Origin of the sequence: Streptomyces aurantiaciflavus (assembly GCF_049808595.1) — a bacterium.
Lineage (GTDB): Bacteria > Actinomycetota > Actinomycetes > Streptomycetales > Streptomycetaceae > Streptomyces.
In genome coordinates this window covers 56,717-105,479 of the sequence record NZ_JBNCAQ010000034.1, presented here as the reverse complement: position 1 = coordinate 105,479, position 48,763 = coordinate 56,717, and the positions used below count along the sequence as shown (strand labels likewise).

The following is a 48,763-nucleotide window of genomic DNA, read 5'->3' as shown; positions in this document are numbered from 1 at the left end:
GCGTCGGGTCGCTGCTTTGCCAGGGTCTGGTAGGTCTCGACGGCGCGGGTGGCGGCGGTGAGGGCTTCCTCCTGCTGCCCCAGGCCTGCCAGACAGTTGGACTGGTTGTTCAGCGACATGGCGAGGTTGGGGAGGAAGGCGTCGGGTCGCTGCTCTGCCAGGGTCTGGTAGGTCTCGACGGCGCGGGTGGCGGCGGTGAGGGCTTCCTCCTGCTGCCCCAGGTCCGCCAGCCGGTTGGACTGGTTGTTCAGCGACATGGCGAGGTTGGGGAGGAAGGCGTCGGGTCGCTGCTCTGCCAGGGCTTCGTCGATCTCGACGGCGCGGGTGATGGCGGTGAGGGCTTCCTCCTGCTGCCCCAGGTCCGCCAGCCGGTTGGACTGGTTGTTCAGCGAGGCGGCGAGGTTGGGGAGGAAGGCGTCGGGTCGCTGCTTTGCCAGGGTCTGGTAGGTCTCGACGGCGCGGGTGATGGCGGTGAGGGCTTCCTCCTGCTGCCCCAGGTCCGCCAGCCGGTTGGACTGGTTGTTCAGCGAGCCGGCGAGATAAAACAAGTCGGGATCGTGCGTGTCGTGGTGTTCCACCAGGGCGGTACTGAGATCGGCGGCCCATTCACTGAGGGCCAGGGTGGAGTCTGGTAGCTGATCGCTGAGGTGGTACAGCACGATGACGTCCTGCGTGGTGCGGGTCAGGCGTGTCAAGGCAGCGATCAGGGGGGCGGGGTGGGGTGTGCGGGTCGCTGTGGTCAGGGCGGCCGGTCCCAGCACGGTCGGGGCCGTGATGACGGCATCGCACAGGATGCTGCTGATCACGTTGTGGTGGTGGGGGTGCTGGGCAGCGCGGGCCAAGACCGTCAGGGCCTGCGCAGCAGATGCGTCAGGGAGGGTGGTCAGGATGCGAGTGAACAGGCCAGGTTCGCGTCCGAGCTGGGTGCCTATGTGATACTCGGCGATTCGATCGGGCTGGAGGCTGCCCCATAGGGAGACTGCCGGGGCCGGGTAAAGGTCCGCGAGCCAGGTGGCCAGCGCCCCGCGAACAGCGCCAGCGCTGTCGTCGGCCAGGCCGGGGAGCTGGGCCAGGAGCGCTCGGGCATGATCGCGATCGGCCGCAGAGACCAGGCAAGCTAGAGCAATGGCGAGAGCACGGGTCTCAGCCCCGCTGCGCTCCCCGGTCAGACCCCGTTCAGGACTGTTGGCAGTCTCGTCCCAGTACTTGCGTTCGTGTCCCAGCAGCCTGCCTTCCAACGCGGTGGCCCGGCCAAGGGCCTGCGGGATGCCGGTGGTGTCGAGGAGGGCGAGGAGGGCGGCCATCTGCACTGACAAGGGCGTGTCGAACTCGGCGCCTGATAGTGCGGGCATCGCGGCCGCAGTGGTGAGGGTAGGCAGGAAAGCCGCCCAGTCGGTGGTGGGGAAGAGCCGGCGCAGCAGGATGCTGAAATCGCCAAGGGCTTGCCGATAGGCGGTGGCGCGACCCTGGGGGGTGTGGTGCAGGGCCGGGACCCGTGTGACTGGGGCGGTGGCTAGGGCCTGACAATGGGAGTGTTCGGTGGCCCGGGTCCACCAGTCGCCCGCGGCGCGGGCCAGGGCCAGCACCCGTACAGGTCTTGTGACCTGGTCATGATCGACGGCTTCCAGCAGGGCATGGAGTTGTGGGATACGGGTCTCGGCGTAGTCGACGACAACCAGCAGGGGCCGACGCACCTGGGACAGGGAATGCAGAGGCACTTCTGTATCGGTGGTCAGGCGGATCGCGATCCAGCCCTGGCTCGTCATCCGGGCGGCGAGTTCGGCGGCGAGCCGGGTCTTGCCCGCACCGCCCGCCCCGGTCAGCAGTCGAGCCTGCACCACACTCTGCTCCCACCCCCACACCTCGGCTGGCCTCCCATGGAGGGTGGGCTGCGTCTGGCCCGGGGGTGGCTGGCACCAGTAGGTCAGGTCATCGAGCAGGTCTTCGCGTCCCATGAAGGACACCACTGCCTGCTCCGGGCGCAACAGATCGGCCGGGGAGCGTGGTGGCCGGGGGATCGCGGTGCGGTCGGCGAGGTGTTGCAGGTCCGCGGGCTCCAACAGCATCGCCCGCCCGGTGTGCTCCTCGACCAGCTCCCGCACCATCGGATCCGAGGCCAGCACATAGGCCGGCACCGCTTCTAGCCGGGTGTGACTCCAGCCGGGCGGATCACCAGCCACCACCCCGGTCAGCAGCGGCACCATCCCCGATGCGCTGCCGCACCACAACGCCGCCCCGGACATCCCGCCCCATGGCAAGGTGCCCTCCTGTGGCTCGGCCCCCGTCTCACCGACCAGGACGTACCGGTCCCTGTCCCGGCCGCTTTCCGGCGGCACTCGCCCGTCAACCTGCACGAGCGACACCGCAGCGGCGCCGGCCTGCCCCACGACCGGATAGCCCAGAGACTGTGCGGGGCAGGCCTGCATGGTCACCAGTCGCCCCCACCGAACGCTGGGTAAAGGCCTGTCCGACAGATCTTCCCCAGCCAGCAGCAGCGCCGCATCCCATCCCCGTGGGCCGTCCTCCAGCCGTTCCCACACCACCTGGCACGGCACCCGCCCGGCACGGTTGGGCAGTTGCACCGACACCCGCCCGCGGTCCTTGAGCACGTGCGCGGCCGTCAGCACCAGCCGGCCGCCCAGCACATACCCCGACCCTCGGGCATCACCGGACCGCACCACCACCACCCGTGCCCTGTCCATCCCGCCCTACCTCTCCGATGCCGGTCCTTGGGCCCCACCAATTGATCCACGCGCGGGCCGCCCGCAGCGCGGATGCCGCCCCGGTTACTCGCCGAACCGAGACCCCAGCACCTCGCCCGTCTCATCCTGTCGGTCGGTGTTCACGTGATACGCGCTGCCGGTTGTGGTGTCCTTCGGCGTCAGCACCAGCTTCATCCGGTGCACCGAAGCCTTCGATACTGACGCCTCCGCATCGGCCGACACCACCCACGCCTTCAATCCGGCCTTGCCCTTGCCCTCCTTGCGCATCTCCACCGAGAACTCCAGCTCTACCGGCCCCACCTCGAACCGCGGACCACTGTCGTTGCCTGCCGCGGCGGCCACCAATTCCGCCCGCAGATGCTCCACAGCCTCCGCAATACCGATCTCTTCAGCCATCCCCGGCCCCGCTCCTTTCCCTGCTGCACAAACTGCTGTCCGCACAAGACGGTGCACCCACGCAGACGACCACCACCAACCGAGAGGTTCCCGCACCCTCCCACACACCAGAAAAGACCGAAACCATCTGGAAACAAGGGTCTACGTGACCATTTCTGATCAACGGAAATGCGGGAGTGAGTACTGTGCGCCGCCAAGGTCGGCGTAGCGGCTTTGGGCTGGAGCTGCTTTGGCGCGAGTGATCATGGCCCCGTAAGCTTCCGGCGCGTCGGGCAGTCTGTGGACCTGCCCGGTAAGGCACGACGTTGGGGCCATGATCTTAGAGGCTCGCGCCAAAGTGGCTGCCTAAAGCCGCGGAGCCGACCGCCCCAGCCACGACGTACCCCTTCTCTGGCATCAGGCGGCTGATTGCTGTGCGCGCGGCACGGGCGCCGGCCGGGCTGGAGCGGGGCGGAGACAGGAGCGCAGGCCCGGCCGGGGGCCGGGCCGCGTGCGGTGAGCGGAGCGAGCCGCCTTGAACCCGTAGAGAAAGTTGTAACGCAGTTGGGAGTCTTGGGCTGTCCGGTCCCGGGTGATGCTTGACAGCCACTCAGGGTGTGAGCGGTTTGAAGTCGTATGCGCACATGGGAGGTTCCGCGCCCTGTCGGTGTGCGAGGGGCAGGAAGAGTGCTGGTCGGACAGTCCATGTGATGCGCAGATCGACGTGCGTGATGGACACGGTGAAGTGCTCGCGATGCAGGAGGGCTCGTCTCGTGTCGATGCGGTGGTCGTGGAGCCGTGTCCATGCCTCCTGTGACGCGGCCGTGTCCAGCGCTGGTGAGATAGTGCGGAGGATCGTCGCTACCCACTTGTTCGCTTCGACTGCCGAGTACGCGTCGTAGGAGCCGACCAGTGCCGGCGCCTGCTGCTCGGCCATGTCCTGCGTCCAGCACTCGCACCAGAAGCCGGACTTAATCGTCGTCTTCAGCATGGGTGCTCTCCTCGGCGTGCGTCCGTGAAGAGCTCCGCAGTGACCGTGTGGCCGTGGTCGGTGGCGTGGACGGCAACGCGATGGGCGAGTGCGGTGACCATGCCGAGTCCGCGGCCGTGTTCGGCGTTCTGGTCCTGCTGCTCAACCTTGGGGGCTGTGTCCGTGTCTCCGTCGTCCGTCACCGATACCGCGACCACTTGCGCCGAGACGGCAAGAGCCAGGTGGAAGCCGCCCTGTGCGCCGCCGCTGGCCGTGTGGAGGATCGCGTTCGCGCTGAGTTCGCTGACGATCAGTTCGGCGTCTTCGGCTAAAGGGGAGCCGCACAGGATGTCTCGGGTCCAGCGGCGGGCCCGGCTGACCTCTTCCGGGAAACCTGGGCAAGACAGTCCCCAGACCCTAGCTGTACTCGTATACTCGTGCATACAAGTTCCTTCATGCTGGTAGGCCGCCGTGTGCAGCGGGTTCGGGTTAGACGAGTTTCACGCCGTCATGGGCGCGGATGGCCGGCGGAGACGCCGCGTCGAGCGCGTCGATGACGCGGATCGCGTACGCCTCGTCGGTGAGTTCGGAGACTTCTTCGCGGGTGGCCCAGCGCAGTGCGCGGGTCTCGTCGCCGGTGGTGGGCGCGCCGTCGGCGGCCTCGCAGCGGAAGACCAGCGAGACGATCAGGCCCGTCATGTTCTTGTAGACGCCGGTAAGGGTCGCGGGAAGTGCGATCTTGATGCCGGTCTCTTCGAGGACTTCGCGTTGCAGGGCTTCGGGGATGGTTTCCTCGCGTTCGAGGACTCCGCCCGGCGGTTCCCAGTGACCGTTGTCGCGGCGCTGGATCAGGAGGGCCCGGCCCCGGTCGTCGACGACGACTCCGGCCACGCTCACGGAGTGCGGGCGGTCTGTGCTCACGTTCCTCGGCCCTCTCGGATGGCTAGGCTCTCCACCGTAGCAACAACACTCGCCCACTCGTCTAGATACCTAAAGGAGTACACACGTGAGCCCTCTTCCTTCGGGCCTCCTCGGTGATCTCGACCCCACGAGCGATCGTGCGGTCTTCCGGCAGATCGCCGACCAGTTGCGCGAAGCTATCGACCGTGGGCGATTCCGGGAGGGCGAAAAGCTCCCTTCGGAGGCCGAGCTGGTGGACCACTACGGGGTCTCCCGTATGACGGTCAGAAACTCCTTTTCCGTCCTCCAGGGCGAGGGCCTGGTGCATGCCGAGCACGGCAAGGGCGTTTTCGTCCGGCCGCGTCCGCCTGTGCGGCGTCTCGCCTCCGACCGTTTCGCCCGGCGCCACCGTGAGCAGGGGAAGTCCGCGTTCATCGTGGAGGCGGACGCGGCCGGCAGTCACCCGCAGGTCGACAGCCTTGAGGTGAAGGAAGAGAAGGCCAGTCAGGACGTCTCCACCCGGCTCGGGTCCGTGCGGCGGGTGCTCGCACGGCGGCGCCGGTACCTCCTCGATGGGCGGCCGGTTGAGTTCGCGACCTCCTACTTGCCCCTCGACATCGCGCGCGGGACGCAGATCGCCGAGCCGAACCCCGGTCCTGGCGGTATCTACGCCCGCCTCGAGGAGCTGGGGCACCGCCTCGACCACTTCGAGGAGGAGATCCGTGCCCGGATGCCCTCGCCCGCCGAGGTCAAGACACTCCACCTGGCGGCCGGCGTGCCCGTCATCCACCTAATCCGGACGGCCTTCGACACCGAGGGACGGCCCGTGGAGGTCTGCGACACGGTCATGGCGGCGGATGCCTACGTGCTGTCATACCAGCTCCCGGCCACGTGAGCGGGTGATCGGCGGTGGTGCGCGGGGGACGCTTCTCCGAACTCGTACACCCCAACAGGCGTACTCGTATAGACGAGTGGGCAAGTTGTGTGGCAAGGTGATCGTCGCGAGCCCGTGAGATCGGGTTCGCAGGTTGCTACATGTATAGACGAGTAGACAGGAGTGTGCCTTGCGCACCATCCGCGTTGAGACCTCCGCCGCCACGATCCTGCTGACGGAGGCCCCGGAACCGAAGGTCCGCGACCGGCAGACGGGCGAGATCGCCAAGGACGCCGTCAGCGGTGAGGCGCTGATGACCATCGGCGTCGTCTACATCGAGGACGGGGAGTCCTCGCTGATCAAGGTCACCGTTCCCGAGGGCGGCGTCTCCGAGGGGCTGGTCCTCGGCTCGCCGGTCTCGCTCCCGGGGCTCATTGCCCGGCCGTGGGAGTCCGTGTTCAACGGGCAGCAGCGTCACGGCATCGCCTACCGTGCCGCCGCTGTCACCCCGGCCGCCTTCCCGGCCGCCATGGGGGCCACGGCCTGATGACCGATCTCGCGACGCTTCTGGAGGTGGGTGGTCCTGTCGCCGCGCTCGGCGGCGGGGCCGCCTACGCCCGGGCCAATCACCCGGCCGTGTACTGGTCGGCAGTCGGCGGTCCGATATCCACCCTGAGGCTGCTCAGCTCGTACGCCTCGGTCATGGAAGCCTGCGGCCTGACCGTGGCTCCCTCCCGGCTGCGGATCCTCGCCGTCAAGGCCACCACCCGGCGGGAGGTCCGGCCCGTACCGCCCCGGCGGGGCATCATCCGGCCTACCACGACCGGCTTACGGCTCCGTCTTCGCCTCGCTCCGGGGCAGGAGCCTGCCGACGTCGCGGCCTCGGCCGAACGGCTGCGGCACGCCTGGGGTGTCCACGCCGTGTACGTCACCACCGTCAAGCCGGGGGTCGTGGAACTGCGGCTGGTCGGCTTCGATGTCCTGCGCAAGGTGCGGATGCCGCGCAAGGTCGACGCCGGGTTCCTCAAGGTGCCGGTCGCGCTGCGGGAGGACGCCATGCCCTTCATCCGCGACTACAGGACCGTGCCCCACCAACTCACCCTGGGCGCAACGCTCTCGGGCAAGTCCATGTACCTGCGCCACCTCGTCTCCGGGCTCGCCCGTCAGAACGTCGCCCTCGTCGGCGTCGACTGCAAGCGCGGCGTCGAGCTGGCGCCTTTCGCCCCGCGCCTGTCCGCTCTCGCCACCGACCCGGACGAAGCCGCGGAACTGCTGCCGGTCCTCGTGAAGGAGATGGAGGACCGATACGACCTGATCAAAGCCCGCCAGGGCATCGCCCCCAGCACTCCTGACGAGCAGATCACCTCGGACATCTGGGGACTGCCCGAGCATGATCGGCCCGTGCCCGTCGTCCTGTTCGTCGACGAGGTGGCCGAACTCTTCCTCACCGCCACCCGCAAGGACGAGGAACGGCGCGACGAGATGGTCACCCAGCTCATCCGCCTCGCCCAGCTCGGCCGCGCGGCCGGCATCTACCTCGAAGTCTGCGGGCAGCGCTTCGGCGCCGAACTCGGCAAGGGCGCGACCATGCTCCGGGCCCAGTTGACCGGCCGCGTCTGCCACCGCGTCAACGACGAAGCCTCCGCCAAGATGGCCCTCGGCGACATCGCCCCGGAAGCCGTCCTCGCCGCCTGCGCCATCGCCCCCGAACGCCCCGGCCTCGCCGTTGCGGGGGACACGTCCGGCGGCTGGTCCCGCATCCGCACCCCCTACCTCTCGCTCGGCGACGCCGCCGACATCTGCCGGGAGACGGCCCACCTGGTCCCCGACGTACCCGCGCTGAAGCTCTTTCGTCCCGACGTGGCCGTGCGGTCTGTCGAGCCGCTGGCCGACGTCGTCTAGCCGCCCCCGCAAAGCTCCACTGGCCGGCGTGACTGCCTCGCGCCACGCCCCTACCCCTCCCATGCCCGAACCCGGAAGGAGTCGCCATCGTGCGCGCCCAACTGGCCCGTGTGGACGCGGTGCTCGTGCAGGCGCTCATCGCCGCAGCGCTGTCCTTCGCTCACATCCATGACGTCGCCGTGGCGGCCGGACAGGACGGCTGGAAAGCCTGGGCCTACCCGGTGTCCGTGGACCTGCTGCTCGTCGCCGCCTGGCGTCGGCTGCGCTCCGGTACTGGCAAGGCAGCGGCCTGGTGCTGGTTCATCATCGCGCTCGCAGCCTCCCTCGGCGCGAACGTCGCCACCGCCGGCCTGCTCGACCTCGGCGACGTCCCGGCCTGGCTGCGCATCCTCGTCGCGGGCTGGCCCGCTGTGGCTTTCCTCGGCGGGACCCTCCTCGCCCACTCCGCACCCAAGACGGCCACGGGCGCCGAGGTCATCGAGGACCAGGAGGACGGCCCCGAACCCATCCACGAGCCGCCTGCCCCCGAGCCGCCCGCCATCGAGGCATCACCGGAACGCCCACCTGTCCCGGTGCCGGCCGCCCTCATCGACCACGCCCGCAAGGTCGCCGCCGAGCACCACACCCGCACCGGCGCCCCGATCGACACCCCGACCCTCCGTGCCCGCCTCGGCGTCCCGGCGCCCATGGCCGAAGCCATCGCCGCCCACCTCTGAAAGGAAGCCCGATGCCTGCCAACCGCCGCTTCCGCAACGTCACCCGCATCGGCCCGGTGCGGGTCGGCACCGCCTACGACCACCGCGGCCGCGAAAAGCACACCGCCGCCTGCACAGCCCCACGCTGCAACTTCTCCGCCGACTACGACAGCCGGGCCGCCGCTGAGCTGGCCGCCCGTACCCACCGCTGCCCCATCCGCTGAAAGGACCCGTAACCCGTGACCGTAAGCCTCCCGCTCGTCGTCGTCCTCGGCTTCTTCGCCTGGGGAGCGGTCAAGTTCCTCGGCGTCCGTACTTGGGTCGTCGTCCTTGTCGCCCTCTTCGGCTTCTGGCTCTCGCACACCTTCCTCGCCCCCGCCATCGAGTCCGGCACGCGCTCGGGCGTGGACATCATAAACGGCTTACATGACTAGACGAGTAGATAAGGAGAGATCCGCCGTGCTCCTGCCCAAGTACCCCGACAGCCCGACCCCGCCGCCCGCGCACACCCACACCCCGGCCGATCCGTCGCCCGTACGGCGCTCGCTGCCGCCCGTCTCGATCAGTACCGGAGCGATCGTGGCCGTGCTCACCGGCGGTGTGGTCCTTACCGCGCTCCTGGCCGCCGTCGCCGTCTCGGCCGTCTCGGTGGCCGTCGCCGCCGTCGTCCTGCGCTCCCTGCTCCGCGAGCACCACCGCCGCTGAGCCCAATCACTGGGTCCCGGGGCGGCCACGACACCGCCAAGCATCCGGCCGCCCCGGGCCCTCACTCCCGACCCGAACAGCCAGAAGGAGAAAAGCCATCTTCACCCGCCCCACCCCGCCACCGCTCCCGGAACTGGCCAAGCTCGCCGCGCACGGCACCCTGCCCGGTATCCTCCGGCAGCTCTCCGGGCTCGGCGGCTGCACCAACCCGATCCGCCTCGACGGCCACCGCACCGAGTACGACGTCGACACGTCCACCGGCGAGATTGGCCGCGTCCTCCAGCACCTCGACTCGGCCGACCTGCCCGCCGGCCAAGTGCTCGTCCGCTGCAACAACCGCCGCACGACCCGTTGCCCGGCCTGCTCCGAGGTCTACCGTCGCGACACCTTCCACCTGATCACCGCCGGACTGCGCGGCGGCAAGGGCCTGCCCGAACAGGTCGCCGCGCACCCACGCGTCTTCGCCACCTTCACCGCGCCGAGCTTCGGCCCGGTCCACAACCGCCCCACCGGCCCGGCCGGAACGGTGCGCCCCTGCCGCTGCGGCGTCCGCCACGACCAGGACGACCCCGCCCTCGGCACCCCGCTCGACCCGGACACCTACGACTACGAAGCGGCCGTGCTGTGGAACGCCCACGCTGGGGCGCTCTGGCAGCGCTTCTCGACCTACCTGCGCCGGGAGGTCGCCAAGCGCGCGGGCCTGTCCCAGCGCCGTTTTCGCGAGCACGCGCGGGTGTCCTTCGCCAAGGTCGCCGAGTACCAAAAGCGTGGCGCCGTCCACTTCCACGCCGTCATCCGCCTCGACGGCCCCGGAGGCGGCGACACCGCCCCGCCGGCCTGGGCCACCGCCGAGCTGCTGACCGACGCCATCCGCGCCGCTACTGCCAAGGTCCGGGTGGACGGGCCGGTCGTCGACGGCCGCGCCCACACCTTCACCTTCGGTCGCCAACTCGATGTCCGCACCATCCGGTCCGCCGACTTCAACGACGGCCAGGAGCTGACCGAGCGGGCCGTCGCCGCCTACATCGCCAAGTACGCCACCAAGGGCGCCGAGACGGCCACGGGAGCTCTCGACCGGCCGCTGAAGTTCGCCGCTGAGCTGGCCCAGCTCGACATCAGCGACCACGCCCGCCGCCTGATCCGCACTGCCTGGACCCTCGGCGCCCGCAAGGACCTCGAACACCTCCGCCTGCGGGCCTGGGCCCACATGCTCGGCTTCCGCGGCCACTTCTCCACCAAGTCCCGCCGCTACTCCACCACCCTCGGCGCCCTCCGCGACGCACGCGCCGAATGGCGACGGGCCCAAGCCGCTGCGACGAACGGTCCCGAGACCGACACGACGTACGTCCTCGCGCACTGGGTGTTCGCCGGGATTGGTCTCTCGGACACCGAAGCCTGGCTTGCCGCATCCCTCGAACCAGCCCCCGGAACAGAAGGAGAGCCCACCCATGGGTAGCCGACGCCTCGCCGTCGCGGAAGCGGTTTCCGAGCCGCGTGGTCTGCCGTCGCGGTACCTCACTCCTGACGACCTCGTGGCGATGTTCGACTTGCCCAGCGTCGAGACGGTCTACCAATGGCGTCGCAAGCGCACCGGTCCCCGTGGCTTCCGGGTCGGCCGGCACCTGCGCTACGACCCTGCGGACGTCCAAGCCTGGGTGGAGTCCCTGCGGGAAGGGGCTGCCGCCTGATGGCTGGGCACATCCAGGACCGCTGGTACAGGACCGAGACCGGACCGGACGGGAAGGTGCGGAAGGTCAAGACCGAGCGCTACGGGTCCGGTCTCCGCTACCGCGCTCGGTACGTCGGCCCAGACGGTACGGAGAAGTCCAAGAGCTTTCCCGACCGCCAGAAGCGGCTCGCTGATCAGTGGCTGGCGCACATCGAAGCGGACATGGCCCGCGGGCAGTACATCGACCCGCGCGCCGCCCGGATCACCTTCCAGCAGTACGCCGAGCGCTGGGTCGCCACGCAGGGCGCCGACCCGAACACCCAAGCCTCGATGGAGTCACAACTCCGCTTGCACGCCTTCCCCTACCTCGGCTCGCGCCCGCTGGGCTCCTTCCAGCCGGCACATATCCGCGACTGGGTACGGCAGTTGCAGGAGAACGGCGTCCGGGGGTCGTACGCCCGGACGATCTACTCCAACGTGCGGGCGGCGCTCAGTGCGGCCGTGGACGACGGTCACCTTCCCCGCAACCCGTGCGCTGCCCGGTCCGTGCGGCCGCCGACCGTCGATAACAAGCGCATCGTGCCTTGGACGCCCGAGCGGGTCTTCGCCGTCCGGGCCGCCATGCCCGAGCGCTACCAAGCCATGGTCGACCTGGGCGGCGGCTGCGGGCTCCGTCAGGGCGAGATCTTGGGCGTGGCCGTCGACGCGATCGACTTCGCCTCGGACACGCTCCACGTGGTGCAGCAACTGAAGCTGAGCCGCAGCAAGGCGGTGTTCGCTCCGCCGAAGGGCGGCAAGCTGCGGGACGTACCGCTCCCCGGCCCGGTCGCTGACGCGCTCCGGTCCCATATGAAGCGGTTCCCGCCGGTCGAGATCACCTTGCCGTGGAAGGTGGCGGACGGACCTCCGGTGACCAAGCGGCTGATCTTCACTGGGCCGCGTGGCGGGCACGTCTGGCGTACGTCGCTCAACGAGGAAGCGTGGAAACCGGCGCTTGCCGCGGCCAGCGTCATCCCCGTGCCTGAGCGGGGCCAGCCGTACGCGGAGTCACGCGAGAACGGCATGCACGCGCTGCGCCACTTCTACGCCTCGGTGCTCCTGGACGCCGGGGAGAACATCAAGGCCCTCGCCGAGTACCTGGGTCACTCGGACCCCGGCCTGACCCTCCGCGTGTACGCTCACCTAATGCCGTCCAGCCAAGAACGCACGAGGAAGGCAATCGCCTCCGTCTTCGGCACCTAGCGAAATGCCTATGCGGCTTAGCGGTCGGGGATGGATTACCAAGAACCGACCGCCTTCACTCTCGATTAGATTTCATTCTTGAACGCCGTTCGTTGCGCACGCTTAGACATTACTTCTGCCGATTTTCGCAGTACGAAAATACCGAACTCCGGATCGGCAGCCAGTGATGCAAGTTTCTCGTTCCGAGAGATGCGTTGAGCAACAACGGCGGCAATGGCTTCAGCCGTCCACCCGCGATCGACATCTTTGGTTAATCCACCAACCACGCCACTAACCGATTGGATAATCGAGTAAGAGTCGTAGCCGCTTATCACACGCGCAGTTATATCCTTCAGTATTTGCGTAGAGGTTCGCGTATCATTGCTTGACAGCAGCGGCGCTTCGACCGGACTGTACATCTGAGCCCATGTCACTCGCACGCCCTGATGTTCAACCTCAATAATGCTGTGTGCGTTCGCAAGGTATCTCACACGTGCCGACAAGGACAGGGGACGTTCTCCCGGCCAGGGAGTCCCAGGGCTGAGAGAGAAGCTGGATCCTACGAAAAAGGCGTGTCCAGGAAGCAGGGTGCGCGACAAGGCTATAAGTCCAGCCGTAGCAGAAACTTCAGCCTTCGCAAGATGCGCCAGGACTTCGATCACTTGATCTTCGTCGAAGTGGGTGATCCCGCTGGTCGCTGGCTTCAGCCACGCCGGAGGAACCAACAGATTTGACGCAAATTCGTTAGCTTCCCGCTCTAGCGTAGCAATCTCGAAGGAATTGCTCGCCATCTCGACATTAGTGGCCTCGGGCGAGCACTCGACCATGTTTGTATGCCAGGCGAGTTCGATGTGCCCTAGTTCATGCCCCAGCGTAAAACGCTTACGGGTTTCTGGACGCCCGCTATGGGCCACGACAAGAGGCCGAGCACGGTCAAGGAAGGTCACCGCATCGCACTCGTAAGGCCATTCATCCCATTGCAGGTCAGCCTTAGAAGAGACAAGCGCCTCGATGTCAATGGGCGGTGTGAGCCCTAGTTTATCGATTAGGACCTTCGCCCGAGTGGCAGGAGCGCTCAGACTCGCCCCCTCCTCACCAGCCAGTCATAGACACCCTTAGCCTGATCCACAGACTCAGCCCGCGCCGCAAGAGCGTAGCTAGACTGGACAGCGGCGGCGGCCTTGATCTCCTCGGTGAACGGTCGGCCCTTTTTCCGGGCAGACAAAATCAAACGCAACGCCTCTGGACGCTCAGTACACAGTCGGTATTCATCTCGCGTCATCCCCAAATACTCATACAAAGGGAGATCACTTCCCTCGTCATGCCAATCGTCGATGTAATCATCGAGATCGTCGACGGATGCGCGGCCGTTCAATGCAGCCGAAACAAAAGTCTCTCGATTGAACTCGCTGTCGCTAGACACTTATCCTCCTCCCGTTCACTGGATCCTTAATATACTCACCATTTATTGCGTCGACTACGCCCCGATGTCTTCCTCTCTTGGAGAACACCTCGACTTCCCCACCGTGCTCACCGTCCCAGGTGTAGATGAGTCCTGATATCTGGTCGACCCATCGTTCTTCACCGTACTTGAACTCCTTACGGTAGCGAGGGGTTCTGAGGAAGCAGTTCGCCGGCATAGGGGTGTAGACCACGACGACTCAATGTATCGGTCGCACAGACCACTTGCACTAGTGCTGCACGCCTCCGATCTTCCGAACGAGCCTCCAGGGCCTCAACAGCGCACGGGGCCAGCGCCGTGGGTCACGAGGCTTGCCTGACCACGGCCCAGAGACGGCCCCAGCCCAACAACAAGCCCCCCACCGGCGGTGAATTCGCAGGTAGGGGGCTTATACGTGGGTGCTTACTTCTTCTTGCCCTGGTTCTTGACCGCCTCGATCGCGGCCGCTGCCGCCTCCGGGTCCAGGTACTTGCCGCCCGGGGTCACCGGGTTGAAGTCGGTGTCGAGTTCGTAGAACAGGGGGATGCCCGTGGGGATGTTCAGGCCCGCGATGTCGGCGTCGGAGATGCCGTCGAGGTGCTTGACGAGGGCGCGGAGGCTGTTGCCGTGGGCGGCGACGAGGACCGTGCGGCCCGTGAGGAGGTCGGGGACGATGCCGTCGTACCAGTAGGGGAGCATGCGGAGGACGACGTCCTTGAGGCACTCCGTGCGGGGGCGGAGCTCCGGGGGGATCGTCGCGTAGCGCGCGTCGTTCGACTGGGAGAACTCCGTGCCGTCCTCGAGGGGCGGGGGCGGGGTGTCGTACGAGCGGCGCCACAGCATGAACTGCTCCTCGCCGAACTCGGCGAGGGTCTGGGCCTTGTCCTTGCCCTGGAGGGCGCCGTAGTGGCGCTCGTTCAGGCGCCAGCTGCGGTGGACCGGGATCCAGTGACGGTCAGCCGCTTCGAGAGCGAGCTGTGCGGTGCGGATCGCTCGCTTCTGGAGCGAGGTGTGCACCACGTCAGGGAGCAGGCCGGCGTCCTTGAGCAGCTCACCGCCGCGGACCGCCTCCTTCTCGCCCTTCTCGTTGAGGTTGACGTCCACCCAGCCGGTGAACAGGTTCTTCGCGTTCCACTCGCTCTCGCCGTGGCGGAGGAGGATCAGCTTGTACGGTGCGTCGGCCATGCGTATGAGCGTAATCCAAGGGTTTGGGGGCCGGTGCCCCCGGCTCGAAGGGCGGACAGGGGGCGGACGGTTGACTGGGTTTGTTAATTGAGTGGCCTGGGCCGGGCCTCCCCTCGTAAGTTCTGGATACCGCCAGCGCCGCTTACATTCGGGGGATCCACCCATGTCCGTCGCCTCCCTGAGACGTGCCGCCCGTGAAACCGTCTCCGGGTTGCCCCGCGAGTTCTGGTGGCTGTGGACCAGCACCCTCGTCAACCGGCTCGGCGGTTTCGTCGCCACCTTCATGGCCCTGTATCTGACGCTCGACCGCGGGTACTCCGCCTCCTACGCCGGTCTCGTCGCCGCGCTGCACGGGCTGGGCGGGGTCGTCTCGTCCCTCGGCGGGGGTGTCATGGCCGACCGGCTCGGTCGGCGGCCCACGCTGCTCGTCGCCCAGACCTCCACCGCCGCCTCCGTGGCGCTGCTCGGGTTCGTGCACCACCCCGTCGCCATCGCCGCCGTCGCCTTCCTCGTCGGCATGGCCTCCAACGCCTCCCGGCCCGCCGTGCAGGCGATGATGGCCGACATCGTGCGGCCCGAGGACCGGGTCCGGGCCTTCTCGCTCAACTACTGGGCCATCAACCTGGGGTTCGCCGTCTCCTCCATGGGCGCCGGGTTCATCGCCGAGGTCAGCTATCTCGCCGGGTTCCTCATCGAGGCCGGCATGACCCTGCTCTGTGCGGTCGTCGTCTTCCTCAAGGTGCCCGAGTCGCGGCCGCAGCAGACGGCCAAGGCCGTCTCTCAGGACGCCGTGGGGCTCGGGACCGTCGTGCGCGACGGGCGGTTCATGGGGCTCGTGGGGCTGTCCTTCCTGATCGCGTTCGTCTTCCAGCAGGGCGCGATCGGGCTGCCCGTGGCGATGGGCGCGGCCGGGTTCACACCGGCCGACTACGGCATGGCCATCGCCGTCAACGGCGTCCTCATCGTCGCCCTGCAGATCCCGGTCACGCGGTTCATCGAGCACCGGGATCCGCGGCGGCTGCTGGTGATCTCCTCACTCCTCGCCGGGTACGGTTTCGGGCTCACCGCCTTCGCCGGGTCCGTCGGCGTCTTCGCGCTCACCGTCTGCGTGTGGACCCTCGCCGAGATCGTGAACGCGCCGACCCAGACCGGGCTCGTCGTCCGTCTCTCCCCCGTGCACGGGCGGGGCCGCTACCAGGGCATGTACACCATGTCGTGGGCTGTGGCGTCCCTCGTCGCGCCGCTGCTGTCGGGCTTCGTCATCGACCGGTTCGGGGCGGAGTGGCTGTGGGGGCTGTGCGCGGTCGTCGGGACGGTCGCGGGGGCGGGGTACTGGGTGCTGATGCGTCGACTGCCGGCGGACGTGGAGGAGGAGGACGCGGCCACCGGACCGAGCGCCGCCAGGCCCGAGGTCACCCCGGCCTGAGAAGCGCCGCTCAAAGCACCGCCCGAAGCACCGTACGGACCACCGCCTGAAGCACCGTACGGGCCACCGCCTGAAGCACCGTGTGAAGCATCACCGCCTCGGGCGCCGCTCGAAGCGCCGCCTGAGTCGGGGCCTCTTCACGGATGCATCCGCGCCCCCTTCAGCGCCTTGTCCACCGCGTTCCGCGGTCCGTACACCGCCAGCCCCACCAGGTCGAGGTCGTCCGTCCGCACGGCCCGCACCGCCGCCCGGTTGTCGCGGTCGTTGCCGGTGGCGAAGAGGTCGCCGGTGAACACCGCGCGCGGCAGGGCACGGGACAGCACGCGCGCGTGGGCCGCCGTCAGCGTCTCCTTCGTGCCCTCGAAGACCAGCACCGGCTGGCGGAACATCGGCAGGTAGGGGACGCCGTCCGCGTCCTCGTACGGCTCCCCGATCACCTCGGGGAGCTGGGTGCCCAGGCCGCTGACCAGGAACGCGGTGACGTTCAGGCGCTGCCAGGTCTCCAGGTCCTCGCGCAGCAGGACGGCGATCTTCGTGTCGAAGCGGATCGGTGGAATCGGTGCGTCGCTCATGGTCCGAGACTGCCGTCCGGCGTACGGCACCGTCTTGTACGTTCTTTGCATGGCCGCCGCTCAGGACAGGGCCGCGCAGCCCACCGCCGACGTCTCCGCCTGGCGCCCGCGTGTCCCGGGCGTCGTGGAGGTCTTCCACGCGCACTTCACCGAGTACGCCTACCCCATGCACGTCCACGAGGCCTGGACGCTGCTCATCGTCGACGACGGGGCCGTACGGTACGAGCTCGACCGGCACGAGCACGGCACACCGCACGACACGGTGTCGCTGTTGCCGCCGCACGTGCCGCACAACGGCTCCCCCGCCACCCCGGACGGCTTCCGCAAGCGGGTGCTGTACCTGGACGCGAGCGTGCTCGGGGAGGAGTTGATCGGGCCCGCCGTGGACGGGCCCGACCTGCGCGACCCCCTGCTACGGCGGCGGGTCGGACAGTTGCACGCGGCGCTCGCCCGGCCCGGGGACGAGCTGGAGGCCGACAGCCGGCTGACGTTCGTCGGCGAGCGGTTGCGGACCCATCTGCGGCCCACGGACCCGGTACGGGGGACGCGCCGTGACCCCGTCCTCGCGCGCCGTCTGCGCGACCTTCTCGACGGACGCCTCGTCGAGGGCGTGTCGCTCGACGAGGCGGCCGGGCTGCTCCAGGCCCATCCCGCCCATCTCGTACGCGCGTTCAGCGGGGCGTACGGCATCGCACCGCACCAGTACCTGACCGCCCGCCGGGTCGACCGGGCCCGGCGGCTGCTGCTGGACGGGCGGCCGGCGGGCGAGGTCGCAGTGGCCGCCGGCTTCTACGACCAGGCCCACCTCACCCGGCACTTCCGAAAGCTGGTGGGGGTGACCCCGGGGCGGTACGGACTGTCCGCCGCCTGACGCCGCTCGCGGGCCTCCGAAGGCTGACAGCGGGTCAGAGCACTTCAGTCGGCGGGGCGCTGGGTGAGGTGGCTGAAGGCGTCCAGGTTGCGGGTGGACTCGCCGCGGGAGACCCGCCAGGCGTACTCCTTGCGGATCGCGGAGGCGAAACCGAGCTCCAGCAGGGTGTTGAAGGCGCCGTCGGCGGCCTCCAGGACCTGGCCGAGGAGGCGGTCGGTCTCGGTGGGGGTGACCGCGGAGAGGGGCAGGCGGGCCGTGACGTAGATGTCGCCGAGGGGGTCGACGGCGTAACTCACGCCATACAGCTTGAGGTTGCGTTCCAGGAGCCAGCGGTGGACGCCGGCCTCGTTCTCGTCGGGGTGGCGGATGACGAAGGCGTTCAGCGACAGGGAGTGGCGGCCGACGATCAGGGAGACCGTCGTCTTCAGCTTGCGGGTGCCGGGGAGCTGGACGACGTACGTGCCGGGCTCGGGGCTCTCCCACTCCACTTCGGTGTCCTTCAGGACGCCCTCGATGACCTGTGCGGCCTTCTCTTCCTCAGCCATGACGCTCACCCATGGTGGGAGCGTACGCGACGGCGGTGGGACTGGGTCGCCGCCGTGTAGACGTCGGCGGTGGCGGCGGCCGCGGTGTCCCAGCCGAAGGACTGGGCGTGCCGGGCGGCGGCCGCGCCCATGCGGGCGGGGAGTTCGGGGTGGTCGGCGAAACGCGCGAGCACGCGCGCGTAGGCGGCCGGGTCGTGCCCCTCGACGAGGAAGCCCGTCTCCTGGTCGCGTACGGCCACCGGGAGGCCGCCGACGGCCGCCGCGAGCACCGGCGTACCGGCCGCCTGCGCCTCTATGGCGACCAGGCCGAAGGACTCGCTGTAGGAGGGGACGACGAGGACGGAGGCGGCGCGGAACCAGTCCGCGAGCTGCTCCTGGCCGACGGGCGGCCGGAAGCGTACGACGTCGGAGATGCCGAGGCGGGCGGCCAGCTTCTGCAGGCCCTCCGGCTTGGCGAGGCCGCTGCCGCTGGGGCCGCCGACGACGGGGACGACGACACGGGAGCGCAGCTCGGGGCGCTCGTCGAGGAGGACGGCCACGGCGCGCAGGAGGACGTCGGGGGCCTTGAGGGGCTGTATGCGGCCCGCGAAGAGGGGGATCAGGGCGTCCTGGGGAAGGTCCAGGCGGGCGCGGGCGGCGGCCCGGCCGTCGGCGGGGCTGAAGCGGTCGAGATTGACGCCGGGGTGGACGACGGCGACCTTGACGGGGTCGGCGTGGTAGTGGCGTACGAGTTCGTCGGCCTCCTCCGCCGTGTTGGCGATCAGCCGGTCGGCGGCGTCGACGATCTGGGTCTCGCCGATGACGCGGGCGGCGGGCTCGGGGGTGTCGCCGTCGGCGAGGTTGGCGTTCTTGACCTTGGCCATGGTGTGCATGGCGTGCACCAGGGGGGCGCCCCAGCGCTGGGCGGCGAGCCAGCCGACGTGGCCGGAGAGCCAGTAGTGGGAGTGGACGAGGTCGTAGTAGCCGGGGCGGTGGCCGGCCCAGGCCTGCATCACGCCGTGGGTGAAGGCGCACAGCTGGGCGGGGAGCTCCTCCTTGGCGAGGCCCTCGTAGGGGCCCGCGTCCACGTGCCGGACAAGGACGCCGGGGGCCAGTTCGACGGCCGGCGGGAGGCCGCCGGTCGTGGCGCGCGTGAAGATCTCGACCTCGATGTTGATCGCGGCGAGGCGCTGCGCCAGCTCCACTATGTACACGTTCATGCCGCCGGCGTCCCCGGTGCCGGGCTGGTGGAGTGGGGAGGTGTGCACGGAGAGCATCGCGACACGGCGGGGGCGGCGGTGCAGCCGAAGCCGTGAGGGTGCCGCCGTAGAGCGACGCCCGAGCCTGTTGACGTACTGGCTCACGTGGCGTTCCTCCTTGCTGCGGGCATGCCGGACGGAGGGTGTGGGGCGCCCTCCAAGGGGTGGAACAGCGGATGAGGGCATTCCCATTCCGCCCGGATCCTCTCCGGGACGGTTTTTGCCTAGGCGTTACCGGGGTCGCTCAACCGTTCGAGACCCGGGTGCGTCCGGCCGGGCCCCGCTTCCCTGCTCACCGCATACCCTCATAGGCATGCCATCCCGTGTCCCGGCCCTCCCCCACTCTCGGCTTCGCTCGAGCGGGGGGACCTCCGTCGTGGGCACGGTCACACGCGGGACGACGAATCCGAACCGGCTGCGCCGCATGGACCGCTGGATCGCCGCGGTCCACGGCGCCGAGCTGCGCCGCGCCACCGGGCCCGTGGCCGTCGACCTCGGCTACGGCGCCGCCCCCTGGACGGCCGTCGAACTGCTCACGCGGCTGCGCTCCGTCGCGCCCCACGCGCGCGTGGTGGGCGTCGAGATCGAACCGGCGCGGGTCGCGGCGGCGAAGCCGTACGAGCGTGAGGGGCTCGACTTCCGGCACGGCGGCTTCGAGATCCCGGTGGCCGGGCGGCCGCACCTCATCCGCGCGGCCAATGTGCTGCGGCAGTACGACGAGGACCAGGTCGCCGGTGTGTGGGAGCGGCTGTGCGCGCGGCTCGCGCCGGCGACGGCGACCTCCCGTGGGGGACTGCTCGTCGAGGGGACCTGTGACGAGATCGGGCGGCGGCACGTGTGGGTCGCGCTCGGTCCGCGGGGCCCGCGGACGGTCACCTTCGCGACCCGGCTGGGGTCCCTGGAACGGCCCTCGGACCTGGCGGAACGGCTCCCGAAGGCCCTCATCCACCGCAATGTGCCGGGCGAGCCGGTGCACGCCTTCCTCCGCGACTTCGACCGTGCCTGGGCCGCGGCGGCGCCCTACGCGTCGTACGGCGCCCGTCAGCGGTGGATCCGCGCGGTGCGGGACCTGACGGCCGACTGGCCGGTGACGGACGGACCGGTGCGGTGGCGGCAGGGGGAAGTGACGGTGAGGTGGGAGGCGTTGGCACCGCGGGGGTGAGCAAGACCGCGGCGCAGCCCGCTTCCCGTGCGCGGATGCCGCCGCCCGTTTCTCCCGTGCCGACGCCGCAGCCCGTTCCGCCTGCGCTGACGCCGCAGCCCGTTTCGCCTTTGCCGACCGCCCTTTCATGTGGTGCCGGCGGCCCGTTGACGTGGTGCCGACGGCCCGTTTGCCCGGCATCGACAGCCTGGGTGCCCGGCGCGGACGGCCAGTTCCCCCTCTGTCGACCCGCCGGGACGGGAACGATCTCCGTGAGGTGTTCGTCACAAAGACCGGGAGATCGTCATGGCGGGGTGGGGGCCGGGGGAAGGACTGCCTCTGTCGTTTTCCGGCGTGTCATGGCACGATCCCCCAGGCGACCGTAAGTTACTGACGGTAAATCAGTTTTGGGGGACGTATGGGTACGGGCAAGCGCGGCCTGATCGCGGCGGCCGTGACGGTGGTCTGCGCGGTCACCGTGCTGGCGGTGCCGGGCACGGCGTTCGCGAGTCCGGCCCCCTCGCCCGCGCCGACGACCGCTCCCACGCTGACCCCACCGCCCACGCACAGCAAGGACCTCGAGGCGGTCCGCGAGAAGCTCGACACGCTTTATCACGACGCCGCGGTGGCCACCGACGCCTACAACGCGGCCGAGGAGAAGGCCGAGAAGCAGTCCAAGGAGATCGTCGAGCTGGCCAAGAAGATCGTGAAGGGCCGCGAGAAGCTCGACGAGTTGAAGGACCGCGCGGGCAGGGCGGCCAGCTCCCAGTACCGCGGTGGCGGATTGCCGGACGAGGCCCAGTTGCTGCTCAGTGACGACCCGAGCGACTTCCTCGACGGCGCCGACCGGGTGATCCAAGGACAGCGGGCCACCCAGGGGCTGCTCGGCGAACTGACCCGCACTCAGCAGGACCTGGAGCAGTACGCCAAGGACGCCTCCGCCCAGTGGCAGAAGCTGGAGACCAACCGGAAGGCCAAGGCGGAGGCCCAGAAGAAGATCGAGAAGCAGATCTCGGAAGCCGAGAAGCTCGAGTCCCAGCTGGAGAAGGAGGAGAAGGAGCGCCTCGCCCAGCTCCAGGCACAGGCCGCCCAGCGGGCGCAGACCGCCTGGCTGGACACCGGCATACTCGACGAGCTCAAGGCCAAGGGCACCACGCAGGGGCAGCAGGCCGTCCAGTACGCCACCGCCCAGATCGGCAAGCCGTACGAGTGGGGCGCCGAAGGCCCGGGTTCCTTCGACTGCTCCGGCCTGACCTCCCAGGCCTGGGCGGACGCCGGCGTCGCCATCCCGCGCACCTCGCAGGAGCAGTGGCGGCAGCTGACGCACGTCGACGTCAAGGACATGCGCCCCGGCGACCTGATCATCTACTTCGACGACGCCAGCCATGTCGCGCTGTACGTGGGCGACGGCACGATCGTCCACGCCCCGCGCCCGGGCCGGACGATCACGCTGGCGGGGGCCGGTTCCATGCCGATCCTCGGTGTGGTGCGGCCGGACGCGTGAGGCCCGCGCCGACGGGACGGGCACATGTGACGGCGGGGCGGGCACGGGTGACAGCGGGACGGGCACACGTGACGGCGGCCATGTGATCCAGGGCACGTGCCCCGGCCGACAAACCTTGCGCCGACGTGACGTTCGTCATCCCCGCACCCCTCCTACCCCGCCCAACTGCGGTAGGTATGGCGGCATATGACAGCGGTCTGAGATCAAGAGGCGTGGCGCACACCATTCCGCTGTGGCGCCTTCTGCCGCTATGGTCCCCGTCGGCGGATCGAGGTCCCTCGACCCCGCCGTGCCCTCGGGGGGAGGGAAGGAACCCAACACGATGCCCGTACCCGTACCGCGGCAGAGAGGGATCCCAGCCGTGGAGTGTGGTCAGGCGCAGGCCTCGCCCGCAGGCGGCGGCCCCTCCAAGGAAGAAGTCCCGCCCACGGACGACCGGAACGACGATCGCAACGACGCGAGGAAAGCGACGGTCGGGGACAACGCCACACCCGGCGACGGCGTCCCCCACGACGTGAGCGCCGCCACCCACACCAACCTCACCCTGCTGCTGATCGAGGACGACCCCACGGCCGCCCCGATCGTCCCCGACCTGCTCGACTCGGCCGGGAAGCCGATCCGTGTGCGCACCGCCCGCAACCTCACCGAGGCCGCGCGGCTGCTCACCGACGACGTCCACTGCATCCTGCTGGACCTCGCGCTGCCGGCGCCCGGCCGCACCGCCGACGAGGGCGAACTGGCCGTGCTCAAGCACGTGCTGGAGCTCGCGCCCCGGCACGCCGTCCTCGCGCTCACCGCGTCCGGTGACGCCGAGCGCGGCGCGGAGGCGGTGCGTGTGGGCGCCCAGGACTACCTGTTCCGGGACGAGTTGGACGGACGGCTGCTGAGCCGGGCGATCCGGTACGCGGTGGAGCGCAAGCGTTCCGACACGGCCGAGCGCCGACTCGCCGAGGGCAAGCTGCGCGCGCAGGAGAACGCCCGCCTGGAGCGGGGGCTGCTGCCCACGCCCCTGCTGGAGGGTTCCCCGCTGCGCTTCGCCGCCCGCTACCGCCCCGGCCGCTCACGCGCGCTGCTCGGCGGCGACTTCTACGACACCGTCCGCACCCCGGACGGCACCGTGCACGCCATGATCGGTGACGTCTGCGGACACGGCCCGGACGAGGCCGCCCTCGGCGTGGAGCTGCGGATCGCCTGGCGGGCGCTGACGCTGGCCGGCCTCTGCGGGGACGAGCTGCTGAACACGCTGCAGCAGGTGCTGGAGCACGAGCGCGACGACGACGAGATCTTCGCGACGCTGTGCACGGTCGACATCGCTCCCGACGGCCGTCGCGCGGGCCTGTGCCTGGCCGGCCACCCGGCGCCGCTGATCGCCCGCCCGGACCGGCCGGCCCGGCTGCTGCCGTACGACAACAACGGTCCCGCGCTCGGTCTGCTGCCGGGCGCCCGCTGGCCGCGGATGCAGGTCGAGCTGGGCGCGGAGTGGAGCCTGATGCTGTACACCGACGGCCTGATCGAGGGGCGGATCGGGCAGGGCCGGGAGCGGCTGGGGCAGGACGGCATGGTGGAGATGATCCGCCGCCAGCTCTCCGAGGGTTTGCGGGGAGAGGACCTGTTGCGTGCGGCGGTGAACGAGGTGCGGGAGCTCAATGGGGGTGAGCTGACCGACGACGTGGCGGTCGTGCTGTTGGATCGGGTGCCTTAGGGCCTGCTGCGGAAACCCGCCGTTCCCCGTGCGGCAGTGCGCTGTCCGCGCGGGCCGTCCGTGGGCTGGCCGCGCCCCGTGGCGGAGCCGCATGTCGGCACTGCCCCGCGCCGGACTTGGGGCTGCGCCCCTGCGGGTCGCCCCCCGACAGGGCCTCTACCTGCCGCCGTTGTACGGCCCGTACGGGCCGTCGCTGCTGGAGCCGCCTCTGCGGCTGCGGCCGCCGCCCGGGAGGGAGCGGAGGGCGGGGCGGACGTCGACCATGTACACGATGGTCGCGACCAGGCCGATGACCGGCAGGAACGACAGGATGGGGAAGATCAGGTTCACCACGAAGGCGAGCCCGAGGATGATCATCCAGAACGGCTTGGTCTGCTTGTCCGCCGCCCGGTAGCCGTCCTCACGGCGGATGGCCGCGTCGAACAGAGCGAAGCCGCTGAACACGACCAGCGCCAGGCTCAGCAGCGACATGAAGTCTGCGAACCCCTGCATCAGCACTACGTCCACCACCCGAATCGGTACGACTCGCTCGTCCTTACGCGGTCACCGTACCCGCAACCGCGCTCTCACTACCCGAACAACGGGCCGGGCACTCCCCGAGTGCCCGGCCCGTCGCCGTATCCGTCCGCGTATCCGTCGCGTCCGTCGCGCCGTCGGTCTCACCTGGTCGTCACTTGGCGGGCGGAGTCGTCTTCTTCGCGGTGGTCTTGCGGACCGGGGCCTTCTTGGCGGGCGGAGTCGTCTTCTTCGCCGTGGCGGGCTCGGACTTGGCCTCGGCCGTGGCGGGCTTCGGCTCGTCCCTGACCTCGACCGTCTCGGCGTTCGGCTCGCCCTTGCCCTCGACGGCGATGGCCAGTTCCTCGATCTCCTCGGCGGCCTCGCCGCGCCAGGTCTTCACGGCGTGCTCGCCGTGCTCGGCGACCTTCTCGTAGGTCTCGCGGGCCTTCACGGCGTACTCGGCGGCGACGCCGACACCGCGCAGCGCGAGGTCCTGGGCGGACTCGCCGAGCTTCTTCAGGTCGGCGTCGATGGTGCTGCCGAGCTTCTTCAGGTCGCCGTCGAGGGCGCCCAGGAACTCGCCGACCTTGGTCTGGAAGCTCTCCTGCGCCTCCTTGGCCCTGGCGCCGGCCTCCTTGGCGCGGGCGGCGGCCCTCTCCTGGACGGCCTTGGGGTCGGTGTTGCGCACGGCCTCGAACCGGGCCGGGGCCTCGGTGCGCAGCTGCTCCACCAGACTCGGGACCTTCTTCGCCTGCTGGAGGGCCAGGTCGGCGGTGCCGGCGGCGAAGTAGAGCGGAGTCGGGTCGGTGAAGGTCTTGCGCAGGTCGTCGGTGATGGCCATGGTGATGGTCCTCCGGTATTCGCGTTCGTCGCGTTCGTCGATGTCGGTTGGTGCGGGTCCGCAGTCGGGCGGCCGGTCCCCTGGTCCGGTCAACTGGCCGTCTGCTGCGGATCGGCGTCGGCGCCACCGGCCGTGCGGGATCCGGCCTCGGCGGCGTCGTCCTGGGCGTCCTTCGCGCCGTCGCCGGCCGCGAATCCGTTCTCCTTGCGGAAGGACTCGTAGATCTGCAGCAGCGCCTGCTTCTGCGCCTCGGTCAGCGTGGGATCGGCAAGGATGACGGCCCGCGTCGCTCCGTCCCGTCGGCGCTCCTCCCCGTCCCGCTCGGCGTCGAGGATGCCGGCGCGGACGTACAGCGTCTCGGCGGAGATCCGCAGCGCCTTGGCGACCTGCTGCAGCACCTCCGCGCTGGGCTTGCGCAGCCCGCGCTCGATCTGGCTCAGATACGGATTGGACACCCCGGCGGCATCGGCGAGCTGCCGCAGCGAGAGCTGAGCGTTTCGCCGCTGCTCGCGCAGGTACTCACCGAGATTGCCGACGTTGAGCGATGCCATGCCTCCAGCGTGCCCCACTGGCGCTAACTTTTGCAAGCACCTGCTTGCAAAAGTGTCGTGGCGTTGCCCACGTCTCCCCGCAGTCCCCCTGCGGTCCCCCCGCGGTCGCCCTCGCCCCCCGGGGCGACGTCGGCTCACGCCAGATACGCGTATGTGCGCGTGTACGCCCGGAAGCCCATCGACTCGTACAACCGCTTGGGTGCGGGGTGGTCGGCGTCGCCGCGGGCCTGGACGACGGCGCGGCGGCCGCCGGCGGCGGCGAAGGCGTGCAGGACGGCGGTGCAGACGGCTCGGGCGAGGCCCCGGCGGCGGTGGTCGGGGTGGGTGCCGACCGGTTCGAAGGCGCCGATGCGGTTGGTGTCGTCGTACCAGCCCTGGCAGTAGGCCACGACGTCACCGGCGGGAGAGACGACGATCAGGTCGAGTTCGGGGCGGTAGGGCCAGGTGTCGCGCATACGGGCGTGGCGTTCGGCGGTGATCCGGGGCGAGCCGAAGGCGGCGCGGTGGGCCGCCGCGCGGCCGGCCACGTCGGAGGTGTCCCGCTGCGGGCGGATCACATAGCCGTCCGGGAGGGGCGGGATCGCCGGGAGCGCGGTGAGGGGGCGGGTGAGACAGGCCATGAACGGGCCGTCGGCCGCCTGCCGGTATCCGCGCCGATTCAGCGCCTCGACCAGATGGGTCTCGGTCCCGGCGACCTCGACGGTCAGTAATCCGGGCGCCTTCTGCTCGGCCCAGGCGAGGACGTCGCCCGCCAGTTCCGGGTGGGCCGGATCGACCTGCACCATCAGGGCCCCGTCGGGCAACTCCAGCCAGGCCCAGGCCAGCGTCTCCCCGCCCCGCTCCCAGACCGCCGTGGGGCAGTGTTCCTCACGGCCGAGCGCGAGGCACCGGTTCCAGGCGAGGTCGCCGATGTGGTGGTAGCCGGTCCGCGGGAAGACACGGGTGGCCAGGCTCTGCATGGCGCGCAGTTCCTGCGGGCCGGCGTACTGCTGAAGTCGCATGCCGTCATGCTGCCGAACCGCTCTCCCCATACCCACTTTTTTGTGGGTACTTGGCAGCTCGCGCCCGGGCCGCGACGCTGGTGACAGGTGGTCAGGAGGCGGCCAGGCGGTCCAGCCTGCGGTGGCCCCAGTCGGAGAGGGGGGCCAGGGCCTCGGACAGTTCGCGGCCGAAAGGGGTCAGGGAGTAGACGGTCTTCAGGGGGAGGACGTCGTGCACCTCGCGGTGCACCAGGCCGTCGGCCTCCATCTCCCGCAGCGCCTGGGTCAGCACCTTCTCGCTGAGCCCCGGTAAGCGCCGGCGCAGTTCGGCGGGGCGGTGCGGGCCGGACTCCAGCAGCCAGAGCAGGCTGGTCTTCCACTTGCCGTCGATCACGGCGATCGCGGCGGCCACTCCGCAGACGTTCAGGTCCTTGGCACGCTTCCTGGTCACTCGCACCCCTTTTGCCATCAATTAACCGTAATCATAAGGGAGTTGAACCATGCCCACATCGCATTCCTCCGTCACCGTCCTCGGGCTGGGCCCCATGGGGCGGGCGCTCGCCGGGGCGTTCGTGGACGCGGGCCTGCGGACCACCGTCTGGAACCGGACCCCGGGCCGGGAAGGGGACCTGGCCGGGCGGGGAGCCGTGGTGGCGGACACGGCGTGGGAGGCCGTCGGGGCGAGCCCGCTGACCGTGGTGTGCGTGCAGGACTACGACGCCGCCGACGCGGTCCTGCGGCAGGAGCCGGTCGCCGCCGAGCTCAAGGGCCGTACCGTCGTGAACCTCTCCGCGGACACCCCGGCCCGCGCCCGGGACACCGCCGACTGGGCCGCACGGCACGGTATCCGGTACCTGGACGGCGCGATCATGACGCCGACGCCGAGCATCGGTACGCCGGACGCGGTGTTCATCCACAGCGGCCCCGAGGAGCTGTACCGGGAACTCCGCCCCGTCCTGGACACGCTGGGCGGCACCCACACCCACCTCGGTGAGGAGATCGGCCGGGCCGCCGCGCACGACGTCGCCCTGCTGGACATCTTCTGGACGGCCATGGCGGGCTTCGCGCACGCCGTCGCGGTGGCCCGGGCCGAGGGCATCACCGCGCGTGAGCTGGCCCCCTTCGCCCAGGGCATCGCCGCGATCCTGCCGCCGCTCTTCGAGGAGTTCGCCGGGGACGCCGACGACGGCACGTACTCCGGCCGGCTCAACCCGATCACCTCCGCTGTCTCCTCCATGGCCCATATCGTCCACGCCTCCGAGAGCCACGGCATCGACGCGAGCGTGATGCGCACGATCGAGGGCCAGGCCCGCCGGGTCGTCGCACTCGGACACGGAACGGACGGATTCCTGCGGGTCAGCGAACTGCTGGCCCACGGCAGGAGCTGATCCACTCCTCCAGCACCGTGAAGTCCCGGTCGGTGAGGCCGAGGCGGTGGTCCACGCGGTGCAGGAGGGCGGGGGCCGGGTGGTGGGCGGTGACCCAGGCGTCGTCGGCGGCGGTGATCTCGTCGTCGAGCCAGACGAAGGGCCGCCTGCCCGCCCAGGCGACCAGGGCCTGCGTCTTCCAGTGCAGGGCGCGCGGGGTCGGCGTCTCCGGCCAGTCCACCACCGGCAGCGAGGGCAGGCCGAGCCACGGCGCCACGACGGCGTTCGCGTCGTCCCGCCAGGTCGTGGCCCACACCAGCTCGCAGCCCAGCGTGCGCAGACGGGGTCCGAGGGACGGGTCGAGGCGGGGCAGGAGCGGGTGCGAGGGCCGACCGGCCGCCGAGCGGGGCTCGTACACCGGGTACGGGGTGGTCCCGCCGAAGGGGATCAGCGGCCCGTCGACGTCGAGGAAGAGCAGCATCACCGTCAAGGGTCGCCCAGGTCACCCCCGCGCGACCATCCCCACCACGCCCCGCCCGCTACCAGGGCAGTTCCTTCGCGTGCACCACCTCCAACCGCGACACCGCCCGCGTCAGCACCACGTACAGCCGGTTCAGCCCCCGCTCCTCCGCCTCCGCGATCGCCGTGGGTTCGACGGCGACGACATGGTCGTACTCGAGGCCCTTGACCGCGGTCGCCGGGAGCACGGTCACACGGGCGGCCGGGTCGTCCGGGCCGGTCGCGGTCTCGATGCCCGCCGCGGTGAGGGCCGTGCGGATGCGGAGGGCGTCGGCGTCCGCCGTGATCACGCCGATCGAGCCCTCGTGGGTGAGGGCGTCGTGCACGGCCGACACCACCGCCTCCGCTACGTCGCCGTCCGCCCGGCGGACACGGAGTTCGCCGTCGCCGCGGAGGGAGCGGGCGGGCGGGACGTCGGTGTCGAGGCGGGCGAGGAGGCGGTTGGCGAGGTCGAGGACCGCGCCGGGGACGCGGAAGCCGGTGGTCAGGGGGACCACCGCCGCGTCCGGCTTGCCCAGGTGGCTCATCAGGGTCCGCCAGGATTGTGCGGACCAGGGTGTGGTGCCCTGGGCGAGGTCGCCCAGCACCGTGAGCGAGCCGAAGGGCACCCGGCGGGCGATGGCCCGGCACTCCATCGGGGAGAGGTCCTGCGCCTCGTCGACGACGACATGGCCGTAGCCCTCGGGGTGTTCGAGCAGCCCGGCGACCTCGTCGAGGAGGACGAGGTCGGCGGACGTCCAGCGGGCCGACCTGGTCGAGCGGGGCGGGCGGGACCAGAGCAGGGCCTCCTGCTCCTCCCCGGTCAGCGAGCCGTCCGCCGCCCACGCCAGCCCCTCCCGGTCGGAGAGAAGCCCGGCGAGCACCTCCTCCGGTCGCACCCTCGGCCACACCGCGTCCACGCAGGCGCTCACCGGCCGGGCCCGTTCGATCCGGCGCAGCCAGGCGGCCGGGCGCGGCCCGCCGCGCCGTTCGGCCTGCTCCTGGATCCGGCGCACGATCCGGCTCCGTACACGTTCGCGCCCGACCTCGTAGGGCGGCTCCTCGGCGAGCACGCCCGCCACGACGGCCGCCAGTTCCTCCCGCGCGACCCGCCAGCGGTACGAACCGTCCGGCACCGTCAGGTCGTCGGCGTGCTCGGCGGTCACCCTGCCGTACAGCGCCCGGCGCAGGACCTCGGCCATGCGCGGGTCGTGCTTGACGGCGGCGGTGCGGGCGGGGTCGGTCGCGGTCACCGGGTGGCGGGCGATCTCGTCGGAGAGGGTCGACTGCCGGACGCCCGTCTCGCCGAGGGAGGGCAGTACCTCGGCGATGTAGGAGAGGAAGGTGCGGTGGGGGCCGAGGATCAGCAGGCCGCCGCGGCGGATGCGCTGGGGGTGGGTGTAGAGGAGGTACGCGGCCCGGTGCAGGCCCACAGCCGTCTTGCCGGTGCCGGGGGCGCCCTGCACGCACACCGACTCGGCCGGCTCACCTCGTACGAGGTCGTCCTGCTCGGGCTGGATGGTGGCGGCGATGTCCCGCATCGGGCCGGTCCGGGGGCGCTCGATCTCACGGGCGACGATCGTGCTCGTCCCGGACTCGCCCTGGTCCAGGTGCTCGTCCTCCAGACCGGTCAGGTCGGCGGAGTCGCCCCGGCTGCCCGGCGCCCAGCCGAAACGGCGGCGGACGGCGACGCCCTGCGGGTCGTGGGCGCTCGCCTGGTAGAAGGCGCGGGAGACGGGCGCGCGCCAGTCGACGACGAGGGGCGGGGCGGCGGGGTGCTCGCTGACGCGGACCCGGCCGATGTGGTGGCTGAGGCCGTCGTGCTCGCCGCCGGCGCCCTCCGCGAAGTCCAGCCGGCCGAAGAAGAGCGGGCCTGCGGGGAGTTCGCGCAGGGCCTTGGCCTGGCTGCGCAGCCGGTACCCGAGGGCCTCGGCGTCGGCACCGGAGGCGGAGACGTCCTCGCCGGTGACGACCTGGAGGTCGGCGCCCGCCAGCATCGCGGCGAGGGCGGCGCGGCAGGCGTCGTGGTGGGCGCGTTCCTGGAGGAGGGAGGGGCGAAGGTCCTTCGGCGCGGGCTCGGGTGACGTCATGCCGACGAGCGTACCCAAATAACATAACCGAGTTAAGTTTCTTACCAGGCCTCAAACAGGTGGCTGGGGCTCAGGCGAGACGCGGCAACCCCGCCTCCAGCGCCTCGAACGCCCGCACGGCCGCCGCCACCGCCTGCGGCCGTACGTCCGCCACCCGCTCCCCCGCCTCGATCCGCCGCCAGTTCTCCACGGCGAGGATCCGCCGTACGGCGACGATCTGGCCGGCCGCCAGCCGGGCGTCGAGATCGCCGCCGAGGGCGTCGGCGAGCGCGGCCTCGGAGCGTTCCAGATGGGCGTGGAGGCGGGCGACGAGGGCGGGGGTGCCGTAGAGGAGGGCGTGGAAGGCGCGGACGTCGGGATGGTCGTTGAGACCGGTGATGGGATCGGCGGCGGCCAGCCCGTCGAGGAAGTGCCGGCGCAGGGCGGGCAGCGGCGCGGCCCCTTCCGCCCGCGCCCGGTCGACCACCTCCGCCGCCTCCCGCTCGTGATCGGCGATCCGGTGCAGGACGAGGTCCTCCTTCGCGGGGAAGTACCGGAAGAGGGTCGGCTTGGAAATCTCGGCCGCCGCCGCGACCTCGGCGACGGACACCGCGTCGAACCCGCGCTCGACGAAGAGCCGGACGGCGATGTCCGACACGGTCCGGAACATCCGCTGCTTCTTGCGCTCACGCAGGCCGGGGGTGGTCATGGAGGGAGCCTACGCAGCCCGGGCGGACGGTCCGCCCGTCCCTCTCCCTACGCCAGCGCCCGTGCCAGGTACGGGTTCGCCTTCGGCCGTGCGGACAGCCCCAGGAAGCCGGTGGCCGCCGCCAGGGTCATCGCGTACGACTCGACGGCCCGGCGCACGTTGGGGGCGTCCAGGCTCGCCCCGGTCACCAGTCGGTCCAGGTCGACGTAGGCGGACCGGACGATCTCGATCCACCGGTAGACGCGCCAGTCCCGCCTCCAGTCCTTGGTGTGACGGGGATCGAGGGTCTCCTCCCAGCGCCGGAACATGCGGTCGCGGATCTCCGGCCGGGTGGGGGTGAGGTGCATGTGCCGGACCAGGTCGTAGAGGGGATCGCCGACCAGGGCCATCTCCCAGTCGATGATGGTCAGCGCCAGGGAATCGGCACGGCGCACCAGGTTCCACGGGTTCAGGTCGCCGTGCAGCAGAGCGGGGTCCCTCGGACTGACCGAATGCCTCGAGAGGATCTGCTCCAGCCGGTCCGCGTCGGGCAGACCGAGGAAGCGGGCCACCTGCTGCGACTGCTTGGGCAGGTCGCGCACCAAGGACACCAGCTGGCCGCTCAGCCAGGTGAAGAAGCCGCCCTCGCCGGCCGTCGGATCGACCTGGTAGTAGTCCACTGCCGTCAGGGCCCGCAGTTGGTCGACCAGTCCGTCGGCCTCGCGCGGCAGCAGCCCGTGCACGGGGTGGACCGGCGCCCGGTCGGGGTCGGGAGGCCCGACGTAGGTGTGGACGGCGAAGGGCTCGCCCTGGTGGCTCCAGCCCAGCGCGAGGATCTTCGGCGCCGCCACCTCCGCGCGCGAGTTCTCGATCTCCCGCAGGACGGCGTGCTCGCTGAGGAAGCCGCGCTCCCGGGGGCAGACGTCGGAGACCTTGCGCCGCACCACGACGGGGTCCGCCACACCGGGCACGTGGACCACCGTGTTCAAGTGCGTGGTGCCCTTCAGCACCCGGCTGGCCGGCGCCGTGCCCTCGGCCAGCAGCGCGTCACCGACGCAGGCGCGGGGGAAGTCGGCGCGTTCCGGCACGCGTTCGTCGGGCTGCCAGTCGAAGTCCCTGCCCACGAGTCCCGGACCGCTGCTGCGGCGAGAGGCCTGCCAGCGGTAGAGGATGCGTCCGATCTCCCGCTCGCTCGGTACGTTCCTGAGGCCGAGGGGTTCCGCCGCCGCCTCCAGGGCCTGCCGTACCGCTTCGGTCGCCATGTCGAGGCTCTTCTGGTCGTGCCGGTGCTCCAGGGACTGGGCCGCGCGCATCACGTCCGGGTAGACGGACTGCGCGCGCTCGAAGGCGATGTAGTGCCGCAGATCCTTGGCCAGGCCCTGAACGGCCGCCGGGCGGACCCGCCGCATGGCCTGCGCCCAGGCCTCGATCACCTCACCCCACTGGAACTCCGGGTAGTGCATGCGGACCAGATGGGTGGCGAGGTCGTGCAGGGGGTCGCCGTAGGTCGCCAGCTCCCAGTCGACGCAGACGAGGGGCCGGTCGCCGTCGAAGGACACGATCAGGTTGTCCCGGTGCATGTCCCCATGGAGCAGGCTGTACGGCCGCCGCGCCATCGCGGGCACCCTCGCGGCGAACGCCGTCAGCGCGTCGTCGGGGACGCCGAGCGCCCTGAACAGGCCGCCGAACCGGGCCCAGTTCGGCTTGCGGATCTGCTCGTCGGCGCACCGGGCCAGGGTCTTCAGGAAACCCTGGCTGTCGGCGTGGTGGGCGGGCCATCCGGCCGGCAGCGCGGGCAGGGCCCGGAGGCGCACCTGGGCCGTCTCCGCGAGGAGGCCCGTCGCCGCCCGTACGAACAGGGTGTCGACCGGTTTGCCGGGCGCGCAGACGCTGGACAGCGGCACGCCGTCCACATGACTGTGGATGGCGTACCCGTCGCCCTCGAAGAGGCACTCCGGCACGTGGGGCAGCACGTCCTTCACAGCGCGCAGGATCGACGCCTCGTTCCGCCAGGTCCTGATCACCACGGGCAGCGCGTCGGCGCGCGGGATGCGCACGACCACGGTGATCCCCGGGGCGCAGCCGAGCAGCCGGGCCACGGGTTCCGTCACCGCGAGGACGTGGTTGTGGTGGTGAAAGCCATGGCTCGTCCGGCCCGATCGGGCGGCCGTCTCGGCGAAGGCGCCGTAGAGGGCACGGGGGCGGACACTGGTGGCGTGCTCCCCGGCGACGAGAGGGGAAACGGGCGTCGCGCCCACTGGCCGCTCCGAGGTCCTAGCACGGAAAGGGAAGGGTGACGGGATCAATCAGGACAAACGGTAATCCCAGGTGGCAGACGACACGACTGGAGTCACAGAGGAATGAGCGCAACGGGTGGTGCCCTCCCTCTTCGTGACGCTGCCGAAGGTTGGCGTGTACGCCATCCCTTACGTACGAACCGGAGCGGTTGCTCGAAGGATTGGGGCATGCTAGCGCACCGTGATGAGAGGGACATCACGGTCCTGTGTGGTCGGTGTGACGCCCCTCGGCTCCCGGCGGACCGCCACCGGCCCGTCGGCCGGCGGGCCGCTACTCGGCCAGCCGGTTCCAGACCGAGTCGAACCACCTCTGCCAACTGTCGACGAAGACCGACTGCCCCGAGTCCGGGTCGGAGTCCTTGACGTGGTGGGTGAGCGGCGCCCCGAATCCCAGCACGTCCAAAGCGGGGATCTTGACGCCGGGGCCGAGCGGGATCTCACGCTCGATCACCTCGTAGGGGGCCAGCAGAGCCGCCCGGTTCAGCAGGAAGAGCTTGAAAACGGGCGTCAGCGGAGCGTGGCGGATCTGGAGGCTGACGGACGGGACGAATGCCTCCAGGTCCCTGAACAGCCCTCGCATCGATTCCGTCGACCGCCGGGTGATGACGTGCAGACGGTCCCTCAGCCGCAGGTCCTCCGGATCGCGCTTGACCCGGGGATAGGGCAGGGACAGGTCCTCCGAGGGCAGGATCAGACGCAGAGCGATGCTCTGGAGCCCGAGGGTGCCGCTGAAGACCCGTTCCGCCTGCACCCGCAGATGCGCGTCCAGCGACTCGGACGTCAGCGAGAAGACATCCAGGGTCACTTCGGGGCTCTCGAAGGCATCCTGGAGGAACGGCCCCAGGCTGCCGCCCCGCAGTCGCCCCTCCGTGCCCGGCGAGGGCTGCGTCGGTGGCGTCCTCACCACGCGCGACCCGCTCCCTCGCCGCGACTCGATCCATCCCTCCTCGACCAGTGCCCGCAGGACCTTCTGGACCGTGTCCCGGGAGACCCCGAGTTCCTCGGCCAGATCCCGCTGGGACGGCAGGAACGAGTGCAGCGGATACGCCCCGTCGGCCAGGCGGGCGCGTAGTTCGTCGGAGATCCGCTGGAACTCCCTGCCGCCACCGCCGTCGCCACTCCGCTGTGCGTCCACTAGGCGACCGTACCGCCACTGGTCCACTGGCAAACCACTTTCAGTCAAGCCGACCTGGCGTGTTGCCCTTTGCTTAAGGATCAGCAGGCCCGGGGACATCCACTGTGCAACTACCAGTCCAATTGGACCGGTAGTTGCAGGCTTCACTGACAGTGGCTGGTGATTGGAGGGGAAATGGTTGCATCAGCGGCACTGCGGGGCCTGCTCGAGATCGCCGTCGGCATGCTGACCCAGGAGAAACTCGGCGCGCTGCGCCTGATCCTGCTGTTCGTACTGGGGGTGGGCATCAGGGCGCGGCGCAACGGCCTGGCCGTCGGGGCCGCCGTCGTGCTGATGGTCCTCATGACTCAGGCCTGACGCCTGACTGCCCTCAGCACCGGCTCCAGCGAGTTCACCACGGTCCGGGCACCCGCTCCCCTCAGCAGCTTCTCCTTCTGCTCGTTGCGCGCGTAGCCGAGGAACGGAACGCCGGCCTCCTGAGCGGCCTGGAAGTCCGTGTCGGCGTCACCGATCATCAGGGCGTCGCCGGGGGCCGAACCCATGGCGTTCAGAGCTCGGTTCAGGCAGTGCGGGTGGGGCTTGAGGTGATGGAGGTTCTGCGTGCGGCCGTAGAGATGAGGCGCGAAGCAGGACGTCAGGCCCCGGCTCTCCAGGTACGTGCCCACCACCCGGGCGGAGTTGTTGGTGGTGATGGCGAGCCGAGCGCCCACGGCGGTCCAGGTGCGTATCAGGGGGTCGGCATAGGCCGTGGGCATCGCGAGCTTCGCGGCTCGCAGTTCCTCCTGGGTGAGACGCTCCTCCAGCTCCGCCACCAGGTCGCTGCCCGGATGCCTGCGGTCCACAGCGCGCAGGACGACCTGAGGATCCAGCGTCTCCCGCTCGGACTCCGTCAGCAGGCTGCGCAGGCCCCGCCCCTCGAGCCACTCCACCAGGCCCGCAGCCACGCTCTTCGCCGAGTGACCGGCGAAGAGCCTGCACATCGGCCCGTCGAAGTCCCAGAGCACGACTCGGGCACGCGCGATCAGTTCCCGCAGCTCGGCGGTCTCGTTCTCGGCGGCGGGTGTCACCGCTTCAGTCCGCTTCGTATCAGAAGTCACTAGGAGAGTGTCAGGTCCGACGTGATGGTTTCCCAGAGGGCGTCGAACCACTTCTGGGATTCGTCCACGAACGCGGCGTCGCGATGGCCCGCCCGTTTCTCGAAGGAGAAGAGGAGCGACTCGGTGCCCAGCACGTCGTACATGTCGAGGACGCCCTCGTCGGTGGACTCCTCCCGCCGCGTGACCATGTAGTACGCCATCAGCGCCTCCTGCTCGTTGAGGAGGTACAGCTTCACCGGCGGGGTGAACGGCAGCGCGCGGAAGGTGACGTTCACGTCGATGCCGTGAGTGCGCAGGGTGAGCAGGTTGTGGCGCAGGACGTGGCCCTGGGCGTTGCGCATCGCCAGCCAGCGCTGGTGGACCGGGTCGTCGTCGCCGCGGCCGTCGACCGGGACCGGGAAGGCGAGGTTGATGTCGCGGGACGGCAGCAGGATGCGGACGTCGATCTTCTCCGGGCGGAGCTCGCCGCCGTGGATCAGCCGGAGCGGTTCGCCCAGGGCGGGGATGAGGCTCTCGGCGGTGAGGCAGGCCGCGTCGATGCGCACATGGCGGGCCGCGAAGGCCTCGGTGAAGCGGGGGGCCAGGGCGACCATCGTGGGCTGGGGTTCGTCGCGGGCCGGGGCCGGCTCCGCGATGCGCGGTGGGCTGCCCTTGCTGACGTTGGTGAGGAGGCCGTCGTCCTGGAGTGCCCGCAGGGCCTGGCGCACGGCACCCCGCTCCACGCCGAACTCGTCCGCGAGCTCGGCCTGGGTGGGCAGGCGGTCGCCCGCCTTGAGGTCTCCGACGCGGATGCGTTCGCGCAGGACGTCGGCGATCTCCTGGGGCGAGAGCCTTCTGCTGCCGTTCACTACCGCGTTCTCCTGAGTCACGACCAAACGCTACAACTTCCACCCATCTTTGGGGAGTTGCCGTGAAGTTGTTTAGCACTTGTTGCCAAGTGGGGACAACTTAGTCGAGGTTGGTTGCCAACTTGGCTCAGTTGGCGGAAGTTTTGCCTCCGAGTCTCCCATATCGCCGAGCGCCCGTCCCACCGGTACCGCGCAGCACCGCCCGTACCGCGCAGCACCCGCCAGATCCCCGGCTCCGAAGGGAGGAACCACCATGCCCGCCCTCACCCTCCTCTCCGCCGTCCTCGAGCAGACCGTCCAGTGGAAGTACGGCACCGCCGGCACCATCGGCCTGCTCCTGCTCACCGTCGGCATCAAGTGCCGGAGGCCGACGATGAGCTCGGCCGGCGCCGTGATCCTCGCTCTCCTGGTCACCGGGCCGGCCGTCAGCTCGTGAGCACCAGCTCCGAACTGATCGTCTCCCAGAGCGCGTTGAACCAGAGCAGCGACTGCTCCACGAACGTCGTGTCACGCGGCCCGGCGCCCTGTTCGAAGGCGAACAGCACCGACCGCGTGCCCTCGGCGTCGTACATCTCCAACTGCTCGTGACCGATCTGCTGCTCGCGCCGCTTGACCGTGTAGTACGCGAACAGCGCCTCCGCCCCGTTGAGCACGTAGAGCTTGACCGGCGGGGTGAACGGCAGCGCGCGGAAGCTGACATCGACGTCGATGCCGTGCGTCTCGCGCAGCGTGAGCAGGTTGTGCCGCAGCACCTGGCCCTGGGCGTTGCGGTGGGCCAGCCAGTGGCGCTGCAGCCGCTCGCCGGCCGAGGCGTCCACCGGCGCCGGGAAGGCGAGGTCGATGTCCCGGGACGGCAGCAGGACCCGTACGTCGATCTTGGCCGGTTTCAGTTCCCCCGCGTGGATCCGCCGCAGCGGCTCGCCGATCGCGAGCGTCAGCGAGACCGCCGTCAGGCACAGGGCGTCGATCTCCACGTGGGGCGCCGCGAAGGCGTCCGCGATGCGCGGGGTCAGCGCCACCATCGTGGGCTGCGGCGGCGCTCCCGGCCCGGCCAGCAGCGCGCTCGCCCCCAGATCCGGGGCGACCATCGCCGGCGCTCCCTTGGAGACGTTGGTGAGCAGGTGCTCCGACTGCAGGATGCGCAGGGCCTGACGCACGGCGCCGCGCTCCACTCCGAACTCGTCCGCCAGTTTCGCCTGCGTGGGCATGCGCTGGCCCGGCTGCAGCACCCCGGTCCTGATCCGGGTGCGCAGCTCGTCGGCCACGTCCTGGTGGGTCCGCTGCGGCCTCGACGTCCGCTCACGGCCCTTCCGCCCATTGACGGAGGCATGTTCCGGCTCCACGACCAAACACTACAACTTCCCGCCATCTTGTGGCAGTTCAAGGAGAGATGGTTATAGGACGCTTCCAAGCGGACATAAGTACAGTGAAGTTGGCTGCCAACTTCAACAACATGGTCAAGCTTCCCGACACTTCCAGACGGTTGGCCGACCGGGCTCCCTTCCGGAGGGGAGCCGGGAGCCCGAGCAGTCGGCACCGAGGCACAGCCACAACTTCAGAGCGACCGCACAGCCACAACTTCACACCGTCACGCGCACAGCCACAACTGAACAGCTACGGATGAACACTTGAACAAGGTGAACAAGAAGGACAACTGAACAGGCCACCGAGCAGGCACTGAACAGCAGGCAAGAGTTGAGCAGTCGCCGCCGACCAGGAAGGAGCACTCAGAACAGGTCCGGGCACCACGGTCGCACGGACGTACGCAGCAGGGCGTCGGCCTTCCGGGCGGCGCCCGCTCGTTCTTCCCGCAGCCGCCCCAGCGCCGCCAGCCGCACCGCCGACTCGTCGCCGAGCCACAGCGACGCCAGCTCGGCCACGTCCAGTGCGAGGTCGGCGCTGCGGGCCGTCGGCACGCAGGAGGCGCCGTCGGGGGACGCCTCCAGCAGGAACCGGCCCCCGGCCAGGCCCGACCGGTCGGCGACCTCCAGGACGAGGGAGCCGGGAACGTCGTAGCTGCGCGCCTCCAGGGCCCGTACGACGTCCAGGAGCCGTACCCACAGCCAGTCCGCGTGGGTGGTGACGGCGGCCGCGCGCGGGTCGGGCAGGAGGTGCGGGAGGAGGTCGTCGGGGGAACGCCAGCCCGACTTCACCCGGGCCACCCAGTCGATCGAGCAGAGGTAGTGCCACAGGGCGCGCTCCGCGGCCGGGCTGGTCGTGATCAGCCAGTTCACCGACGCCGTGTTCAACGGCTGCTTGTTGTCGCCCCAGTGGTCGTCCGCCGTGTAGGAGACCAGCCCCTCGACCCGGCCGCCCGCCGAGCGGTACACGGCGTAGAAGGGCTCCGTCCAGGGCTCGCCGCTGAAACGCACGACCCCGGTCTCCGTCTCCCACCAGTGCCCCGGCCGGCTGACCGCGCCGGGCTGGGCGCGGCGCAGCCGCTCGTGCAGCTCAGGGCCGATCTTGCGGACCTCGTCACCGTCGACGAGGTCGATACGGCCGCCGTCCTCGGGGCCCGCCCAGCGGGGGTCGAGGCCGGAGCGCGTCACGTCGACGGTCCACTCGGTGCAGGTGGTCGCCGGGCCGAAGCCGTAGCGGCCGTAGATCCGGAACTCGGCGGCGATCAGGGTGGCGACGACATCCCCGCGTTCCTTCGCGTCGGCCAGGTCCCCGGTCATCCAGCGGGTGAGGAGGCCGCGGCGGCGGTGGGTGGGCGAGACGGTGACGTTGGAGATGGCGTCGGCGGGGACGGGCGTGCCGCCCACGGCGGTCAGCTCCTGCGGGAAGGAGCGGAACGTCGCGACGCACCGGCCGGCGTCGAAGGCGGCCGCTGGGCGCGAGCCGGCGAGGGTGGCGCGGCGGTCGGCTATCTGCTCGTCCGTGACGGTGGGAGGACGCAGGAAGCCGGTGCGCACGGCGCGCATCCAGTCGGGCAGTTCGGCGTCGGTGATCGGGCGAATGTCAGTCGTGTCGGGTAGGCGGGTCATGGGGTCACGGTAGGCGGGGCGGGGTGGGTGCGGCGGGGATTTTTTCCGCCCCCGCCGCACCTGCCCTTCCGTCGCTACACCAGCAGGTCGTCCACCTGCGCCTCCCCCTCCCGGTACCTCCTGGTGATCTCCGCTCCGCAGTCGTCCGCCGTGCGTTGCAGTCGCTGGCGGCGGCGGGAGACCTGCTGTTCGTAGCGGATGAGGCGGGCCATCGCCTCGTGGAGCTCGGGATCGGTGCGGGCGACGAGGTCGGAGAGTTCGACCTCGGCGAGCATGTCGGCGGCCAGGCGGCGGTACTCCTCGTTGCGCGGGGTGCCCAGGGTGACATGGCGGGCGGAGGAGCGGTGGCGGGCCGGGGCGTCGGTGAGGATCTCCGGGAGGCGGGCCACCACGGAGTCCTCGGCCGGCTCGGGCACGGCGGCGGGCCCTCGGCGGGCCAGCTCGGCGCCCAGGATGTCGATACGGCCCTGGAGCAGCCGTCGTACGTAGCTCAGGTCGGCCTCGTCGCGCTGGGCGTCCCGGCGCAGGGCGCGCAGCTCGGGCAGGCTCAGCAAGGTCAGATCGTGTTCCGGCGGCTCCGTCGGCAGCGCGCAGGGTGGACTGTCGGTGCGCTGCACGGGCGCCCGCTGGGTGGTCATGCCCAGCTGCCCGATACTCGCGGTGCTCGGTGTGCTCATGTGCTTCTACCGTCCCCTCGACCGGCGTGTGGAAAGCATCGTGCCACCACAAGTGGCCACTATGTGAGCGAGCACCCCCGAACGGCTCAGATCCGGTCCAAAGGATCAAAAAGAATTCCCCGACCGGCGGTTGCGGGGACGCACGGCATGATGGTCCGCATGCGTGCAGTGGTGCAGAGGGTGGACGGCGCGAGCGTCGTCGTGGACGGCGAGACGGTGGGCGAGATCGTCGGCGAGGGACTGTGCGTCCTCGTCGGGGTCACCCATGAGGACACCAAGGAGAAGGCGGCCCAGCTCGCCCGCAAGCTGTGGTCGATCCGGATGCTGGCGGACGAGAGATCGTGCAGCGACGTCGACGCGCCCCTGCTGGTCATCAGCCAGTTCACGCTCTACGGCGACGCCCGCAAGGGCCGCCGCCCCACCTGGAACGCCGCCGCCCCCGGCGAGGTGGCCGAGCCGCTCGTCGACGAGGTGGTCGCCCAGCTGCGCGCGCTCGGCGCGACGGTGGCGACGGGCCGCTTCGGCGCGAAGATGCGGGTGTCCCTGACGAACGACGGGCCCTTCACGGTCCTGCTGGAGATGTGAGGCACCCGGTGTGACCGGGCGGGTGAGGCACACAGCCCCGTGCTGACGGGCCCCGCCCGCCCCCACCCGCCCAGGCCCGCACCCGTGCGTACCCGCCGTCGGCGCCGTGGTCGCCGCGTGCCTACGGCTCTACGACGACCTCCTGGGCGGCCGCCGTGGTGTCGGCCACCAGGGGCGCGTCCACCGGCACGTTCCGCTTCACCAGGGCCAGGGCCACCGGGCCCAGTTCGTGATGGCGTACGGACGTCGTGATGAAGCCGATCTTGCGACCCTCGGGGCCTCCCCCACTCTCGGCTTCGCTCGAGCGGGAGGTACCCCCACCCGCGAGGTGGAGTTCGGTGCCGGAGGGCGGCAGGTGGACCTCGCTGCCGTCGAGGTGGAGGAAGACCAGACGGCGCGGGGGCTTGCCCAGGTTCTGGACGCGGGCGACCGTCTCCTGGCCGCGGTAGCACCCCTTCTGCAGATGCACGGCGGTGCCGATCCAGCCCAGCTCGTGCGGGATCGTACGGTGGTCGGTCTCGAAACCGAGGCGCGGGCGGTGACGCTCCACGCGCAGCGCCTCGTAGGCCAGGATCCCGGCCGCCGGACCGGTCTTCTCGGCGTACGACTCCAGGTCGGCGCGGGGGAGAAAGAGGTCCCGGCCGTACGCCGTCTCGCGGACGACGACGCCCTCGGGGACCTCGGCGATCGAACCGGCCGGCAGATGGACCACCGCGTAGTCGGCCGTGCGGTCGGCGACCTCGACGCGGTAGAAGAACTTCATCGACTCCAGGTACGCGATCAGCGCGTCCTGGGTGCCGGGCTCGACGTGGGCCCAGACCGTCGTGCCGTCGTCCACGAGGTAGAGCGCGTGTTCGATGTGACCGTGCGCGGAGAGGATCAGCGCCTCGGTGGCCTCGCCCACGGGCAGGTCGCTGACGTGCTGGGTGAGCAGCAGGTGCAGCCAGCTCAGCCGGTCGTCGCCGGAAACGGTGACGACTCCGCGGTGCGAGAGGTCGACGAAGCCGGTGCCGTCGGCGAGGGCGCGCTGCTCGCGGAACAGGTCGCCGTAGTGGGCGGCGACGCCTTCGTCCACGCCCTCGGCGGGCACGGCGCCGGGCAGGGTCAGCAGAGGGCTCTTCATGAGGACAAGCCTACGACTCGGTAGTTGAACTCTTGGCCGCCGAAACCTTGAGCGAGCAGTCCTTGCAACGGCCGAAGATCGCGAAGTGCTTCATGTCGGTGTCGAAGCCGAAGGTCTCGCGCAGCTTCTCGGTGAACTCGGCCGCCACGTCGACGTCCGCCTCGATGACGCCGCCGCAGTCGCGGCAGACCAGATGGATGTGGTGGTGCCGGTCCGCGAGGTGGTAGGTCGGCGCCCCGTGCCCGAGATGGGCGTGGCTGACCAGCCCGAGCTCCTCCAGGAGCTCCAGGGTCCGGTAGACGGTGGAAATGTTGACCCCCGACGCCGTCTTCCTCACTTCCACGAGGATGTCGTCGGGGGTCGCGTGCTCCAGGGTGTCCACGGCTTCGAGCACGAGTTGCCGCTGCGGGGTCAGGCGGTAGCCGCGCTGCCGCAGATCACTCTTCCAGTCGGTGCTCACCACACCGCAAGTCTAGGACTACTTGAAGAAGGCGATGCCGTCGTCCGGCATGTCGTCGGGCAGGGCCTTGGCCCAGCGCTCGACCTCCTCCGGGGTGACGACCTTCTTCAGGTGGGCGGACATGTAGGGGCGCAGCTCGACCTCGGGGGTCTGCTTCTCGCCGACCCACATGAGGTCGCTCTTGACGTAGCCGTACAGGCGCTTGCCGCCGGAGTACGGGCGGGAGGCGGCCGTTCGGGCCACCGCGTCCGTGACCAGGTCGATCTGCGGCTTCTTGTCGGCGAGCTCGCCGTACCAGATCTCGATGACGCCGTCGTCGCGGGTCATCGTGACCTCGACCTTGCGGGCGTCGTCGATCCGCCAGAAGCCGGACTCGGACTCGAGGGGGCGGACCTTGTTGCCGTCCTTGTCGAGGACCCACGTGTGGGAGTGGTACTCCAGGAAGTCCCGGCCGTCGTGCGTGAAGGTGACCTCCTGACCGAAGTTGCACTTATCGGCGCCGGGGAAGTCGTGCACGCCCGCGCCCGCCCACGTGCCGAGCAGGAAGGCGAGGGGGACGAGGTCCTTGTGGAGGTCGGACGGGATCTCGATCATGAGTGACAGTTCCTGGAGGTGGTCGGTCAGCGCTGGCCCTGGTACAGCTTCTTCACGGTCAGGGCGGTGAAGGCGAGGACGCCGACACAGACCAGGACCAGCAGGGCTTCGAAGAAGATCTCCACGGCGTGCTCCTCGGGATGAGCGTGGTTCGGTACGTACAACAAGGCCGGGCCCCAGCTTACGCGGCCGGGGCCGGGGCCTCCCTGTGAGGTACGCCCTCGTGAGGTACGCCTACGATGCGGGCATGGCGAAGAAGCTCGTGATCAAGGTGACGGCGGGGGCGGACGCTCCCGAGCGGTGCTCCCAGGCGTTCACGGTCGCGGCGGTGGCCGTGGCCAGCGGGGTCGAGGTCTCCGTGTGGCTGACCGGCGAGTCCGCCTGGTTCGCGTTGCCGGGCCGGGCCGCCGAGTTCGAACTGCCGCACGCCGCCCCGCTGCCCGACCTGATCGACTCGATCCTGGCCGGCGGCCGGCTCACGCTGTGCACGCAGTGCGCGGCCCGACGGGACATCACGGAGAAGGACGTCCTGGAGGGCGTCCGGATCGCGGGCGCGCAGGTGTTCGTCCAGGAGGCGCTGGGGGACGAGACGCAGGCGCTCGTCTACTGAGCCCGCCCGGAACTCCGCGAAATCTCCGTCCGCGAGATCTCCGGGCGAGATCTCTAGCGGCTCGGGCGCTTCTTGCCGTCCAGCTCGTCCCACCACTCGTCGGACTTCTGGTCCCCGGAGGGGGCGTCCCACCAGCGGTCGTCGGGGCCCCGGCGGTTGGCGACCATCGCGGCGAGCGGTGGGATGACCATCGCGACCACACACATCCCGACGGCCACCGGAACCGACCACAGGCGTACGACGCCCCAGGCCAGGACGAACAGCGCGATACAGGTGCCCATCATGGCGAAATACGCGTGCCGACGACGTGCGTACATGCTTCAAGCGTAGGCCGGTCAGCGCGAATCCGGGCCGCCGGTGAAGCCCGACGGACGGAGTCCGGCGCAGCGCTCCCGAAGCCTGCGCAGCAGTGCGAGGGACGCGTCAAGGAGCGGCCGCGTGCCGACGACGTGCGTACATACCCCGCGTAGGCCGGCCCGGGCCCCCCCGGCCCCCGGGCGGCGGGGCGGCCCCCCCGGGTTTGCCCCCGGGGGCCCGCGGCCCCTTCAGTGGTTCAGCGGGGTGCTCAGACCGCGATCGCGACCTCCGCGAGACCGCCCTTCTGGGCGACGACCGTGCGGTCGGCGGTGGCGCCGGGGACGAGTGCTCGCACGGTCCAGGTGCCCTCGGCCGCGTAGAAGCGGAACTGGCCCGTGGCGGAGGTCGGGACCTCCGCGGTGAACTCGCCGGTCGAGTCCAGCAGACGGACGTAGCCCGTCACCGGCTCGCCGTCACGGGTCACCTGACCCTGGATCGTGGTCTCGCCGGGCTTGATCGTCGAGGCGTCGGGGCCGCCGGCCTTCGCTCCACACATGTCGTACTCCTGAAAGGGGTTCTGAGAGGTCGGTCGGGTCTGATTACTTGTTGGCGCCGAGCTCGATCGGCACGCCGACGAGGGAGCCGTACTCGGTCCAGGAGCCGTCGTAGTTCTTGACGTTCTCCACGCCCAGCAGCTCGTGCAGGACGAACCAGGTCAGGGCCGAGCGCTCGCCGATACGGCAGTAGGCGATGGTGTCCTTGGCCAGGTCGACCTGCTCCTCGGCGTAGAGCTCCTTGAGCTCCTCGTCCGACTTGAAGGTGCCGTCGTCGTTGGCGTTCTTCGACCACGGGATGTTGCGGGCGGTCGGGACGTGGCCCGGACGCTGCGACTGCTCCTGCGGCAGGTGCGCCGGGGCGAGCAGCTTGCCGGAGAACTCGTCGGGCGAGCGGACGTCGACCAGGTTCTGCGCACCGATCGCGGCGACGACGTCGTCACGGAAGGCGCGGATCGACGTGTCCTGCGGCTTGGCCTTGTACTCGGTCGCCGGGCGCTCGGGCACCTCGGTGCCGTCGACCAGCTCGCGGGCGTCCAGCTCCCACTTCTTGCGGCCGCCGTCGAGGAGCTTGACGTTCTCGTGGCCGTACAGCTTGAAGTACCAGTAGGCGTAGGACGCGAACCAGTTGTTGTTGCCGCCGTAGAGGATCACCAGGGTGTCGTTGGCGATGCCCTTCGCCGACAGGAGCTTCTCGAAGCCCTCCTGGTCGATGAAGTCACGGCGGACCGGGTCCTGGAGGTCCTTGGTCCAGTCGATCCGGATCGCGTTCTTGATGTGGTTCTTCTCGTAGGCCGACGTGTCCTCGTCCACCTCGACGACGGCGATGTTCTCGTCGTCCAGGTGGTCCTGCAGCCAGTCGGCGTCGACCAGGACGTCGCTGCGGCTCATGCTCGTTCTCCTCCGGGGCAGTTGCGGCGGGGGTGTGCAAGAAAGAGGGTGCGCGGCCGGGGCTCGCCGGCGGCCGGCGCACGGATGCCCTCGGACGAGGGCGCCGGGAGGCGCGGAAGGCCGGGGGCGCTTCCGCTCAGACAGTGCGACAGAGCATGGCGGCGACGCGGCACAGGTCGACTGCCCGCCGCTTCGTGAGATCCGCCTGTCCCCCCGATCGGAGGACGCTGAAAGAGCACTGCATGGGCTCGATCGTAGGGACGGACAGGCGGGCGTGTCACCGGCGTGTCGCATGGTGAGATGCGATCGTCCGAATAGTGGGAACAAAAGCGCGCCCGGGCCGTCCCCGCACGGCTTCCGGGCGCGTGTGTCCACGTCCCATCTACGCTACGGACGGCGGCGTCTCGCCAGGCGGACACCGGCCGTCCGGCCGCAGGGGACCTACCCGGCCAGGCGGACGTTGGAACCCTTCACCGCGATCTCCACACCGTTCTTCTCCGCCTCGACCTTGTCGAGCTGGATGCCGCCGGGCAGGTCGTCGATCTTCTGCTCGAAGTCGGTGATCGAACGCACCTCGTTCTCGGCCGCCCGCACCCCGCCGAAGCTGGGCAGCGTGTCGGCGTGCACGCGGACGGTGTCGCCCTCGACGCTGACCGAGCTCAGAACGGAGAGGGGCTGCGGCAGCTTGGTGCCGAGGACGGTCGCCTCCACGGTGACCTTGATCTTGCCGTTGCCGCCGTCGGAGAGGCCCACGACGTTCGCGGTGACGCCCGTGGCGACCTGGGTCGGCTCGGACTTGGCCGCCTTCAGCAGCTCGGCGTACGTGATGGACGCGGTGCCGGTGGCGGTGGCGGCGGTGGCCGAGCTGTAGTCGCCGGAGAACTCGACGCCCTTCATGTTCGCCTTGAGGTCGTCGATGCGGATCTTCTGGCCCTCGGCGCCCACGGCCTCGTAGTCCTTGATGCCGACCTCGACGTCGTCCAGTTCGCCGCCGACGACCTGGGTGAGGAAGGGGAAGCCGTTGATGGACACGTCCGGGGTGGCGGCGAGGTTCTCGCTCGTCTTCAGCTTGGACGCGGCCTCGTCCTCGGCGAAGTTCACGGCGAGGCGGTCGGCGAGCACGAAAAGGCCGCCCAGGACCACGACGACGACCAGCAGTATTCGTAGCGCGCGCATGCGGTGTTCCCCCGGAGGTCCGACAGTTCGGTTGGGGCCACGGTAACTCCGGGGGGAAGGGGCGCCGCCGGATTGTCGATCACCTGTGACAGAGGTGAAGGGCCGGGTGGGTGGCCGGGGGCTCCGCCCCCAGACCCCGTGTCGGCCCTGAACGGGCCTCGTCCTCACGCTCCCCGGAGGAGGTACCCCCGAGGCCGGTTCACTCAGCCCAGTGCTCGTCCCAGGACGTACACCGCCGGTGCCGACGCCGCCAGCGGCAGGGCCACCCCCGCCGTGAAGTGGACGAACCGGGACGGGTAGTCGTAGCTGGCCACCCGGTGGCCGATCAGGGCGCAGATCGCGGCGCCCGCGCCGAGGAGCGCGCCCTTGGTGCCGAGGTCGGTCATGCCGCCGACCGCGATGCCGACGCCGGCGGCGGCGAGCAGGGAGACGGCGACCGAGGCCGGGGTGGGGAGGGGCAGGGCACGGGCCAGGGCGGCTGCCGCGACCGCGGCCGCGCCGACCGTGACCGCGTCCGGGTCGGCGCCGAGGTGACCGGTGGCGACGATGGCCAGGGCAGCGGAGGCGACCGTCGCCATCAGGCCGTACATCCGCTCGTCCGGGTCGGCGTGCGAACGGAGCTGGAGGACCAGGCAGAGCAGGACCCAGACGCCGAGCGTGCCGAGGATGGCGGCGGGGGCATGTGCGCGGCCCGCCGCGAGCAGCGCCGCGTCCGCCGCCAGTGCGCCCAGGAAGGCCAGCGCGATGCCCTGGCGGGCCGGCCACATGCCGTTCAGGCGGAACCAGCCCGCCGCCGTGACGGCCTGGAGGACGACGAGCGGGGCCAGCAGGGCGTAGGTGCCGACAGCGGCCGTGCCCGACAGGAGCAGGCCGAGGAGCGCGGTGAGCGCGGCGGGCTGCATGCCGGGTTCGATGATCGGCGAGCGGCCCTCCAGGCGGGCCCGCTGGGCGTCGGTGACGCGGGCGTTGCCGGCGAGGGTGGCGGGGCCGTAGGAGGGGGCGGCGTCACCTTCGGGCTGAGGCGCGGGAGTGTGGGGCGTCGGCTGCTGATGCCGCTGGTCCGCGTACGGCGCCTGCTGCCGGCCGTGCGGAGGCTGGTGCTGCCAGGACGGTTCCGCGGCACCCGTCTGCGCGCCGGCGCCGTGCGCCGGGGCCGCGCCCGGCTGCGGGGCGCCGTACATCGAGGCCGGGCCCGGCTGCGGGCCGCCGTACGCCGGGGCCGCGCCCCCCTGCGGGCCGCCGTACACCGGGGACTCCCCCGCCTGCCGGCCGCCGTACGCGGAGGCCGCGCCCGCCTGCTGGCCGCCGTACCCCGGAGCCGCTCCCGGCTGCTGCTGGCCGCCGTACACCGGGGACTCCCCCGTCTGCGGGGGCAGGTACGCCGTCTGGGCCGCGTCCGTGGTGGGGACCGGGGGCTGGACGCTGGTCTCCCAGGTCTGGCCCTGCCACTGCTGGGTGTACTGGAGGTGGGCCTGCTGGTCCTCGTACCCGTGCTGCTGCTGGCCGGGCCAGGGCTGCTGCTGGGCGTACGGGTCGGGGCCCTCGTACTGCTGGCCATACGGCTGGTCGGTCATCGTCACCCTCCTGCGAACGGCGGGAGCACCTCGACCGTGCCGCCGTCGGCCAGCCGTACCGTCTCATGTGCGCGGGTGCCCACGGGGTCACCGTCGACGAGGAAGGAGCATCGCCGCAGGACACGTGCGAGTTCACCGGGGTGTCGCTCGCGCGCGGACTCGAGCGCCTCGGCGAGGGTGGCCGCGTCGTGCGGCTCCTCGGCGACGCCGGCCGCGGCCTTGGCGGCCGCCCAGTAGCGCACCGTGACCTTTGCCATCTCGTTCCTCAGTCAGTAGTCAGTGGTCAGTAGTCAGTTCATCGGCAGTCGCCAGGAGCCAGGCTAGCCCGCCCGCGCCACCGCCCAGTCCCCGATGCGGGCCAGCAGGCCGTCGTCGGCGGCGTGCTCGGCGTGGCCCATGCCGGGCTCCAGCCAGAGTTCGCCGTGGTCACCGGCGGCCTCGGCGAGCATCCGGGGGTGGTCGACGGGGAAGTAGCCGTCACGGTCGCCGTGGACGATGAGGAGAGGGGTCGGGGCGATTTTCGGCACCGCTTCGGTCGGGGAGAGCGGGACGGGACTCCACTCGCGGTGGTGGATGCGGGTGCGGAAGCCGTAGCGGCCGACGAGGCGGCCCTCGGGGCGGGTGACCAGCCAGTGCAGACGGCGCATGGGGGCCGTGCCCCGGTAGTACCAGCGGGCGGGGGCGCTGACCGAGACCACGGCGTCGAC

The 48,763-nt window shown here is 70.4% G+C and carries 58 protein-coding genes (1 of these 58 only partly in view); 20 read left to right on the top strand and 38 right to left on the bottom strand.

Going from position 1 to position 48,763, the window contains the following annotated elements:
* The 5 genes from ACPT94_RS32925 to ACPT94_RS32905 form a co-directional block, all read right to left on the bottom strand.
* A partial coding sequence (locus ACPT94_RS32925; RefSeq protein ID WP_425247489.1) for a tetratricopeptide repeat protein occupies positions 1–2,702 on the bottom strand: 2,702 nt, incomplete at its 3' end.
* An 84-nt stretch (positions 2,703–2,786) separates the two neighbouring features.
* Positions 2,787–3,119, bottom strand: a complete 333-nt coding sequence (locus tag ACPT94_RS32920) for a trypco2 family protein (RefSeq protein ID WP_425247488.1) — start codon at positions 3,117–3,119, stop codon at positions 2,787–2,789.
* Positions 3,120–3,708: 589 nt separating this feature from the next.
* Positions 3,709–4,089 carry a hypothetical protein gene (locus ACPT94_RS32915; RefSeq protein ID WP_425247487.1) on the bottom strand — a complete coding sequence of 127 codons (381 nt, stop codon included), beginning with the start codon at positions 4,087–4,089 and terminating at the stop codon, positions 3,709–3,711.
* Positions 4,083–4,511, bottom strand: a complete 429-nt coding sequence (locus ACPT94_RS32910; RefSeq protein WP_425247486.1) for an ATP-binding protein — start codon at positions 4,509–4,511, stop codon at positions 4,083–4,085. Before ACPT94_RS32910 ends, ACPT94_RS32915 begins: the two co-directional genes overlap by 7 nt.
* A 46-nt stretch (positions 4,512–4,557) precedes the next feature.
* Positions 4,558–4,965, bottom strand: a complete 408-nt coding sequence (locus ACPT94_RS32905; protein ID WP_425247492.1) for an NUDIX hydrolase — start codon at positions 4,963–4,965, stop codon at positions 4,558–4,560.
* A gap of 109 nt (positions 4,966–5,074) precedes the next feature.
* Between ACPT94_RS32905 and ACPT94_RS32900 the strand changes: the two genes are divergently transcribed.
* From ACPT94_RS32900 to ACPT94_RS32855, 10 genes are all read left to right on the top strand, one after another.
* Positions 5,075–5,863 carry a GntR family transcriptional regulator gene (locus ACPT94_RS32900; RefSeq protein WP_425247485.1) on the top strand — a complete coding sequence of 263 codons (789 nt, stop codon included), beginning with the start codon at positions 5,075–5,077 and terminating at the stop codon, positions 5,861–5,863.
* 169 nt (positions 5,864–6,032) lie between these two features.
* Positions 6,033–6,389, top strand: coding sequence for an SCO3933 family regulatory protein (locus ACPT94_RS32895; RefSeq protein WP_425247484.1), 357 nt, complete (start codon positions 6,033–6,035; stop codon positions 6,387–6,389).
* Positions 6,389–7,744, top strand: a complete 1,356-nt coding sequence (locus tag ACPT94_RS32890; protein WP_425247483.1) for an FtsK/SpoIIIE domain-containing protein — start codon at positions 6,389–6,391, stop codon at positions 7,742–7,744. The genes ACPT94_RS32895 and ACPT94_RS32890 overlap by 1 nt, the downstream gene beginning before the upstream one ends.
* An 89-nt stretch (positions 7,745–7,833) precedes the next feature.
* Positions 7,834–8,460, top strand: a complete 627-nt coding sequence (locus ACPT94_RS32885) for a DUF2637 domain-containing protein (protein WP_425247482.1) — start codon at positions 7,834–7,836, stop codon at positions 8,458–8,460.
* A gap of 11 nt (positions 8,461–8,471) precedes the next feature.
* Positions 8,472–8,663: a mobile element transfer protein gene (locus tag ACPT94_RS32880; RefSeq protein ID WP_425247481.1), complete on the top strand. Its 192-nt coding sequence runs from the start codon at positions 8,472–8,474 to the stop codon at positions 8,661–8,663.
* Positions 8,664–8,678: 15 nt separating this feature from the next.
* Positions 8,679–8,873, top strand: a complete 195-nt coding sequence (locus ACPT94_RS32875) for a hypothetical protein (RefSeq protein ID WP_425247480.1) — start codon at positions 8,679–8,681, stop codon at positions 8,871–8,873.
* 25 nt (positions 8,874–8,898) lie between these two features.
* Positions 8,899–9,144 (top strand): SpdD protein, encoded by a 246-nt coding sequence (locus tag ACPT94_RS32870; protein WP_425247479.1) that lies wholly within the window; start codon positions 8,899–8,901, stop codon positions 9,142–9,144.
* A 160-nt stretch (positions 9,145–9,304) separates the two neighbouring features.
* The gene (locus ACPT94_RS32865; protein ID WP_425247491.1) at positions 9,305–10,600 is read left to right on the top strand and encodes a replication initiator; all 1,296 of its coding nucleotides are present in this window, start codon (positions 9,305–9,307) and stop codon (positions 10,598–10,600) included.
* Positions 10,593–10,832 carry a helix-turn-helix transcriptional regulator gene (locus ACPT94_RS32860; RefSeq protein WP_123188331.1) on the top strand — a complete coding sequence of 80 codons (240 nt, stop codon included), beginning with the start codon at positions 10,593–10,595 and terminating at the stop codon, positions 10,830–10,832. The genes ACPT94_RS32865 and ACPT94_RS32860 overlap by 8 nt, the downstream gene beginning before the upstream one ends.
* Positions 10,832–12,055 (top strand): tyrosine-type recombinase/integrase, encoded by a 1,224-nt coding sequence (locus tag ACPT94_RS32855; RefSeq protein WP_425247478.1) that lies wholly within the window; start codon positions 10,832–10,834, stop codon positions 12,053–12,055. Before ACPT94_RS32860 ends, ACPT94_RS32855 begins: the two co-directional genes overlap by 1 nt.
* Positions 12,056–12,120: 65 nt before the next feature.
* On the opposite strand, the gene ACPT94_RS32850 is transcribed toward ACPT94_RS32855, so the two are convergent.
* The 4 genes from ACPT94_RS32850 to ACPT94_RS32835 form a co-directional block, all read right to left on the bottom strand.
* The gene (locus tag ACPT94_RS32850; RefSeq protein ID WP_425247477.1) at positions 12,121–12,981 is read right to left on the bottom strand and encodes an ImmA/IrrE family metallo-endopeptidase; all 861 of its coding nucleotides are present in this window, start codon (positions 12,979–12,981) and stop codon (positions 12,121–12,123) included.
* Between the two features lie 128 nt (positions 12,982–13,109).
* Positions 13,110–13,457, bottom strand: a complete 348-nt coding sequence (locus ACPT94_RS32845) for a hypothetical protein (RefSeq protein WP_425247476.1) — start codon at positions 13,455–13,457, stop codon at positions 13,110–13,112.
* Positions 13,450–13,689, bottom strand: a complete 240-nt coding sequence (locus ACPT94_RS32840; protein WP_425247475.1) for a colicin E3/pyocin S6 family cytotoxin — start codon at positions 13,687–13,689, stop codon at positions 13,450–13,452. Before ACPT94_RS32840 ends, ACPT94_RS32845 begins: the two co-directional genes overlap by 8 nt.
* 209 nt (positions 13,690–13,898) lie before the next feature.
* Positions 13,899–14,660: a phosphoglyceromutase gene (locus ACPT94_RS32835; RefSeq protein ID WP_360344543.1), complete on the bottom strand. Its 762-nt coding sequence runs from the start codon at positions 14,658–14,660 to the stop codon at positions 13,899–13,901.
* A gap of 163 nt (positions 14,661–14,823) precedes the next feature.
* Between ACPT94_RS32835 and ACPT94_RS32830 the strand changes: the two genes are divergently transcribed.
* On the top strand, positions 14,824–16,086 hold the full coding sequence (locus ACPT94_RS32830; RefSeq protein ID WP_360344540.1) for an MDR family MFS transporter: 1,263 nt from the start codon (positions 14,824–14,826) through the stop codon (positions 16,084–16,086).
* Between the two features lie 137 nt (positions 16,087–16,223).
* On the opposite strand, the gene ACPT94_RS32825 is transcribed toward ACPT94_RS32830, so the two are convergent.
* Positions 16,224–16,658, bottom strand: coding sequence for a DUF2000 family protein (locus tag ACPT94_RS32825; RefSeq protein WP_360344537.1), 435 nt, complete (start codon positions 16,656–16,658; stop codon positions 16,224–16,226).
* A 49-nt stretch (positions 16,659–16,707) separates the two neighbouring features.
* Between ACPT94_RS32825 and ACPT94_RS32820 the strand changes: the two genes are divergently transcribed.
* On the top strand, positions 16,708–17,529 hold the full coding sequence (locus tag ACPT94_RS32820; RefSeq protein WP_360344534.1) for a helix-turn-helix transcriptional regulator: 822 nt from the start codon (positions 16,708–16,710) through the stop codon (positions 17,527–17,529).
* A gap of 44 nt (positions 17,530–17,573) precedes the next feature.
* Here ACPT94_RS32820 and ACPT94_RS32815 read toward each other — a convergent pair whose 3' ends face one another.
* Both ACPT94_RS32815 and mshA read right to left on the bottom strand, forming a co-directional pair.
* Positions 17,574–18,074, bottom strand: coding sequence for a type III secretion system chaperone family protein (locus ACPT94_RS32815; RefSeq protein WP_360344531.1), 501 nt, complete (start codon positions 18,072–18,074; stop codon positions 17,574–17,576).
* A gap of 5 nt (positions 18,075–18,079) precedes the next feature.
* Entirely contained in the window at positions 18,080–19,417 is a 1,338-nt protein-coding gene (gene mshA, locus ACPT94_RS32810; RefSeq protein ID WP_360344528.1) for a D-inositol-3-phosphate glycosyltransferase, read from the bottom strand.
* A gap of 271 nt (positions 19,418–19,688) precedes the next feature.
* Here mshA and ACPT94_RS32805 point away from each other — a divergent pair, with 271 nt between their 5' ends.
* The 3 genes from ACPT94_RS32805 (at position 19,689) to ACPT94_RS32795 (ending at position 23,659) form a co-directional block, all read left to right on the top strand.
* Positions 19,689–20,474, top strand: coding sequence for a class I SAM-dependent methyltransferase (locus tag ACPT94_RS32805; RefSeq protein ID WP_360344525.1), 786 nt, complete (start codon positions 19,689–19,691; stop codon positions 20,472–20,474).
* A gap of 397 nt (positions 20,475–20,871) precedes the next feature.
* On the top strand, positions 20,872–21,957 hold the full coding sequence (locus ACPT94_RS32800) for a C40 family peptidase (RefSeq protein WP_360344522.1): 1,086 nt from the start codon (positions 20,872–20,874) through the stop codon (positions 21,955–21,957).
* Between the two features lie 322 nt (positions 21,958–22,279).
* Entirely contained in the window at positions 22,280–23,659 is a 1,380-nt protein-coding gene (locus ACPT94_RS32795) for a PP2C family protein-serine/threonine phosphatase (protein ID WP_360344519.1), read from the top strand.
* Between the two features lie 156 nt (positions 23,660–23,815).
* Here the strand turns inward: ACPT94_RS32795 and ACPT94_RS32790 are convergent, their stop codons facing one another.
* The 5 genes from ACPT94_RS32790 to ACPT94_RS32770 form a co-directional block, all read right to left on the bottom strand.
* Positions 23,816–24,151 (bottom strand): DUF2516 family protein, encoded by a 336-nt coding sequence (locus tag ACPT94_RS32790; RefSeq protein ID WP_360344516.1) that lies wholly within the window; start codon positions 24,149–24,151, stop codon positions 23,816–23,818.
* 178 nt (positions 24,152–24,329) lie between these two features.
* Positions 24,330–24,998, bottom strand: a complete 669-nt coding sequence (locus tag ACPT94_RS32785) for a hypothetical protein (RefSeq protein ID WP_425247472.1) — start codon at positions 24,996–24,998, stop codon at positions 24,330–24,332.
* An 89-nt stretch (positions 24,999–25,087) separates the two neighbouring features.
* Complete coding sequence (locus tag ACPT94_RS32780) at positions 25,088–25,549, bottom strand: helix-turn-helix domain-containing protein (RefSeq protein WP_425247470.1); 462 nt, start codon at positions 25,547–25,549, stop codon at positions 25,088–25,090.
* 134 nt (positions 25,550–25,683) lie between these two features.
* A complete protein-coding gene (locus ACPT94_RS32775) occupies positions 25,684–26,550 on the bottom strand; it encodes a GNAT family N-acetyltransferase (RefSeq protein ID WP_425247469.1) in 867 nt (288 codons plus the stop codon).
* Positions 26,551–26,641: 91 nt separating this feature from the next.
* Positions 26,642–26,980: a winged helix-turn-helix transcriptional regulator gene (locus ACPT94_RS32770; RefSeq protein ID WP_425247468.1), complete on the bottom strand. Its 339-nt coding sequence runs from the start codon at positions 26,978–26,980 to the stop codon at positions 26,642–26,644.
* Between the two features lie 49 nt (positions 26,981–27,029).
* On the opposite strand from ACPT94_RS32770, the gene ACPT94_RS32765 reads away from it, so the two are divergent.
* Positions 27,030–27,917 (top strand): NAD(P)-dependent oxidoreductase, encoded by an 888-nt coding sequence (locus ACPT94_RS32765; RefSeq protein WP_360344501.1) that lies wholly within the window; start codon positions 27,030–27,032, stop codon positions 27,915–27,917.
* Here the strand turns inward: ACPT94_RS32765 and ACPT94_RS32760 are convergent.
* The 5 genes from ACPT94_RS32760 to ACPT94_RS32740 form a co-directional block, all read right to left on the bottom strand.
* Positions 27,886–28,377, bottom strand: a complete 492-nt coding sequence (locus ACPT94_RS32760; protein WP_360344498.1) for an HAD domain-containing protein — start codon at positions 28,375–28,377, stop codon at positions 27,886–27,888. The genes ACPT94_RS32765 and ACPT94_RS32760 overlap by 32 nt on opposite strands.
* Positions 28,378–28,435: 58 nt before the next feature.
* A complete protein-coding gene (locus ACPT94_RS32755; RefSeq protein ID WP_425247467.1) occupies positions 28,436–30,484 on the bottom strand; it encodes a HelD family protein in 2,049 nt (682 codons plus the stop codon).
* A gap of 70 nt (positions 30,485–30,554) precedes the next feature.
* The gene (locus ACPT94_RS32750; protein ID WP_360344492.1) at positions 30,555–31,172 is read right to left on the bottom strand and encodes a TetR family transcriptional regulator; all 618 of its coding nucleotides are present in this window, start codon (positions 31,170–31,172) and stop codon (positions 30,555–30,557) included.
* A gap of 47 nt (positions 31,173–31,219) precedes the next feature.
* On the bottom strand, positions 31,220–33,409 hold the full coding sequence (locus ACPT94_RS32745) for a phosphotransferase family protein (protein WP_360344490.1): 2,190 nt from the start codon (positions 33,407–33,409) through the stop codon (positions 31,220–31,222).
* 310 nt (positions 33,410–33,719) lie between these two features.
* Entirely contained in the window at positions 33,720–34,583 is an 864-nt protein-coding gene (locus ACPT94_RS32740; protein ID WP_360344487.1) for a GntR family transcriptional regulator, read from the bottom strand.
* Between the two features lie 174 nt (positions 34,584–34,757).
* Here ACPT94_RS32740 and ACPT94_RS32735 point away from each other — a divergent pair, with 174 nt between their 5' ends.
* On the top strand, positions 34,758–34,940 hold the full coding sequence (locus tag ACPT94_RS32735) for a hypothetical protein (RefSeq protein ID WP_425247466.1): 183 nt from the start codon (positions 34,758–34,760) through the stop codon (positions 34,938–34,940).
* Here the strand turns inward: ACPT94_RS32735 and ACPT94_RS32730 are convergent.
* Together ACPT94_RS32730 and ACPT94_RS32725 are read right to left on the bottom strand one after the other, a co-directional pair.
* Positions 34,931–35,680 carry an HAD family hydrolase gene (locus ACPT94_RS32730; protein WP_360344481.1) on the bottom strand — a complete coding sequence of 250 codons (750 nt, stop codon included), beginning with the start codon at positions 35,678–35,680 and terminating at the stop codon, positions 34,931–34,933. The two genes, ACPT94_RS32735 and ACPT94_RS32730, sit on opposite strands and share 10 nt — an antisense overlap.
* On the bottom strand, positions 35,680–36,555 hold the full coding sequence (locus tag ACPT94_RS32725; RefSeq protein WP_360344478.1) for a GntR family transcriptional regulator: 876 nt from the start codon (positions 36,553–36,555) through the stop codon (positions 35,680–35,682). The genes ACPT94_RS32730 and ACPT94_RS32725 overlap by 1 nt, the downstream gene beginning before the upstream one ends.
* Positions 36,556–36,781: 226 nt before the next feature.
* On the opposite strand from ACPT94_RS32725, the gene ACPT94_RS32720 reads away from it, so the two are divergent.
* A complete protein-coding gene (locus ACPT94_RS32720; RefSeq protein WP_425247465.1) occupies positions 36,782–36,964 on the top strand; it encodes a hypothetical protein in 183 nt (60 codons plus the stop codon).
* Here the strand turns inward: ACPT94_RS32720 and ACPT94_RS32715 are convergent.
* The 3 genes from ACPT94_RS32715 to ACPT94_RS32705 all read right to left on the bottom strand — a co-directional run bounded on the left by ACPT94_RS32715 (position 36,954) and on the right by ACPT94_RS32705 (position 40,192).
* Entirely contained in the window at positions 36,954–37,877 is a 924-nt protein-coding gene (locus tag ACPT94_RS32715; RefSeq protein WP_360344472.1) for a GntR family transcriptional regulator, read from the bottom strand. The two genes, ACPT94_RS32720 and ACPT94_RS32715, sit on opposite strands and share 11 nt — an antisense overlap.
* A 378-nt stretch (positions 37,878–38,255) precedes the next feature.
* Positions 38,256–39,515: a GNAT family N-acetyltransferase gene (locus tag ACPT94_RS32710; RefSeq protein WP_425247464.1), complete on the bottom strand. Its 1,260-nt coding sequence runs from the start codon at positions 39,513–39,515 to the stop codon at positions 38,256–38,258.
* A gap of 74 nt (positions 39,516–39,589) precedes the next feature.
* Entirely contained in the window at positions 39,590–40,192 is a 603-nt protein-coding gene (locus ACPT94_RS32705) for an RsiG family protein (RefSeq protein ID WP_360344466.1), read from the bottom strand.
* Between the two features lie 159 nt (positions 40,193–40,351).
* On the opposite strand from ACPT94_RS32705, the gene dtd reads away from it, so the two are divergent.
* Positions 40,352–40,777 (top strand): D-aminoacyl-tRNA deacylase, encoded by a 426-nt coding sequence (dtd, locus tag ACPT94_RS32700; protein ID WP_360344463.1) that lies wholly within the window; start codon positions 40,352–40,354, stop codon positions 40,775–40,777.
* 121 nt (positions 40,778–40,898) lie between these two features.
* Here dtd and ygfZ read toward each other — a convergent pair whose 3' ends face one another.
* From ygfZ to ACPT94_RS32685, 3 genes are read right to left on the bottom strand one after another with little or no spacing between them, the layout of a single operon-like run.
* Positions 40,899–41,900 (bottom strand): CAF17-like 4Fe-4S cluster assembly/insertion protein YgfZ, encoded by a 1,002-nt coding sequence (gene ygfZ, locus ACPT94_RS32695; RefSeq protein WP_360344460.1) that lies wholly within the window; start codon positions 41,898–41,900, stop codon positions 40,899–40,901.
* A 10-nt stretch (positions 41,901–41,910) separates the two neighbouring features.
* Positions 41,911–42,363 (bottom strand): Fur family transcriptional regulator, encoded by a 453-nt coding sequence (locus ACPT94_RS32690; protein WP_360344457.1) that lies wholly within the window; start codon positions 42,361–42,363, stop codon positions 41,911–41,913.
* 15 nt (positions 42,364–42,378) lie between these two features.
* A complete protein-coding gene (locus tag ACPT94_RS32685; protein ID WP_425247463.1) occupies positions 42,379–42,954 on the bottom strand; it encodes a heme-binding beta-barrel domain-containing protein in 576 nt (191 codons plus the stop codon).
* A gap of 247 nt (positions 42,955–43,201) precedes the next feature.
* Between ACPT94_RS32685 and ACPT94_RS32680 the strand changes: the two genes are divergently transcribed.
* On the top strand, positions 43,202–43,564 hold the full coding sequence (locus tag ACPT94_RS32680; protein WP_360344451.1) for a DsrE family protein: 363 nt from the start codon (positions 43,202–43,204) through the stop codon (positions 43,562–43,564).
* 53 nt (positions 43,565–43,617) lie between these two features.
* Here ACPT94_RS32680 and ACPT94_RS32675 read toward each other — a convergent pair whose 3' ends face one another.
* From ACPT94_RS32675 to ACPT94_RS32640, 8 genes are all read right to left on the bottom strand, one after another.
* Entirely contained in the window at positions 43,618–43,881 is a 264-nt protein-coding gene (locus ACPT94_RS32675) for a DUF3099 domain-containing protein (protein WP_425247462.1), read from the bottom strand.
* 248 nt (positions 43,882–44,129) lie between these two features.
* Entirely contained in the window at positions 44,130–44,417 is a 288-nt protein-coding gene (locus ACPT94_RS32670) for a DUF1416 domain-containing protein (RefSeq protein ID WP_028421436.1), read from the bottom strand.
* Between the two features lie 43 nt (positions 44,418–44,460).
* Complete coding sequence (locus ACPT94_RS32665) at positions 44,461–45,306, bottom strand: sulfurtransferase (RefSeq protein ID WP_360344445.1); 846 nt, start codon at positions 45,304–45,306, stop codon at positions 44,461–44,463.
* Between the two features lie 136 nt (positions 45,307–45,442).
* Entirely contained in the window at positions 45,443–45,550 is a 108-nt protein-coding gene (locus ACPT94_RS32660) for a putative leader peptide (protein ID WP_360344442.1), read from the bottom strand.
* 197 nt (positions 45,551–45,747) lie between these two features.
* Positions 45,748–46,482, bottom strand: a complete 735-nt coding sequence (locus ACPT94_RS32655; RefSeq protein WP_360344439.1) for an LmeA family phospholipid-binding protein — start codon at positions 46,480–46,482, stop codon at positions 45,748–45,750.
* Between the two features lie 203 nt (positions 46,483–46,685).
* The gene (locus tag ACPT94_RS32650; protein ID WP_425247461.1) at positions 46,686–48,056 is read right to left on the bottom strand and encodes a hypothetical protein; all 1,371 of its coding nucleotides are present in this window, start codon (positions 48,054–48,056) and stop codon (positions 46,686–46,688) included.
* Positions 48,057–48,058: 2 nt separating this feature from the next.
* Positions 48,059–48,313: a MoaD/ThiS family protein gene (locus ACPT94_RS32645; protein WP_360344433.1), complete on the bottom strand. Its 255-nt coding sequence runs from the start codon at positions 48,311–48,313 to the stop codon at positions 48,059–48,061.
* Between the two features lie 63 nt (positions 48,314–48,376).
* Positions 48,377–48,763 carry the 3' portion of an alpha/beta hydrolase gene (locus ACPT94_RS32640; RefSeq protein ID WP_425247460.1) on the bottom strand. Its footprint extends 453 nt past the window's final position, so the window shows 387 of its 840 coding nt (coding positions 454–840); the start codon falls outside the window, past its right edge; its stop codon occupies positions 48,377–48,379.

Bases quoted from the DNA above. Each gene is read 5' to 3' on its own strand.
- ACPT94_RS32920 (WP_425247488.1), bottom strand. From the start codon at position 3,119: ATGGCTGAAGAGATCGGTATTGCGGAGGCTGTGGAGCATCTGCGGGCG.
- ACPT94_RS32915 (WP_425247487.1), bottom strand. From the start codon at position 4,089: ATGCTGAAGACGACGATTAAGTCCGGCTTCTGGTGCGAGTGCTGGACG.
- ACPT94_RS32910 (WP_425247486.1), bottom strand. From the start codon at position 4,511: ATGCACGAGTATACGAGTACAGCTAGGGTCTGGGGACTGTCTTGCCCA.
- ACPT94_RS32890 (WP_425247483.1), top strand. From the start codon at position 6,389: ATGACCGATCTCGCGACGCTTCTGGAGGTGGGTGGTCCTGTCGCCGCG.
- ACPT94_RS32880 (WP_425247481.1), top strand. From the start codon at position 8,472: ATGCCTGCCAACCGCCGCTTCCGCAACGTCACCCGCATCGGCCCGGTG.
- ACPT94_RS32860 (WP_123188331.1), top strand. From the start codon at position 10,593: ATGGGTAGCCGACGCCTCGCCGTCGCGGAAGCGGTTTCCGAGCCGCGT.
- ACPT94_RS32855 (WP_425247478.1), top strand. From the start codon at position 10,832: ATGGCTGGGCACATCCAGGACCGCTGGTACAGGACCGAGACCGGACCG.
- ACPT94_RS32835 (WP_360344543.1), bottom strand. From the start codon at position 14,660: ATGGCCGACGCACCGTACAAGCTGATCCTCCTCCGCCACGGCGAGAGC.
- ACPT94_RS32830 (WP_360344540.1), top strand. From the start codon at position 14,824: ATGTCCGTCGCCTCCCTGAGACGTGCCGCCCGTGAAACCGTCTCCGGG.
- ACPT94_RS32825 (WP_360344537.1), bottom strand. From the start codon at position 16,658: ATGAGCGACGCACCGATTCCACCGATCCGCTTCGACACGAAGATCGCC.
- ACPT94_RS32820 (WP_360344534.1), top strand. From the start codon at position 16,708: ATGGCCGCCGCTCAGGACAGGGCCGCGCAGCCCACCGCCGACGTCTCC.
- ACPT94_RS32815 (WP_360344531.1), bottom strand. From the start codon at position 18,074: ATGGCTGAGGAAGAGAAGGCCGCACAGGTCATCGAGGGCGTCCTGAAG.
- ACPT94_RS32800 (WP_360344522.1), top strand. From the start codon at position 20,872: ATGGGTACGGGCAAGCGCGGCCTGATCGCGGCGGCCGTGACGGTGGTC.
- ACPT94_RS32795 (WP_360344519.1), top strand. From the start codon at position 22,280: ATGCCCGTACCCGTACCGCGGCAGAGAGGGATCCCAGCCGTGGAGTGT.
- ACPT94_RS32790 (WP_360344516.1), bottom strand. From the start codon at position 24,151: ATGCAGGGGTTCGCAGACTTCATGTCGCTGCTGAGCCTGGCGCTGGTC.
- ACPT94_RS32785 (WP_425247472.1), bottom strand. From the start codon at position 24,998: ATGGCCATCACCGACGACCTGCGCAAGACCTTCACCGACCCGACTCCG.
- ACPT94_RS32780 (WP_425247470.1), bottom strand. From the start codon at position 25,549: ATGGCATCGCTCAACGTCGGCAATCTCGGTGAGTACCTGCGCGAGCAG.
- ACPT94_RS32775 (WP_425247469.1), bottom strand. From the start codon at position 26,550: ATGCGACTTCAGCAGTACGCCGGCCCGCAGGAACTGCGCGCCATGCAG.
- ACPT94_RS32765 (WP_360344501.1), top strand. From the start codon at position 27,030: ATGCCCACATCGCATTCCTCCGTCACCGTCCTCGGGCTGGGCCCCATG.
- ACPT94_RS32760 (WP_360344498.1), bottom strand. From the start codon at position 28,377: ATGCTGCTCTTCCTCGACGTCGACGGGCCGCTGATCCCCTTCGGCGGG.
- ACPT94_RS32755 (WP_425247467.1), bottom strand. From the start codon at position 30,484: ATGACGTCACCCGAGCCCGCGCCGAAGGACCTTCGCCCCTCCCTCCTC.
- ACPT94_RS32750 (WP_360344492.1), bottom strand. From the start codon at position 31,172: ATGACCACCCCCGGCCTGCGTGAGCGCAAGAAGCAGCGGATGTTCCGG.
- ACPT94_RS32735 (WP_425247466.1), top strand. From the start codon at position 34,758: ATGGTTGCATCAGCGGCACTGCGGGGCCTGCTCGAGATCGCCGTCGGC.
- ACPT94_RS32720 (WP_425247465.1), top strand. From the start codon at position 36,782: ATGCCCGCCCTCACCCTCCTCTCCGCCGTCCTCGAGCAGACCGTCCAG.
- ACPT94_RS32710 (WP_425247464.1), bottom strand. From the start codon at position 39,515: ATGACCCGCCTACCCGACACGACTGACATTCGCCCGATCACCGACGCC.
- ACPT94_RS32705 (WP_360344466.1), bottom strand. From the start codon at position 40,192: ATGAGCACACCGAGCACCGCGAGTATCGGGCAGCTGGGCATGACCACC.
- dtd (WP_360344463.1), top strand. From the start codon at position 40,352: ATGCGTGCAGTGGTGCAGAGGGTGGACGGCGCGAGCGTCGTCGTGGAC.
- ygfZ (WP_360344460.1), bottom strand. From the start codon at position 41,900: ATGAAGAGCCCTCTGCTGACCCTGCCCGGCGCCGTGCCCGCCGAGGGC.
- ACPT94_RS32685 (WP_425247463.1), bottom strand. From the start codon at position 42,954: ATGATCGAGATCCCGTCCGACCTCCACAAGGACCTCGTCCCCCTCGCC.
- ACPT94_RS32680 (WP_360344451.1), top strand. From the start codon at position 43,202: ATGGCGAAGAAGCTCGTGATCAAGGTGACGGCGGGGGCGGACGCTCCC.
- ACPT94_RS32675 (WP_425247462.1), bottom strand. From the start codon at position 43,881: ATGTACGCACGTCGTCGGCACGCGTATTTCGCCATGATGGGCACCTGT.
- ACPT94_RS32670 (WP_028421436.1), bottom strand. From the start codon at position 44,417: ATGTGTGGAGCGAAGGCCGGCGGCCCCGACGCCTCGACGATCAAGCCC.
- ACPT94_RS32665 (WP_360344445.1), bottom strand. From the start codon at position 45,306: ATGAGCCGCAGCGACGTCCTGGTCGACGCCGACTGGCTGCAGGACCAC.
- ACPT94_RS32660 (WP_360344442.1), bottom strand. From the start codon at position 45,550: ATGCAGTGCTCTTTCAGCGTCCTCCGATCGGGGGGACAGGCGGATCTC.
- ACPT94_RS32655 (WP_360344439.1), bottom strand. From the start codon at position 46,482: ATGCGCGCGCTACGAATACTGCTGGTCGTCGTCGTGGTCCTGGGCGGC.
- ACPT94_RS32650 (WP_425247461.1), bottom strand. From the start codon at position 48,056: ATGACCGACCAGCCGTATGGCCAGCAGTACGAGGGCCCCGACCCGTAC.
- ACPT94_RS32645 (WP_360344433.1), bottom strand. From the start codon at position 48,313: ATGGCAAAGGTCACGGTGCGCTACTGGGCGGCCGCCAAGGCCGCGGCC.